Source organism: Nocardioides sp. PD653-B2, assembly GCF_002117935.1.
Classification (GTDB): Bacteria; Actinomycetota; Actinomycetes; order Propionibacteriales; family Nocardioidaceae; genus Nocardioides.
Genome location: NZ_BDJE01000007.1, coordinates 1 through 55,756 on the forward strand (window position 1 = coordinate 1; position 55,756 = coordinate 55,756).

The window sequence follows — 55,756 nt, forward strand, 5'->3', positions numbered from 1 at the left end:
CGTCGCACCTCAACCACCGGGACGACCACAGCCCCACAGGGTGGTTTCGAGGCTCCTCGCTAGCGCTCGTCGCACCTCAACCACCGGGGCTGCTACTCGAGGAAGGCCGCGGTGGAGCCGCCGAGCTCCATGGCCGGGAGGCCGAGCTTGCGGTGGTCCCAGGAGCGGACCCGCGCGGTGTCGAGGCGTACGGCGGCCCGGTTCTTCGCCATGAACTCCACGAACGGCTTCATCTCCTCGGAGTACGGCGCGTTGTAGCGCTCGAAGATGTTCACGCAGACGTCCCAGACCACGGCCTCGTCCTCGATCACCTCGGCGGTGCCCTCGATGGCGACGCCGCGGAGCTGGTCGTAGGTGTGGCCGGCCTCGACGAGGAAGCTGCAGCGCGGGTCGCGGCGCAGGTTGACGGTCTTCTGCGCCTTCTTCTTCGTCTCGAACCAGAGGTGCTCGTCGATCACGGCGTACCACATGCCGACGAGGTGGATCTGGCCCTGCGGGCCGAACGTCGCGAGGGTGCACGACCGCTGCTGGTGGAGGAACTCGACCTGCTCGTCGTGGGACATGACGATCTGGCCACGCTGGTTCGCCATCGGGTCAACCGCCGAACGCGTGCGTCGCGGTCACGCCACCGTCGATCGAGATCTCGGCGCCGTTGACGTACGACGACTCGTCGCTGGCCAGGTAGACGTAGAGCGGGGCGATGTCGTCGGGCGTGCCGACCCGGCGCAGCGGCACCTTCGAGGCGCCGTACTCCATCGCGGCGTCGCCGCCGTGCACGCGCGTCATCGGGGTGTCGATCATGCCGGGGTGGACCGAGTTGACCCGGATGCCCTTGGGCCCGAGCTCCATCGCGGCGCACTTCGTCATGCCGCGGATCGCCCACTTGGTCGCGGCGTAGGCCGTGCAGCCCGGCATCCCGGCCATCCCCTCGACCGACGACGCGTTGATGATCGACCCGCCGCCGTTCTTGCGCATCGTGCGGGTGACGGCGTTCATGCCGAGGAAGCAGCCGAGCTGGTTGACCCGCCAGAGCAGCTCGACCTCCTCGACGGGCATCCGCTCGATCTCGCCGAAGCGGAGGATCCCGGCGTTGTTGGCGAGCACGTTCACCGGCCCGAAGCGCTCGTTGGTCTCCTCGACGAGCGCGGTCCACGACGCCTGGTCGCTCACGTCGTGGTCGGCGAAGTGGGCGTTCGCGCCCCCTGTGGTCTGACACAGCTCGTCGGCCAGCGCCTGCCCGGCCTCCTTGGCCACGTCGGCGACGACGATCTTGGCACCCTCGGCGGCGAAGGCCCGGCAGATGCCCGCGCCCTGCCCCTGCGCGCCGCCCGTGACGATCGCGATCTTGCCGTCCATCCGCCCCATGCTGCTTCCTTCTCTCAGACCGTCAGTCGCATGATCGAGTCGGCGGCGAACCCGACCGCCGGGTCGCGGTCGTCGAAGTAGCCACCGAGCTGCTTGTCGAGGTCGTCGGCGGTCCAGATCGTCCCCGACGTGTCGAAGCGCTGCTCGACGACGGGAGCCGCGACCAGCGCGACCATCCCGCCGTACACGACGAACACCTGGCCGGTGATCCGCGCAGCCGCCGGCGAGGCGAGGTAGGCGACGACCGGCGCGACGTGCGCGGGCGAGTACGGGTCGACCTCGAGGCCCGACGTGTCCTCTCCGAAGACCTGCGCGGTCATCGCGGTCCGCGCCCGGGGGCAGATCGCGTTGGCGCGGACGCCGCTGCTCGCCATCGCCCGCGCGGTCGAGACGGTCAGCGCGGCGATGCCGGCCTTGGCCGCGCCGTAGTTGGCCTGTCCCGGCGGCCCGCTGAGGAACGCCTCCGAGGCCGTGTTGACGACGCTGGCGCCGACCGGGGCGCCGGTCTCCTTCGCCTTCGCCCGCCAGTACGCCGCGGCGTTGCGCGACAGCAGGAAGTGGCCGCGGAGGTGGATGTGGATGACCTGGTCCCACTCCTCGTCGCTCATGTTGAAGAGCATCCGGTCGCGGGTGACGCCGGCGTTGTTGACGACGATGTCGAGGCCGCCGAACCCGTCGACCGCCGCGGCGACCATGGCGTCGGCGGTGGCCCGCTCCCCCACGTCGCCCGCCACGACGGTGGCCTCGCCCCCGCGGGAGCGGATCTCCTCGGCCGCCTCGTCGGCGCCTCCGGGCAGGTCGTTGAGCACAACCCGTGCGCCGGCGTCGGCCAGGGCCAGCGCCTCGGCGCGACCCAGGCCCGCTCCGGCGCCGGTGACGACGGCGACCTTGCCGTCCAGCGAGGTGTCACTCACGCGTTCAGTCCTCCAGCGAGATGGCGGCGCGCGGGCAGGCGGCCACCGCACGCTTCACGTTCGCGATGTTCTCGTCGGTCGTCTCCTCGGTCTTGAGCTGGAGGTAGTCGTCGTCGTCCAGCTCGAACACCTCGGGGGCCATCGCCTCGCAGAGGGCGTTGGACTCGCATAGGTCGAAGTCGACCTTGATCTTCATGGCGTCTCTTCTCCTAGCCTTCGCTCGAGTGACCGGGGAACACGTGGGCGCTCGGGTCGATGACGACTGCGGCGTTGTTCACGGCGGTCGCGGCCTCGCCGAACCCGACGGCGATCAGGCGGACCTTGCCGGAGTACTCGGTGATGTCGCCGGCCGCGAAGACCCGCGGCAGGCTGGTCCGCATCGACGGGTCGACCAGCACGTGCCGCTTGGAGACCTCGATCCCCCACTGCTGGAGCGGCCCGAGGTCGGCGATGAAGCCGAGCGCGGCCACGACGGCCTGCGCGGGCCGGGTCGTCGTCTCGCCGTCGACGGTGATCTCCACCGACTCCAGACGGCCGTTGCCGGCGAGGGCGGACACCTCGGCCCGGGTGACGATCTCGACCGACGAGTCACGCACCTGCTGGACGGTGCGCTCGTGCGCCCGGAAGGCGTCGCGACGGTGGACCAGGGTCACCGACTGCGCGACCGGCTCGAGGTGCAGCGCCCAGTCGAAGGCGCTGTCGCCGCCGCCGACGATCACCACGTCCTTGCCGGCGTACGGCGCGAAGCTCGGCACGAAGAACTCGAGGCCCCGACCCAGCCAGCCCTCGCCGGCCGGCAGTGCCCGCGGGCTGAACTTGCCGATGCCGGCGGTGATCAGGACCGCCTTGGCGTGGATCTCGGTGCCGTCGTCGAGGCCGACCGTGACCGTGTCACCGTCGTCGCGCAGCGTCAGCGCCGTGCGGTCGAGGAAGTACTCCGGGTGGGCGGTCGCGGCCTGGGTCACCAGGCCCTCCACCAGGTCGCGCCCCTTGACGCTCGGGAAGCCCGCCACGTCGAGGATCTGCTTCTCGGGGTACATCGCAGTGATCTGCCCACCGAGCTCGGGCAGCGAGTCGACCACCGCGACCCGCAGGCCGCGGAACCCCGCGTAGTAGGTCGCGAACAGGCCCGTAGGACCCGCGCCGATGATGAGGAGGTCGGTGGAGAGATCGGTGTCGGCCACGCCGCGATCCTTCTCCTCTCCCGCCGGGGTCTCAACTGGAACGTGTTCTAGTTTGTCAGAAACTAGTCGGCCCGGCCCGCGATGTCCAGCACCCTCACTGGGTCTCGATCCCGGACACCAGCCATCCGTGGTCGGTGTGCACCACGGTGACCAGCGCACGGTACTGCGCGTAGTCGGTCGTCGGCTGACCGTTCTCGTCCTTCTTCTGCACGTACTGGTTCAGGAACAGCAGCGCCTGCACCTCGTCCGACGAGGCGCGCACGACGCCCTGGGCGACCGCCTCGACCTGGAGCTCGGTCTCGCTGGCGACGAACTGGTCCTTGATCTCGTCGGAGGTCTGCTGGTACTCCTTCGCGAACGTGTCGGTCATCTTCGCGGTGGCCTGGTCGACCTGCTCGTCGTAGTTCTCGTACGACGTCGAGAGGATCTCCTCCGTGGACGTCGCCGCGGCCTCGACCCCCACGCGCCACGACAGCTCCCCCGTCACGACCGGGCGCTGCGCGGACTCCGTCGGCTCGTCGTGGAACCACAGGTAGCGGACCTCGAGGGCCCCCGCGACGAGCAGCACCGCGAGCAGCACGCCGAGGATCACCGTCGCCGTCCGGCTCCCGAACGCACCGGGACGACGCGGTCGTGCCGGGCTCACCGGCGACGGGTCGATCTGGTAGGTCGGCCACTCGCCGGCTGCCGGGGCGTCGGCCCCCGGGTCGGCGGGCGGGGCCTCGACGGGCGGCGGCTCGATGGGCTCCGACCCGACCGGCTGCTCGGGAGCCGGCCGCTGGCCGGCGATCTTGCGCGGTCGTCCGGTCGGGTTGCGCGACCCGACGACGGGCTTGCGGGGGTTGTCGGCCATCAGCCCACGAACTCGAGGTTGTTGGTGAGCCACACGCCGTCGACGCGGACCAGGTCGAGCTTGAGCCGGAAGCTGCGGGCGACCGGCTTGTTGTCCGTGGACACGTTGGCGACGGTGCCGGTGGTGGCGGCGATGACGGTCGCGCTGTCGGAGTCGACGTCGACGACGCCGGCCCACAGCACCGTGCCGTCCATCACGGACTGGTTCTTCTCGAGCACGTCGACGACGCCCTCGGTGGAGGTGTCGTACTGCTTCTTGAAGTCACCGGTGGCGCCGGCCGCGACGGCGTCGATGCTCTCCTGCGCCTTGCGGTAGTCGATGTTGATGAAGGCCTCCACCTCGTCGCCGGCCGCCGTGAGGACGTCACCGAATCGCTCCTGCTCGACGCTCTCGGTCGCGCGGTCCTGGTGGACCTGCACGGCCCTGAAGGCTCCGACGATGACCACGGCACCGGCCAGCAGGACGCAGACGACGAGCACGATCATGGTCGAGGTGAGCAGCGCGAGGTTCAGACCGAACAGCGACCGCCGTGGCTTGCTCACCGGCTGACCACCGGACCCACCAGCAGCCACTTCCACGAGTCCCCTCCCAGGATCGACAGGTTGCCCTGATCGACGAACCGTACCGGGTTCCCCTGGGCGTCGACGGCGCCCGACACGATTCCCGTCGACGGGTCGTACGACGAACGGTAGAGGCGGCCGGGCGACGGGTTCCGGGACGATCCCGGCGAGTACTTCGGGCCGCGCATGACGTACGGCGGACCGCTCGCGCACTGGGCCGGGAAGATCGGGCTGTCGGTCAGGTCGCTGGGCGGACGCCACTCGTTGCGCGGCTTGTAGCCCTCCGTGCACGGCGGGGTGCCGTCCGTCTGCAGGTTGACGTGTCCGTAGCCGTCGCCGGGGGTGCCGGTGAAGCCCGCGGAGATCGTGCGCGGGTAGGTCACCAGGAGCTGCTCCACACCGGCCAGGTGGGAGACGACGACCTGGTTGATGCTCACCGCGTTGCCGAGCAGGATCGGCAGCGTCGGCTCGAGGTCCCGGAGGAGCGCGTCGACCTCGCGGGCGGTCCCGGGCGTGCCCTGGAGGGTCGTCTCGAGGTCGTCGTCACTGTCCGCGAGCGCCCGGGTGATGCCGCGCAGGTCGTGCGAGAGGGTGCGGATGTTCTCGCTCTCGCCCTGCTGGGTGGAGAGCACCCGCTTGCCCTTGTCGAGCAGCCGGATGGTCTCGGCGGTGTGGTCGGACGCCTCCTGGACGAACTCGCTGCCGTTGTCGAGGAGCCGCTGCAGCGGTACGCCGGTGTTCTCGAACATGTCGCCGAGCTCCTTGACGACCGTCTGGAGGCTCCTCTTGTCGACGGAGCTCACGAACTGGTCGAGCTCGACCAGCAGGTCGCCCTCGTCGACCGGGAGCGAGTCGGCGGTGCCGGTGAGGGTGTCGCCGGCCTCGGCGTACGGCTTCTCGTCGTCCGGCGGCTCGAAGTCGAGGTACTGCTCCCCCACGGCGGACAGGTTGTGGACGTACATCTTCGAGTCGAGCGGCAGCTTCGTGCCGTCCTCGAGTGCCAGGTCGACACGGACGCCGTCCTCGGTCGCGTGCATCGACGACACCTTGCCGATCTTCACGCCGCGGTAGGTCACCTCGCTGCCCTCGAACAGGCCACCCGAGGTCGGCAGCGTGGCGTGCACGGTGATGCCGCGGCCGAGCACCCGGTCGACGAGACCGAGGTAGGTGCCCGCGATGTAGACGATGCCGACCGCGCTGAGCACCAGGAAGGCCGCGATCCGGACCTTGATGCCGCGCTTCACCAGGCACCTCCGTAGAGCGCCGCCTGCGACGGCGCCGGACTCGGGTCGCCGCTGCTGAGCGCGTCGCCGAGCGCGGTCGCGCCGAGCAGCCGGCTCAGGCCCGGGACGCCGGGGAGGTCGGGCAGGCCCGGGAGGTCGGGCCCGTCGCCGCCCGGGACGGCCTCGATGATCGAGCAGACCGGGTTGCCGTCGTACTTCTTCTTCTTGCACTGCTTACGCAGCTGCTTGACGCGGTCGGCGTCGTCGAGGACCTTCAAGCAGGCCTTGCTCGTGATGTCGCCGCTCTTCAGGCACCTCTCCACCTGGGAGAGGATCTGGCCGGGGTCCGGGACGACCGGCGGGATCCCGCCACCGCCGCCGCCGTTGGGGATCAGGTTCTCGAGGTTGATGTCGGCCCGGATCGACGTGTTGGCGTAGTCGCCGCTGACGACCTCCGAGGCCTCCTTCGGGAACGGGAAGCTCACCAGGAGGTTGAGGCCGGGCGCGAGCGAGTCGCCGGCCTCGTTGAGCTTCTGGAGGATCGGCTGGAGGTGAGCGAGCGACTTCAGGATGTCGTCCTTGCTGGCGCCGATGACACGGGTGCCGACGACGCCGAGGTGGTCGAGCGACGTGAGCATCGCGATCAGCTCGTCGTGCTGGGCGGCGAGCACGTCGACTGCGGGGCCGGCCACGTCGAGCGCGTCGGTGATCGTGGTCTTCTCGGTGTTGAGCGTCGCGGTGAGGTGGTCGATGGACTCCATCGCGTGGATGATGTCGGCCTTCTGGTCGTCCAGGGTCCCAACGACGTCCTCGAGCGAGCCCAGCAGGTGGCGCAGCCGCCCGGTCCGGCCGTCCATGACGTTGTTGAGCTCCTGGGTGATCGTGCCGAGCTGGCCGACACCACCACCGCTGAGCAGGAACGACAGCGCGCCCAGGACCTCCTCGACCTCCGGGTTGCGCCCGGTGGCCGAGAGCGGGATGTTGTCGCCGTCCGACAGCGTGCCCGTGGGGCTCACGTCGGTGGGCGCCTCGAGGGCGACGTACTTCTCACCGAGCAGGCTGACCTGGCGGATGTCGGCGATCGCGTTGTCGGGCAGCGTCACGTCGTCGCGCACGCGCAAGGTGATCTGGGCGTGCCAGCCGACCCGCTCGACCTCGGTCACCTCACCGACGGTCACGTCGTCGACCATCACGGGCGAGCGCGGGACGACGTTGAGGATGTCGGCGAACTCGGCGGTGACCTCGTAGGAGTGGTCGGCGTCGACCGGCGACCCGGGCAACGGGAGGTCGTAGGCGCCGTCGAACTTGCAGCCCGTCGCAACCAGCGCGAGGCCGGTGAGCGGGACGACCCAGCGCAGCATCCGGTTCACGAGGCGCCGCCCATGAGCCGGCTGAGGGAGTCAGCGCCCGGGTCGGCGGCGTACTGCTGCTGCACCGACCGCGACTGCGACTCCTCGTTGACGGTGCCGGGCAGCGGCGCGCGCTGCTTGCCGGACGCCGGCGGGATCGTGGGGACCTGGCCCTCGACCGGCTCGAGCAGCTGCTTGAACAGCTGGCAGGCGAGGTCCTTGCTGGCCCGCGGCAGGCCGGACTGCTGGACGACGCCGCACAGGAAGCCGTCGGCGTCCCAGACGTTGCCGCTGATGCCGATCCGCGAACCGATCGACCCCGACTTGTTGTTGAAGGCGAGGCTGAGGTTGCCGATCGCGACCGGGGCGACCTGCAGCGCGGTGTCGATGCTGTCCCTCTCGGAGTTGATCGTCTTCATGACGGCCGTCAGCTTCTCGACGTCGGTGACCAGCGCCTGACGGTTGTCGTGCACGAACGCCTTGACCGTGCCCACCGCCCGGGCGACCGCGGCGAGCGCCTCCTGGATCTCGGTGCGCTCGTCGACCAGCTGCGAGGAGACCCCTGCCAGGTCGCGGATGAACGCCCGGACCACCTTGTCGTTGTCGGCCAGGGTGCCGGTGAACTGGGCGAGCTGGCTGACCGTGGCGAACAGGTCGCCGCTGCCCTCGCCGAAGGTCTGCGCGGCCGCGGCCAGGTTGGTCAGCATCTCGTTGCCGAGCTTGCCCTTGCCCTTCAGCGCGTGGGCGCCGGCCCGCAGGACGTGGTCGAGGGTGCCGTCCTTGTTGACGCCGTTCGGCCCGAGGGCCTCCGACAGGTCACGCAGGCTGGCATAGATCCGGTCGAGCTCGACCGGCACCCCGGTGTCGGGCAGCGCGATGTCGGCGCCGTCGGCCATCAGCTGGTCGCCCTCACTCCACGCGGGCGTGAGCTGGACGAACCGGTCGGCGACCAGGGTCGGCGTCACGATCACGGCCTTGGCGTCGTCGGGCACCTTGTACTGGGCGTCGTACGACATGTCGACCCGCACCGAGTTGCCCTCGGGGGTCACCGCGGTCACCCGCCCGACGTTGACGCCCAGGATCCGCACGTCGCTGCCGACGTAGATGCTCACCGCGCGCGGGAAGTGGGCCGTGACGGTCTTGGAGCCGTCGTCGTCGCCGCGCACGAAGAAGAACGTCGCGGTCAGCAGCACGACGGCGAGCGCCACGGCGATCGCCCGGCCGCTGACCTTGTTCCCCATGCTCATCACTCGTCCCCGATCGAGCCGGGCTGGAACTCACCGGTCGGGATCGAGGCCAGGTTGACTGCGTACGCGTCGAACCACGGTCCGGTGCCGATGATGTTGCCGAGGATGGAGACGTAGGGGCCGAGGGCGTGCAGGGTCGCCTTCAGCTCCTTGTCCTTGCTGTTCAGCAGCGTGAGCAGGTCGTCGACCTCCGCGAGGGCCGGCTTGATCTGCTCCTGGTTGTCGGTGGCGACACCCTTGAGCTGGACGGCCAGGCTGCGGGCGTTGACCAGGAGCAGGTGGATGGCCTCCTTGCGTCGCTGAACTTCCTGGAACACCAGGTCGCTGTGCTTCATCAGGTCGACCAGGTCGGCGCTGCGCGCGGCGAGCACCTTGCTCACGCCGTTCGAGCTCTTCAGCAGCGCCTGGATCTGCTCGTCGCGGGAGGCGACGCTCCGCGACAGCCGCGAGATGCCCCGGAAGCTCTCCTGGATCTCGGGTGCCGCCTTGTTCGTGGTGTCGGCGACGATGTCGAGCGCCCGGGAGAGCTGGTCGGTGTCGATCCGCTCGGTCGTCGTCGTCAGGTCACCGAAGACGCCGACGATGTCGTACGCCGACTGGGTGCGGTCGAGCGGGATCGGGTCGTCACCGGACAGCTGTCCGGGACCGGCCGGCGTGACGTCGAGGTACTTCTCGCCGAGCAGGTTGAGGACCTCGATCGACGCCGAGCTCTCGGTGCCGAAGTCGACACCGTGGTCGACCTCGAACTTCACCAGGACCTTGCTGCTGTCCTCGAGGCTGACGCTCTGGACCCGGCCGACGCGGATGCCGCCGATCTGGACCATGTTGCCCTTGTGGAGGCCGCTGGCGTCCGTGAAGAGCGCCTGGTAGGTGTCGCCCCCGAAGCCCGGGAACCGGGACAGGTTGAAGGAGGCTGCCATGATCACGAGCATCACCACGACGGTGATCGCCCCCAGGCGCAGGATCCGGGCCTCGCTGTAGCGCGTCATGGCTTGTTGCACCTCGGCGCGGTCGAGTGGAAACTCAGGTTGTTGAGCTGACTCATCAGCTGCCGCACGCCGGGGATGTCCCCCAGGCCCGCGGGCAGGCTGATCCGGCCGCTGTACCCGCAGATGTAGTAGTTGTACCAAGACCCGTAGGTGCCGGTGCGGGTCTGGTCGGACATCGACTCGGGCAGCCGGTCGAGGAGCTCGGTGATCTGCGCGCTGTTCTGCTTCTGGTTCAGCAGGGCGGCCAGCCGGCGCAGCTTGGCGACGTCCGACTTGACCAGCGGGCGGCCCTGGCGCAGCAGGTCGGCCACGACCACGGTCAGGTCGGACAGGTTCTCGAGCGACGACCCAATCGTGTCGCGGTCCCGGGCGAGGTCGGTCATCCAGTTCTTGAGGCCGACCACGAGGTCGTTGAGCTGCTGGTGCCGGCTGTCGACCGTCTGCAGGGTCTGGCCGAGGTTGTCGATGACGCTGCCGATGAGCTGGTCGCGGTCCGCCAGCGTGTTGGTCAGCGACGCGGTCTTCGCCAGCAACCCCTGCACCGTCCCGCCCTCGCCCTGGAGCACCTGCACGAGGTTCATGCTCAGGTCGTTGACCTGCTTCGGGTCGAGTGCCTGGAAGAGCGGCTGGAAGCCGTTGAAGAGCGTGGTCAGATCGAGGGCCGGCGTGGTCTGGCTGACGGGGATCGTGTCGCCCGACTCGAGTGGCTCGGCGCCCGCGTCGGATCCCTCCTCGAGGGCCAGGTAGCGGTCGCCGACCAGGTTGAGGAAGCGGATCTCGGCCTGCGACGCGGTCGTGAGCGGCACCTCCGACTTCACGCGGAAGGTCACCAGGGCCTGGGTGCGGTCGTAGTGCTCGACCTTCTTCACCTCGCCGACGCTGACGCCGGCGACGCGCACATCGTCGCCCTTCTCGAGCATCGACGCGGAGGTGAAGACCGCCTGGTACGTCGTGCCGGCGCCGAAGCCGACGTTGCCCATGATCGCGGCCAGCAGGCCGGTGACCATGATCGAGACGATCGTGAAGACCAGCAGCTTGATGCCGGCGGCGATGGTGGTCGAGTTGCGGCTCATCCGCGCCCACCCCCGCTGCCGTCGCCGGACTCGCGGACCAGCGGCCCGTACATCAGCGACCCGAGCGAGCCGTAGCTGTCGGCGGCCCGGCCGCTGCGCTGGGCGAGCAGGGCGTTGACGATCTGCTGCTCGCCTTCGCTGCCGGAGTAGTCGGCACCGACGCGGTTGGCCCCACCCGGGAGCGGGCTGGTCGGCGGGTGGTCGTCCGCGTCGCTGCCGTCCTCGAGCGCGATCGGTGGGCTGGGCACCGGCGGGTAGGGCAGCCCCAGGCACCAGGGTCCGTGGCCGACCTCGCCGTAGACGGGTCGGTCGCGCTCGTCGTACGCGCGGTACTGGGCGGTGCCGAACTCGATGTACTGCTTGATCTGGTTGCCCTCGAAGGTGCGCGCCAGGCGCGGGGCGTAGCGGGCGGCGCCCTTGATCAGGCAGGGGAACTCGGGCGAGTAGACCGCGAGCAGGCGCAGCATCGGCTCGGTGACCTGACCGACGCGGATGATGTTGGTCTCGTTGTCGCTGAGCACCCGGGTGGAGGTGTCGGCGAGCCCCTGGAGATCGGAGAAGAAGGTGCCGATCTCCTGCTTGTTGTCGATCACGGTCTGCCCGGTCACCGTGATGTTGCGCAGCACGCCCAGCAGGTCGGGGGCGGCCAGGTCGTAGGTGTCGGCGACATCGGCGAGCTTGATCAGGTCCTCGCGCAGCGTCGGGAGGTGGTCGTCGATCTCGCCGAGGTAGGTGTCGAGCTGGTCCATGGTGTCGCCGAGCTGCTCACCGCGGCCGCCGAGCGCGGTCGCGAGGGCGTTCAGGGTCATGTTGAGGTCGGCGGGCTGCACGGAGCGCAGCAACGGGAAGAGGTTGGCGAGGATCCGGCTCAGCTCGACGTTGGTCTCGACCCGGTCGGCCGGGATCACGTCGCCGTCGGCGAGCGGCGTCGACGACGGGTCGTCGGGCGTCACGAAGGAGATGAACTTCTGGCCGAAGAGCGTCGTCGGCAGGATCTGGACCGAGACGTTGTCGGGGATCCGCTCCGCCTCGTCGGGCTGGAGCGCCACCTCGATCGAGGCCTGGTGGCCCTCCTCGTCGACCGAGCGGACCTGGCCGACCAGCGCGCCGTGGATGCGGACGTCGCCGAACTTCGCGAGCTGCAGACCGGCGCGGTCCGCCTTGATCGTGACGGTCGTGACGTCCACGAAGGTCTTCTGGTAGATCGCGATCGACAGCCCGACCATCAGTGCGATCACGGTCAGGAACACGACACCCGCGACCAGCAGCCGACGGTGCTCCGCCGGGCTGTCGTGGTGGACGTTGACTAGCATCCGGGGTCCCCGCGGAAGCGTGGGCTGGAGGAGCGCATCGGGGGAAGCACAGGCTCTCGTGGGGTGGCCATCATCCGGTGATCCTGACCGTGGTGGTGGAGCCCCAGATCGCGAAGCTGAGGAAGAAGTCGGCGACCACGATGGTGACGATGCTGGTGCGGATCGCCCGCCCCACCGCCATGCCGACGCCGGCCGGGCCGCCCGAGGCCGTGTAGCCGTAGTAGCAGTGGATGAGGATCACCGCGGCCGCGAGGAAGAGCAGCTTGAAGAAGGACCACAGCATGTCGATCGGTGGCAGGAACTGCAGGAAGTAGTGGTCGTAGGTGCCCGGCGACTGCCCGTAGACGTAGGTCGTGATCAGCCGGGGTGAGAGGTACGACGCGCTCAGCGCCACGACGTACAGCGGGATCACCGCGACGAACGCGGCGATCATCCGGGTGGTCACCAGGAACGGGAGCGACGGGATGCCCATCACCTCGAGCGCGTCGATCTCCTCCGAGATCCGCATCGCGCCGAGCCGGGCGGTGTAGCCGCAGCCGACGGTGGCGGCCAGCGCGATCGACGAGATCAGCGGGGCGACCTCGCGGGTGTTGAAGTAGGCGGAGATGAAGGCGCTGAACTTCGCGACGCCGATCTGGCTGAGGGAGGCGTAGCCCTGGATGCCGACCTCGGTCCCCGCGAAGAAGGCCAAGAAGGCGATGACGCCGGCCGAGCCGGCGATCAGGGTCAGGCCGCCGGCGCCGAACGTGACCTCGGCGAGGGTGTTGAGGATCTCGCGGGGGTAGCGCCTGATGGCGCGCGGCACCCAGAGCAGCGCCTTGACGTAGAAGAGCAGCTGGTCGCCGTACTGCTCCAGCGCGTTGCGGGGTCCGCGGATCGCGGCGGAACCGAAGCTCGAGATCGACGCCATCAGAGCCCCGGGGGTGGGACGACTTGGAAGTAGATGGCGGTGATGACCGCGTTCACGAAGAACAGCAGCATGAACGCGATGATCACCGACTCGTTGACGGCGCGACCCACACCGCTCGGGCCGCCGCCGGCATTGAGGCCCTTGTAGGCACCCACGATCGCGGCCATGCCACCGAAGATCACGGCCTTCACGATCGCGATGTAGAGGTCGGAGATGCTCGCCAGCGCGGTGAACGACGACAGGAACGCGCCCGCCGAGCCGCCCTGGATGATCACCGTGAAGAAGTAGCCGCCGCCGATGCCGGCGCCGATCACGATCCCGATGATCATGAAGGCCACGAACATGGTGGCAAGGACGCGGGGCACGACCAGACGGGCGATCGGGTCGACGCCGAGGACCTCCATCGCGTCGATCTCCTCGCGGATCTTGCGCGCCCCCAGGTCGGAGCAGATGGCGGAGCCCGCGGCGCCGGCGATGATCAGCGCGGCGGCGATCGGGGCCGCCTCGCGGACGACGGCGAGGACGGCGGTCGCGCCGGCGAAGGACTGCGCGCCGAGCTGGCCGGTCAGGTTGCCGACCTGGAGCGAGATGACCGCGCCGAACGGGATCGACACCAGGATCGTCGGCATCAGCGTGACGCTGGTGATGAACCACGCCTGCTCGACGAACTCCCGGAACTGGAACCGGGTGGTGAAGGCCCGCTTGGAGACGTCGACGACCATGGCGGCGATCTCGCCGGGACCGCGGATGACCGACACAGCAGAGAACGCCACGCCACACCCTCCCCGGATCGGTCTAGACAGCCGTCACAGAGTAGAACGTGTTCTCGTTTCAGGCAACGAGTGTCCACTCCGTGTCTCCCCGGCCCCATCCAACGACCCACCTCCCCCTCGGTCACGTGGACGAAACGTTCGGCGGCCGTGGGCTGGACCAGGACTCCTTCTACGATGTGGACGTGGAAATGGCGCACCTGTGACGAGCTCGGGCGAGGTCTGGTCCTCGTTCACCCACGACCCGCGCGACCCGCAGCACGCCGCGCTCCGGGCATCGGATCAGGACCGTGCCGTGATCCAGCAGGTGCTGGCCGACGGCTACGCCGACGGGCGGCTCGACCGGGCGGAGTACGACGAGCGCAGCGACCGCACGGTCGCGGCGCGCACCCTCGGCGAGCTCCCGGCGATCGTCGACGACCTGGTCTCCACCAGCCTGACGCCGACCCGGTCGGGACTGGCCCGGGCCACTGCGGAGGACATCCACCGGCGGGCGGTCGCGGCGTGGCGGGCGGACGTGCGCGAGGCGACGATCGGCTTCCTGGTCCCGAGCATCATCTGCGTCGTCATCTGGTCGCTGGTCATGTGGGGCGGCTTCTTCTGGCCCGGCTTCGTGATGCTCGGGACCGGGATCAACCTCGTCCGGGTCGCCGTCCGCCGCAGCGAGCTGGTCGCGAGCCACGAACGCAGGCTGGAGAAGAAGCGGGCCAAGGAGCTCGGTCAGCCGTGGACGCCCAACGACAAGGCGTCCGAGTGAGGCCACGCCAGCACCTCGACACCGTCCTGGCGCACCCCTCGGCGATCCTGCTCGCCGCCCAGCTCCTGGCGGTCCTCGCCTATCCGTTCTTCGACGACACGGCGTGGGGGCGTGCGGTGCTCGGCGTCGTGCAGCTCGGGATCGTGCTCGCCGCGCTCGCGGCGGTCCGGCGTACGCCGGCGCTCACCTGGGTGGCGGTGCTGCTCGGTGGGCCCGCGATGGTGCTCACGGTCATCGAGGCCGTCCAGCCCGACGTCGACGGGGTGGTGCTGAGCTCCGCGCTGTTCCACGCGCCGTTCTACTTCTACGTGTCCTACGCGATGCTCCGCTACCTCTTCCACGACGACCGGGTGACCCGCGACGAGCTCTTCGCGACCGGCGCGGCCTTCACGGTCGTCGCCTGGGGCTTCGCGTACGTGTTCGCGGCCGCCCAGGTCGTCTGGCCCGGGTCGTTCATCGGCGCCGACGGTGCCGGCGCGCGGCCGTGGTTCGACCTGCTGTTCTTGTCGTTCACGACGCTGACCAGCGTCGGCCTCTCCGACGTGCTGCCGGTGGAGGCGCACGCGCGGTCCCTGGCGATGGTGGAGATGGTGGCCGGCGTCTTCTATGTCGCCCTGGTCGTCGCCCGCCTGGTCAGCCTCGCGGTCGTCCGGCACGAGCGACCCTAGGCCAGGCCCGGGTCAGGCGTCCCAACCGTCGGGGCGGTGCTTGCGCGGCAGCTTCGAGACGACCAGCCGGTAGGACTCGTCGACGGCCTCGAGCAGCTCGTCGTCGGGGATCGTGCCACCGAAGGCCAGGTCGTTCCACCCGGACCGGCCGATGTAGCGCATCACGCTCGCGTCGTCCGGGAACCGCTCGAGCCACTCGTCCGCGACCTCCCGGCTCGGGCCGCCCTTGACGCCGACGCCGTTCGCGCCGAGGAACGCGAAGATCTTGCCAGACTCCCCCGGCCCGACCTTGATCACCGGGTGCTCGTGGTCCCACGGGTGTCCGGCCAGGCGCCAGGCTTCGCAAGGCAGTAGGCCTGGAGCTCGGAGACGTCCACCCCGCGAACCTAGCGAACGGACCCGCGCAGCTTCCAGGTCGGACGGCGACGAGGGCTGTTCGGACGTGTCGACCAGGCCGGCCGTTCCCGACGGTCAGTCGTCCTCGTCCTCGTCCTCGTCGTCGTCGAGCAGGCCCTCCTTGCGGGCCTCGGCGACGATCTTGCGGACGTTGGCGAGCGTGCCGCAGTCGTCGTCGATCTGCTTGTTGCGCTCGGTGACGAAGAGCTCGCCCAGCTCGGCGCGCACCTGCGGGCCGACCTCCTCGCGGGCCGGGTTGAGGATCGTGAGCTCCTCCTCGGTGATGTGGTGGTTGACCAGCTTGGCGAGCTCCTCGACCGCATCGTCGAAGGCCTGCGTGTCGGTGCCCTTGAGCTCGAGGACCGCGAGCAGCGCCTCGTGGCCCTCGGCGTGCTCCTCCTTGCCGTGCTCGGCCTCGTGCTCCCCGACCGCGTGCTTCCCGCGGAGCTTCGGGTAGACGAACTTCTCCTCGGCCTCGGCGTGTGCGACGTGGAGGGTGGCGAAGGCTCGACGTACGGCGTCGCGGTCGGAGCTGCTGTCGCGCAGGTCGCGGAGCAGGGTCTCGAAGCGTCGGTGGTCGTCGAGGATCAGCTCCACCACGTCGCCCTGGACGGGTCGGCCTAGATCAATGGTCGTCATGCCGGGATCATTACCCGGGAGGGGTCGCGAGCACACCCTCGAGTTCGTCACGGTCGACGACCCTGCGGGTCTTGACCCGGTAGCGCCACACCTGGGTGAGGCCGACCGCCCAGAGGACGTACTGCGTGCTCATCGCCCAGCGGAACGCCGACGGCGTGTACGACGAACCGCCGCCGGGCGTGCGCCAGTCGAGCACGATGCCGATCACGACCACGAGCACGAGGCTCGCCAGGAACCCGCCCTGGTTGATGATCCCGCTGGCGCTGGCGAAGCGCTCCGACGGGTTCGACGTGCGCGCCAGGTCGAAGCCGATCATCGAGGCAGGTCCACCGACGCCGACGACCACGGCGAGCAGCACCAGCACCGGGAGCGGGGCGTTGCCCGGCCAGAGCAGGACGACGGTCCACACGGCGACGATCGCCGCGACGATGCAGAGCACCATCGTGGAGCGGTGCCACGGGTGGTTGCCGACCAGCCAGCCGAGAGCCGGACCGGAGCAGACCACCGCCAGGACGATCACGGTGAGCAGGATGCCGGCGGTCGACGAGCTGCGCCCCTCGCCCCGGACGAAGAAGGGGTAGCCCCACAGCAGGCTGAGCGCGGTGGCGCTGAACTGGGTGGTGAAGTGCATCCAGAAGCCGAGCCGGGTGCCCGGGTGCGACCACGACGCGGCCAGGCTGGAGCGGACCGCCGAGAAGGACAGCACCGGCCCGCGCAGGTGGGTCGTCGTCGGCGAGTCGCGGAGCACCAGGAGCAGCAGCACGACGAGCACCACGCCCACCGAGGCGGCGACCAGGTACGCCTTGGTCCAGCCCAGGTGGCTCAACGCCCAGGTCATCGGGATCGCGGCGCCGACCGCGCCGAGCTGGCCGAGCGTCCCGGTCAGCTGGGTGATCAGCGGGATCCGGCGCGCCGGGAACCAGTAGCCGACCAGCCGCAGCACGCAGATGAAGGTCATCGCGTCGCCCATGCCCACGAAGACCCGGGCGACCAGGGCCAGCAGGTAGCTGTCCGCCAGCGCGAACCCCACCTGACCGGCGGTGATGATGATCGTCCCGCAGAGCAGCACGCTGCGCGACCCGAACCGGTCGACGAGCAGGCCGACCGGGATCTGCATCCCGGCGTACACGAGCAGCTGGAGCATCGTGAACGTCGCGAGCTGCGCGGCCGAGATGTCGAACCGCTCGGTGGCGGCCAGGCCGGCCACGGCGAGCGAGGAGCGGTGGAAGACCGCCAGGAAGTAGACCGCCAGCCCGACGAGCCAGACGGCGTACGCGGTGCGGGCGGTCGACGTCACTCCGGCAAGTCTAAGGAGCCGACCGGAGTCTCGGATCGCCGGTCCCCGGTGATCGAGTCCGCGGGCGCGTCCCGCTCAGTCCAGGCAGAACTCGTTGCCCTCGGGGTCCTGCATCACGATGTGACCTGCGTCCATCGGCGGCCCGGGCTCGTGGCGCCGGACCCGGGTCGCGCCGAGGCCGACCAACCGCTCGCTCTCCGCCTCGAGGGCGGCCATCCGCTGGTCGCCCTGGAGCCCGGGCGCCGCGCGGACGTCGAGGTGGACCCGGTTCTTGGCCGTCTTGCCCTCGGGCACCCGCTGGAAGAACAGCCGCGGGCCGGCGCCGGCGGGGTCCTCAGAGGCGGACGCGGAGTTCTGGAGGCCGGGCGGCAGCGTCGCGGAGAACGCGTCCCACGACGCATGACCCGGCGGCGGCGCCGGGAACTCGTAGCCGAGGGCGGCGTTCCAGAAGGTCGACAGCGCCCGGGGATCGGCGCAGTCGAAGGTGACCTGGACCTGCTTGATGCCGCTCACGTCGCCTCCGATGGACGTCTGGGGCGTGCGATGGCAAGGCCGAGGAGGGAAGCTGGCCCGGGTGTGGCCTGCGACCGACGAGAACGCGGCCAGCGTGCGTGCCAGGCGTTCATCGCGTCGCCTCCATCATCTGGCGGAGCTCCTTCTTGAGGTCGGAGATCTCGTCGCGCATCCGGGCGGCGACCTCGAACTGGAGCTCGGCGGCGGCGCTCTTCATCTGGTCGGTGAGCTCCTGGATCAGCTGGGCCAGGTCGGAGCTCGGCATCCCGGCGATGTCGGCGGCGTGCTGGCCGGCCGCCGCCCGCGAGAGGCCCGGCACCGGCTGGCGGGCCTTGACCCCGCCGGCGCGGCCCTTCGCCGCGGTGCCGGCCCAGGTCTCGAGGAGCGCCTGGGTGTTCTCGTCCTCGCGGGCGAGCATCTCGGTGATGTCGGCGATCTTCTTGCGCAGCGGCTGGGGGTCGACCCCGGCCGCCACGTTGTAGGCGACCTGCTTCTCGCGGCGCCGGTTGGTCTCCTCGATCGCGGACTCCATCGAGGGCGTGATCCGGTCGGCGTACATGTGCACCTGGCCCGAGACGTTGCGGGCGGCGCGGCCGATGGTCTGGATCAGGGACTTGTCGGAGCGCAGGAAGCCCTCCTTGTCGGCGTCGAGGATCGCGACCAGTGACACCTCCGGCAGGTCGAGGCCCTCGCGCAGGAGGTTGATGCCGACCAGGACGTCGTACTCGCCCATCCGCAGCTCACGCAGCAGCTCGATCCGGCGCAGGGTGTCGACCTCGGAGTGGAGGTAGCGGGTGCGGATGCCGGCGTCGAGGAGGTAGTCGGTGAGGTCCTCGGACATCTTCTTGGTCAGCGTGGTGACCAGGACCCGCTCGTTCTTGTCGGCCCGGGTGCGGATCTCGTGGATCAGGTCGTCGATCTGGCCCTTGGTCGGCTTGATCACGACCTCGGGGTCGACCAGGCCGGTCGGTCGGATGATCTGCTCGACGACGTCGGGCTGGCCGCCGGCCGGGGTGACCTTGTCGAGCTCGTAGTTGCCGGGCGTCGCGGAGAGGTAGATGGTCTGGCCGATCCGCTCGAGGAACTCCTCCCAGCGCAACGGCCGGTTGTCCATCGCGCTCGGCAGCCGGAAGCCGTGGTCGACCAGGTTGCGCTTGCGGGACATGTCGCCCTCGTACATGCCGCCGATCTGCGGCACGGCCACGTGGGACTCGTCGATCACGACGAGGTAGTCCTCGGGGAAGTAGTCGAGCAGGCAGTTCGGCGCGGAGCCGCGGGTGCGGCCGTCCATGTGCATCGAGTAGTTCTCGATGCCCGAGCAGGAGCCGACCTGACGCATCATCTCGACGTCGTACGTCGTGCGCATCCGCAGCCGCTGCGCCTCGAGCAGCTTGCCCTGCTTCTCGAACACGGCCAGCTGGTCCTCGAGCTCGAGCTCGATGCCCCGGATCGCGCGCTCCATCCGCTCCGGGCCGGCGACGTAGTGGGTCGCCGGGAAGACGTAGAGCTCGGTGTCGTCGGTGATGACCTCGCCGGTGACGGCGTGCAGCGTCATCAGCCGCTCGATCTCGTCGCCGAAGAACTCGATCCGGACGGCGTGCTCCTCGTAGACCGGGAAGATCTCGAGCGTGTCGCCGCGGACCCGGAACGTGCCGCGGGTGAACGACATGTCGTTGCGGGTGTACTGGATCTCGACGAGCTGGCGCAGGATCGAGTCGCGGTCGCGCTCCTCACCGACTCGCAGCCGCAGCATCCGGTCGACGTACTCCTGCGGGGTGCCGAGGCCGTAGATGCACGACACGGTGCTGACCACGATCACGTCGCGCCGGGTCAGCAGCGAGTTGGTGGCGCTGTGGCGCAGCCGCTCGACCTCCTCGTTGATGGAGGAGTCCTTCTCGATGTAGGTGTCGGTCTGGGGGACGTACGCCTCGGGTTGGTAGTAGTCGTAGTAGGAGACGAAGTACTCGATCGCGTTGTCGGGGAAGAGCTGGCGCAGCTCGTTGGCGAACTGCGCGGCCAGCGTCTTGTTGGGCTGGAGCACCAGCATCGGCCGCTGCACCTGCTCGGCCACCCAGGCCACGGTCGCGGTCTTGCCGGTGCCGGTCGCGCCGAGCAGGACGACGTCCTGGACGCCGCCGTTGATCCGCTTGGTGATCTCCTCGATCGCGGCCGGCTGGTCGCCCGACGGCTGGTAGTCGGAGACGACCTTGAACGGCGCCACCCGGCGCTCGAGATCGGTCACTGGTCGCATGCGTCCAGCCTACGGGCGGGCACCGACAGTGCCGCCCCTCGCTAGATTGTCCCCGTGACCCGCCGCACTCCGTCCCCGCCAGCGCGGGTGATCCGGATCCTGCGCCGGACGCTCCTCGCCGTCTTCGGTGTCCAGCTCGCCCTGGCGATCGGCATGTCGCTGGTCGACTCCTACCGGCGCCGCGGCAAGAAGCCGAAGCCGTTCCCGGTCACGCCGCCCGCCGAGGTGGCCGTCGGCGACGGCGCTCTCACGACGTACACCTACGGCCAGGACCTGTACGACGCGATGCTGGCCGCGATCGACGGTGCCGAGCGGCAGATCCTCTTCGAGACCTACATCTGGAAGGGCGACGAGACCGGCGAGCAGTTCAAGTCGGCGCTGGCCGCGGCCGCCGACCGCGGGGTCGAGGTCTACTGCATCTACGACGGCTTCGCGAACCTCGTCGTCTCGCCCCGCTTCAAGCGCTTCCCGCCGACGATGAAGGTGCTGCGCTACCCCGTCTACGCCGCCGGCCTGCGCTTCTACGACCTGCGCCGCTACGGCCGCGACCACCGCAAGATCCTCGTCGTCGACGACTCGGTCGGATTCGTCGGGGGCTACAACATCGGGACGCCGTACGCCACCGAGTGGCGCGACACGCACGTCCGGATCACCGGGCCCGGCGTCTGGGACCTGAAGCGCGCGTTCGCGGACTTCTGGAACCTCAACCGGCGCCGCCGGCTCGGCACCAGCGAGCGGCCGCTGCTCCTCGAGACCTCGTCGACCTGGGAGTCGCGGATCCGCATCCACCGCAACGTGCCGCGGCTGTGGATGTTCCCCATCCGCGCGATGTACATCGAGGCGATCAACCGGGCGAGCACCAACATCTGGATGACCCAGGCCTACTTCCTGCCCGACCAGGACTTCGTCGACGCGATGAAGGACGCCGCGCAGCGCGGTGTCGACGTGCGCCTGCTGCTGCCGCTGAAGTCCAACCACATCGTCGCCGACTGGCTCTCGCGCGGCTACTTCAGCCAGCTGCTGGGCTCGGGCGTGCGGATCTTCCGCTTCAAGGACGCCATGGTGCACGCCAAGACGGCGACGATCGACGGCACCTGGTCGACGGTCGGGACCGCGAACATCGACCGGCTCAGCCTCACCGGCAACTACGAGATCAACGTCGAGGTGATCGACGAGGCCTTCGCGGCGACGCTCGAGGACATCTACCGGACCGACGAGACCAACTGCCTCGAGCTCACCCACGGCGAGTGGGAGGCGCGCGACCTGCACCGGAAGTTCACGGAGATGGTGCTCTTCCCGCTGCGACCGCTCCTGTAGCCGGGCTCAGCGCGCCTTCGGGATGTCGATGACCGAGCTGAGCTGGAGCGCCTTGGCGCGGTCGCCCTTCACCTTGAGCCGGCCCTTGAGGACGCCCGTCAGCGGGTGGAGGTGGCCGGTCGCCAGCCGGAGGTAGTCGGCCGCCTCGCAGGTGACGGTGGCGTCTCGGCGCTCGCCCTCGTCGACGGCCTCGCCGGACGAGACGCTGGCGGCCCCGTCGGCGACGCGGACGACGTAGCGGTCGACCTCGCCGGAGGGGTTGCCGAGGAGCCGGAACCCGATCACCAGGTCGACCTTCGCCGCGCGGCGCTCGTCGACGTAGTCGGGGAGCCGGCGGAAGATCTCACCGAGCACCACCGGGCGGAAGCCGGACGCCATCACGCGTCGCAGGTGGTCGTCGGGCACCCCCGCGAGGGCGGTGGCGACGTCGACCGGGTCGAGCGCGGTCGGGTCGACCGCCACGGAGTCGGCGCCGGGGATGCGGAAGATGCCGCCGACGGCGAGCGCCAGGTCGGCGTCACCCTCGATGTCGAGCTTGCCGGAGAGGTACTCGAGCCCGGCGTTGCGCTCGCCGCTGACGAGCCGGACGAACCGGAGGATGCTGGTGCGCAGTACGACGTCGACGGTGTCGGGCGGGTCGGCCACCAGCTCGATCGCGCCGCCGTCGAAGCGCAGGGCGTGCTGCTCGAGCAGCCTGCCGCGGCGTTCGAGGTCGATGCGGACGACGCCGGTGAGCAGCGCGAGGCGTTCGGGTACGGCGTACTCGTGCAGCCGCGCGAGGATGCCGGCGATCGCCGCCGGCCGGATGTCGTCGCGGCCGATCAGCTCGAGCAGGTCGTCGTCGGACGTCGCCACCACGGCGGTCACCAGCTCGACCGGGTCGGCCTCGGCGAAGAAGGTGACCGCGTCGTCGGGCGTCGCGGTCCGCAGCGTCGACAGGTCGCTCATCGGCGGGTCACCGTGGCGGGGAGATGGGTGCGGGGTGCCATCCGGGCGCCGTGCCGCGGACGGCGCGGGCCGGTGCGCAGCAGCAGCGTCACGACCCGGCCGCGGTGCGGACGCCACGGCTCGAGGAACTCGGCCAGCTCGGCGTCGTCGAAGTCGCTCCCCCGCACGGCCCAGCCCACGTCAGCGGCGACGTGGTAGTCGCCGAACGACACCGCGTCGGCGTCGCCGTGGGCACGCTGCCGCACCTCGGCCGCCGTCCAGACGCCGATCCCGGGCAGCGAGCACAGCCGCCGCTCGACCTCGGCGCCGGGCAGCCCCACGGTGCGCTCGAGCGAGCCGGCCACGCGAGCCGCGGTCACGAGGGCGCGCGACCGGGCCGGGTCCACGTGCATCCGCAGCCACTCCCACGACGGGACCTGGCGGACGGTGTCGGCCGACGGCTGCACCCAGAGCCGGTGGTCGGCGCCCGGACCGGGCGCGCGCTCGCCGTAGCGGTGCACGAGCATCCGGAACCCCGCGAACGCCTCCTGGCCGGTCACCTTCTGCTCGATGATCGCCGGGACCAGCGCCTCCATGACCAGGCCGGTGCGGCCGATGCGCCCGTGGCCGTGCCGGCGCCACGCCTGCTCCAGCAGCGGGAGCCGCGGCTCGAACCCGGTCGCGTCGTCCTCGGCACCGAGCAGGGCGGGGACCGACTCGAGCGCCCAGTCGGCACCCGGCCCCCACGACTCTGCTCGCACGACCCCGTCCGCCCGGCGCCCCTTGATGGCCAGGGTGGCCGGCCCCTGCGGGGTGCGGATGCCGCGCCAGTGGGTGTCGCCGACCATGCGGTACGTCGGGTCTCCGGCGCCGCGCCGCAGGCGGCCGAGCGCCGCCCCGACCGAGCACGGCCAGTCGGGCCGCCACTCGCGCACGTGTCCCGGCCCACTCATGGACGCGACGCTAACCGACGGCACCGACGCCCCGATATCTGGAACACGTTCTAGTCTGGGCGCATGTCGCTCCAGATCTCCGACGAGAAGCGGGTCCGCACCCTCACCCTCGACCGGCCCGACGCGCTCAACGCCTTCGACGAGGCGCTCTACGACGCCACGACCGAGGCGCTGCGCGAGGCTGCCGACGACCCCGGCGTCGCGGTGGTCCTGCTGACCGGGAACGGCCGCGCCTTCAGCGCCGGCACCGACCTGCTCGAGATGCACGCCCGCGCGACCGACCCGGGGTTCGTGCCCGGCACGCACGGCTTCGCCGGGCTGGTCGACGCGCTGGTCGACTTCCCCAAGCCGCTGGTCTGCGCGGTCAACGGCGTCGGCCTGGGCATCGGCACGACGATCCTCGGCTTCGCCGACCTCGCGTTCATGTCGGCCACCGCGCGGCTCAAGTGCCCGTTCACCAGTCTCGGGGTCGCGCCCGAGGCGGCCTCGTCGTACCTCCTCCCCCTGCTGCTCGGCCGCCAGGACGCCGCCTGGGTGCTGCTGTCCGCCGAGTGGGTCTCGGCGGAGCAGGCGCAGGAGATCGGCCTCGTCTGGCGGGTCTGCGAGCCCGACGACCTGCTGCCCGAGGCGCGCCGGCACGCCGAGCTGCTCGCGGCCCGGCCGATCTCGTCACTGATCGCCGTGAAGCGCACCATGACCGAGCCGCTGCGCGCCGGCATCGCGGCCGCGCGCGAGCGCGAGAACGCCGCCTTCGCCGAGCTGATGGGCGGTCCGGCCAACCTGGAGGCGCTGACCGCCTTCGCCGAGGGCCGGGAGCCGGACTTCACGCAGTTGCCTCCGGGCTGGTGAGCGGCGTGTCGCGGGCATAGACGAGGGCACGAGGTAGTTGCGCTGACGACCGGCGGCAGGAACGCCGCGGTCGCCCGCAGCCCCATCGCCCACCAAGGAGCCCGTTGATGGCCGTGACCAGCCCCACCGAGACCAGCGCCGAACTCCTCTCGACCCGCCTGGAGTCGCTGCGCGCCGAGCGCGCCCAGCTCGTCTCCGAGAACCTGCTCGAGGCGGCCGGGGACGCGGCCGACCGCGCGCCCAACGTCGAGGCCGCCATCCGGCTCGGGCTCCTCGACGAGCGGATCGCCGCGGTCGAGCTCGAGATCGAGGCCAGCCGCCACTACCAGCACACCGACGGGGTCGTCTCGATCGGCGACCGGGTGGTGCTCGACCTGGGCGAGGGTCACGAGACCTACACGGTCGGCTCGGTGGAGCAGGCCGTCGCCGGCGTGGACACCATCACGCCGAACAGTCCGCTGGGCCGCGCGATCGTGGGCGCCGCGGTGGGGACGACGGTGACCTACAGCCCGCGCCGGGGTGTGCGGCTCTCGGCGACGATCATCTCCGCCTGAGCGCTCTCGGGTCGCCTACAGCAGCCCGAGGCCGGTCGCGTGACGTCGTACGGCGTCGGTGTCGGCGGCCAGCACGAACGGCACGTCGTGCTCCCACGAGTCCGATACCGCCTCGACCCTCCCGTCGCCCGGGTCGAGGCGCACCTCGCGGATGTAGACGGCGAGGACCCGGCCGGGGTGCGCGCGGACGATGTCGGCGTAGATCTGCGGGTCCTTCTCGCCCGAGTCGCCGATCAGCACGAACGACAGCGTCGGGTGCAGCTCGAGCACCTCCTCGATCCGCTCGTGCTTGCGAGCCCGGCCCTCGCGGGTGCCCAGCAGGTCGCGCAGCAGCAGCGGCCCGACCGGGAAGGCGCGGTGGCGGAGAAACGCGAGCAGGAAGGCGTGCAGGTTCCACGGGCTCGACGAGACGTAGAAGAACGGGTTCGCACCGGCCTCGAGGTCGCGATAGAGCTCGGCGGCGCCCGGGAACGGCGTGCGGGTCAGCGCCGAGCCGGTGAACGTCTGGCGGAGCATCAGGCCAACCCGCTGGACGCCGGTCTCGATGATCGTGTCGTCGACGTCGGAGATCACACCGAACCTGGCCTCCGGGCCGGGCACCAGCACCGTGAACGTCGTCGGGTGGAGGTCGGTCAGGCCGCGGTACTCCCCCGCCAGCTCGACGACGCCCTCCTGCCAGGGACCGACCGGGCGGGTCGGTCGCAGCACGACCCGGAAGTACCCCTCCTCGTCGGTCGTGACCTCCGCCGACGCGTCGCCCACGGTGACCCGCAGCGGCACCCCGGGCAGTTCGTCGGTGACGAACAGCGCCAGGGTCCGCCGTACGGCGGCGCCCACACCCTCGCCCTCGACCGCGTCGGTGGGCGGCGGGTTGTCGAGCACCCGGCCGCGCACCACGACGCCGGCCGCGCTGCCGTGCCCGCCGTACGACTCGATCCGGAAGCTGCGCGGTGGCTGCTTCGACCTGCGCCGCCTCCGGGCGGCGTCCCAGGCGTGCTCGGCGTCGAGCACCCAGCCGCGAACGTCCATGGGATCACCGTAGTGTCGGCGCCGTCGTCTTGAATGGTGACGTGCTGCTCGCCGAGATCGTCGCCACCTCCGGGGTCGTCGCCGCCACCCGCTCGCGCAAGGCGAAGGTCGCGGCGATCGCCGCGCTGCTCGCCTCGGCGGCGCCCGACGAGCTCGAGATCGTGACGGCGTACGTCGGCGGGGCCTTGCTCCAGCGCCGCACCGGCCTCGGCTGGCGCGGTGTCACAACGATGCCCGACCCGGCCCCGTCGTCCTCGCTCACGGTCCTCGAGGTGCACGAGGCCTTCGACCGGCTGGCCGCGCTGTCCGGGGCGGGGTCGCAGGCAGCCCGCGCCGCCGCGGTCGTCGAGCTCTTCGGCCGCGCGACCGCCGACGAGCAGGCGTGGCTGCGTGGCGTGGTCACGGGCGGGGTCCGCCAGGGCGCGCTCGACTCCCTGGTGCAGGAGGCGCTCGCGGCGGCGGCCGACGTGCCGCTCACGGCGGTGCGCCGGGCCGCCATGCTGGCCGGCTCGACCGTGGCGGTCGCACGCGCGGCCTTCGAGGGCGGCGTCGACGCGCTGGGCGAGGTCGGGCTGCAGGTGGGCCGACCGGTGCTCCCGATGTTGGCCTCCAGCGCGCCCGACATCGCCGCGGCGCTGGACAAGGCGGGGGGCGGTGAGGTCGCGGTCGACGTGAAGCTCGACGGCATCCGCATCCAGGTGCACCGCTCGGGCGACGACGTGCTGGTCGCGACCCGGTCGCTGGAGGACATCACCGCCCGGCTGCCCGAGGTCGTCGAGGTCGCGCGCTCGCTGCCCGCCTCGACGTTCGTGCTCGACGGCGAGGCGCTGGCCCTCGACGAGACCGGCCGTCCGCGGCCGTTCCAGGAGACCGCGTCACGCACGGCGACGGCGGAGTCGTCAGGGGGCGTCGTGGTCACGCCGTACTTCTTCGACCTGCTGCACCTCGACGGCGACGACCTGCTCGATGTGCCCGGCGCCGATCGCACGGCCGCGCTCGAGCGGCTGGTGCCCGCCGAGCACCGTGTCGCCCGGCTGGTCACGGCGGACCCGGCGGCGGCCGAGGACTTCGCCGCCGAGGCGCTGAGGTCCGGTCACGAGGGCGTCGTGGTCAAGAACCTCGCCGCGCCGTACGACGCCGGCCGCCGCGGCTCGTCCTGGGTGAAGGTCAAGCCGGTGCATACCCTCGACCTGGTCGTGCTCGCGGTCGAGTGGGGCTCCGGGCGCCGCCAGGGCTGGCTCTCCAACATCCACCTCGGCGCGCGCGACCCCGCGACCGGTGGGTTCGTGATGCTCGGCAAGACCTTCAAGGGCATGACCGACGAGATCCTCGCCTGGCAGACCGAGCGCTTCCTCGAGTTGGAGACACACCGGGACGGACACATCGTCTACGTGCGGCCCGAGCAGATGGTCGAGATTGCGTTCGACGGGGTTCAGCGGTCCGGCCGCTACCCCGGCGGCGTGGCCCTGCGGTTCGCACGAGTGCGAAGATTCCGGGACGACAAGACCGTCGGCGAAGCAGACACCATTGACCTGGTGCGAGCGCTCCTTCCCTGACCACCCCCTGCTGCGCAGCGGCAGTACCGACGGGGCGACCAGGAGCCTGACTGTCTCTTGCGATCGGCCCGCGCTCGCGAGCGGCCGCACGTCTAAACCCGGATCCGCGAGCGGCGGTCAGGGGGTGGAGGTCGTGACCGCGAACGATCCGTAGAAGTCGGCCGGCCCTTCACTGGTGCTGTTCGTGTACGCGTGGATGTAGAGAGCGATCTCATCACCGGCCTCCAGCGCGATCGACAGATCGCCACAGGATCCCGACACCGCAAGGGAGTCGGGCAGGTAGATCTGGGGGCAACCGGCGGCGACGAAGAACGGCCCAATGCCGCCCGCAGAGACCAGCAGGTACGGCTGCACCCGCAAGGCTGCCTGGCCCGTCGTCTTGCCGAAGTTCACGGAGATGCCCGTGATCGTCTGGTCCTGGCCGATCACCTGAGCCACACTGGGGTGCTCCCCAGCGCGAGGCTCGTCAGCGCTGTCGAAGTCGACCCGTGTGGCCGGCACGTTGACACCCGAGAAGCCGGTCGCGGGCAGGTAGACATCGATGTCGGGGAAGCTCTGGTCACTCTGAGCGATCGTGAACAGACCGCTGGACATCATGGTGGTAGGGCCGGCAGGTCCGGCGACCCCGGGTTCTCCGCTCGGACCGGCCGAGCCAGGCGCGCCACTCGGTCCGGGCGCGCCACTCGGGCCAGTCGAGCCACTCGGGCCAGGCGCGCCACTCGGCCCGCTCGGGCCAGTCGAGCCAGATGTCCCCGACGCCCCGCTGGGACCTGCCGGACCCGGCGACCCAGCAACCCCGGTAGCACCGTCGGCCCCGTCTGCGCCGGGCACGCCTTCCTGGTTCCAGGTGAGCACCCGCTCCCGAGACGCGCGAGGGCCCTCGGTAACGCACGGCTTCACACTCGACGGGACCCGCATGACGCCAGTCTTGACGCGCACGCACGCCGTGAGGACCGTCGAGGCCGCCTTGTCGGACGGACCAGAGGTGGCAGCAACCGCTCCCCCGCCAACAGCCACGACGATGACCGCACCAACGCAGGCAGCGAACCTGCCCCGGGAAAGATGTTGAGACATGCCCCGGAGTCTGACAGCAAAGATCGCTGCTCGCAGGCAGATCAACAATCCTCGCCGTGATCGTCCGGCGGGTGCTCGGTGACAACGGCAGCGCCTACCGATCGCACGTGTGGCGCGACATCTGCGTCGAACTGGCGATCACACCGAAGACGGTCACCCTCCCGCTAGTCCGAGGAGACCGACTCCGTCACAGTCGTGCAACTCGGTGTTGCAGTTCCCTACGATGGGCTCATGAGCAGCACGAGGCCTGAGACCGACGGGCGTCGCTCCGCGGCCGCCGTACGACGACGGGCCCGCGAGAAGGACATCATCGCGGCGACTCGCGCGCTCTTCGACCAGCGCGGCGTCCGCGACGCCCAGATCGAGGACATCGCGAAGGCGGTCGGCATCAACCGGGCGATCGTCTACCGGCACTTCACCGGCAAGGAGGAGCTCTTCGCACTCACCCTGGTCGGCTACCTCGACGAGCTCCGGGTGGCGCTCGCCGAGGCCGCGGACTCCGCGACCTCCCCTCGCGACCGCCTGGCGGCGCTGGTGGGCGCGTTCGTCGACTACGGGGTCGCGCACCCGGCGTTCGTCGACTGCGCGCAGACGCTGATGCGGCGCACCGGGCCCGAGCTGCTCGACGAGATGTCGGAGAGCGCGGTCTTCCGGCTCGGCCGCGGCATCTCGACCTGCCTCGCCACCCTCGGCCAGGTGCTCGAGGACGGCGTCGAGGCGGGCGACTTCGCGGTGGACGAGCCGATCCTGCTCGCGAACATGCTCTACGCCAGCGGGCTCGGCGCGCTGCAGCTCGCTCGCGTCGGCATCCTGGTCAAGGAGGCGGCGCCGGGCATCCCCACCGTCGGCACCATCTCGCCCGAGCAGGTGCGCGACTACCTGGTCGCCTCCGCGCTGGCGCTCGCCGCGCGCTGAGACCGCCACCGCCGGACCTCGAGGGCGATGATGACGGCCGCGCCGAGCACCAGCGCCACCCCCGCCCAGAGCAGTCCTTCCAACCCGGCCAGGTCGCACTCGGCGCCCCAGTCAGGGTCGTCACAGTTCGACGTCGCGTAGCGCGCGGCCCCGGCCAGGAAGGAAGCAACAGTGGCGGCCAGCACCACCACGCCGTACACGAAGAACCGGATCGGCGCCGCCAGCGCCACCCCGACCAGGACGACCACGACGACGAGCAGGTTCAGCTCGCCCTCGTGGCTCCCGTAGACGAACCGGAAGCCGTCGACGCTCCAGCCCAGCACCGCGATGACGACGGCGAGCCCGAGCAGCGAGGCCCCGAGCGCACGGCGCGCCGCCCGGGTCGGCAGCGCGAGCGGGACCGCGCAGGCCGCGAGGACGAGGGCCAGGTAGCCCAGGGGCAAATTCCACCGGTCGCTCCCCGAGCCCGACGTGTCGTCGAGCTGGATGAACCCGCCGAGCCCCAGCACCACCAGGCTCAGGACGAGCAGCCCGAGGCAGGCAAGCGTGCGCCGTCCCGACGGATCCATACCGTCAGGAGAACACAGAGGGCGGCGTCAGCGCTCCAGGATCGCCACGACGCCCTGGCCGCCGGCGGCGCAGACCGAGATCAGCGCCCGGCCCCCCTGCCCGCTGGATGCAGCCTTCTGGGCGAGCAGCTTGGCGGCGACGTTCACGATCCGGCCACCGGTCGCGGCGAACGGGTGGCCCGCGGCGAGCGAGGAGCCGTTGACGTTGAGCTTCGACCGGTCGATCGAGCCGAGCGGGGCGTCGAGGCCGAGGCGCTCCTTGCAGAACACCGGGTCCTCCCACGCCTTGAGCGTCGAGAGCACCTGTGACGCGAACGCCTCGTGGATCTCGTAGAAGTCGAAGTCCTGCAGCGTCAGGCCGTTGCGCGCGAGCATCCGCGGGACGGCGTACGCCGGTGCCATCAGCAGGCCTTCGCCGCCGTGCACGTAGTCGACCGCTGCGGTCTCGTAGTCGGCGAGGTAGGCCAGCGCCTCGTGCCCGTGCTCCGTGGCCCACTCGTCGGTGGCCAGCAGCACGACGGAGGCGCCGTCGGTCAGCGGCGTGGAATTGCCGGCCGTCATGGTCGCGGCCTCGCCCCGGCCGAAGACCGGCTTGAGCTTGGCGAGCTTCTCGACCGACGAGTCGGGGCGCAGGTTCTGGTCGCGGTCGACCCCGCGGAAGGGCGTGATCTGGTCGTCGAGGAAGCCCGCGTCGTACGCCGCGGCGAGGTGCTGGTGAGACGCGGCGGCGAGCTCGTCCTGCTCCTCGCGGCTGACCTTCCACTCGAGCGCGGTCAGCGCGGCGTGCTCGCCCATCGACAGCCCGGTGCGCGGCTCGCCGTTCTGCGGGATCTCGAGCCCGATGTCGCCGGGACGGATCGCCCCGAGCGCCAGCACCTTGCCCTTCGTGTCGCGGGCGGCGTTGACCTTCATCAGCTTCTTGCGCAACCGGTCGCTGATCGCGACGGGCGCATCGGAGGTGGTGTCCGTGCCGCCGGCGATGCCGACGTCGAACTTGCCGAGCGCGATCTTGTTCGCGACCTCGATGGCGGCCTGCAGCCCGGTGCCGCACGCCTGCTGGATGTCGATGGCGGGCGTCTCGGGCGAGAGCTTCGAGCCGAGCACGCTCTCGCGGGCCAGGTTGAAGTCGCGGGCGTGCTTGAGCACGGCGCCCGCGACGACCTCACCGACCCGCGCACCCTCGAGACCGAAGCGCTCGACGAGCCCGTCGATCGCCGCGGTGAGCATGTCCTGGTTGGACGCGTCGGCGTAAACGGTGTTGGAACGGGCGAACGGGATACGGTTCCCGCCGATGACGGCGACGCGGCGAATGTCGTTCATGGATCCATCCTTGCCGGGGCACCGCGTTGAGAGAAGGCTATGAGGGCCACATCACGAAATGTGGACTCTGAGTTACACGAGGAGTTACATAACCATCATGAGCGACCTCTACCAGGGCTTCACGTCCTCGGCCATCGGCAAGCAGATCACCAAGATGCTCGGCCTGCCGGCGCCCACCCGGCTCGAGCGGTACGTCGCCGGCGCGCCGCTCGTGGACGGCACGGTCGCCGTCGGCGGTCGGGGGCGGCTCGCCGAGTCACTGACCGGCATCCTCGACACCCTCGGCATCGCCGGCGTCGAGGTCGCCCCGGGCGCGACGCCCGGCGACGGCACGACGTACAAGGGCCTGGTCTTCGACGCCACCGGCCTGACGTCGTCCGACCAGCTGGTCGCGCTCCGCGACTTCTTCACCCCGCTGCTGCGCAGCCTCGACACCTGCCCGCGCGTCGTCGTGATCGGCACCCCGCCGGAGCAGGTCGAGGGCGGCGAGCGGCTTGCCCAGCGCGCGCTCGAGGGCTTCACCCGCAGCCTCGGCAAGGAGATCGGCCGTGGCGGCACCGTCCAGCTCGTCTATGTCGCCGACGGCTCGGAGGGCTCGGTCGCGAGCACCCTGGCCTTCCTCCTCTCCCCCAAGTCGGCCTACGTGTCCGGACAGGTGATCCGGATCGGCGCCCACGGGAGCGCCGAGCCCGGCACGGTCACCGACTGGACCCGCCCCCTCGAGGGCAAGGTCGCGCTGGTGACCGGCGCGAGCCGCGGCATCGGCGAGCAGATCGCCCGGGTGCTGCACCGCGACGGCGCGACGGTCGTCGGGGTCGACGTGCCTCAGGCCGCGAGCGAGCTGCAGGCCGTGATGCGCGAGCTCGACGGCGACCACCTCGTCCTCGACATCACCGCCAAGGACGCCCCGCAGCGGATCGCCCACCACCTGACGACCGAGCACGGCGGCGTCGACGTCGTCGTCCACAACGCCGGCATCACCCGCGACCGCAAGCTCGCCAACATGGCGCCCTCCGACTCTGCCAATGCTGGGGGAGGCGACCGCTTCGAGCAGGTCATCGCGGTCAACCTGACCGCTCCCGAACGGATCACCCGCGAGCTGCTCGACCAGGGCGTCATCAACCAGGGCGGCTCGGTCGTCGGCGTCGCCTCGATCGCGGGCATCGCCGGCAACGTCGGTCAGACCAACTACGCCGCGTCCAAGGCCGGCGTGATCGGACTGGTCGACTCGCTCGCCGACGAGCTCCGGGACGGCATCACCATCAACGCCGTCGCCCCCGGCTTCATCATCACGCAGATGACCGCGGCGGTGCCGTTCGCGACCCGCGAGGTCGGCCAGCGGCTCAACGCCATGGCGCAGGGCGGCCTGCCGGTCGACGTCGCCGAGACGATCGCCTGGTACGCCAGCCCGGGCTCCACCGCCGTCAACGGCAACGTCGTGCGGGTCTGCGGCCAGATGATGCTGGGGGCCTGACGTGCTGCCGACCATGGTGAAGGCGGCGCTGCCCGCCGTCCCCGGCGTCAACCTGCTCCCCGGCGTCCGCAAGACCGGCTCCACGCTGCCCGACCTGTCGCTGGTGCGGCACGACGTCCCGGTCGACCTCGACCACGTGGCGGCGTACGGCGCGCTCTGCGGCTTCCCGCGCAAGGACACGCTGCCGCTGCCCTACCCGCACCTGCTGGCGTTCGGCCTGCACCTGCAGATCATGACCGACGGGTCCTTCCCGTTCCCGGCGATCGGGACCGTGCACCTCGAGAACTCGATCACCCAGCACCGCCCGATCGCGGTGACCGAGCAGCTCCAGGTCACCGCGCGGCCCGACAACCTGCGCCCGCACGCCAAGGGCCGGGTCTTCGACATGCTCACCACCGTCCACTCCGCCGGCGAGCTGGTGTGGGAGGAGACGTCGACCTTCCTGCGCCGCGGACACGGTGACGACAGCGCGGCGCCGGGCACGAGCTTCCCGGACGCGCCTGCGACCGGCACCGTCTGGAAGCTGCCCGGCGACCTCGGCCGGAAGTACGCCGCCGTCTCCGGCGACCACAACCCGATCCACCTCTACCGGCTGACCGCGAAGGCGCTGGGCTTCCCGCGCCAGATCGCGCACGGCATGTGGAGCATGGCCCGTTGCGTCGGCGCGCTGGAGAACAGGCTGCCCGACCACGTCACGGTCGACGTTGCGTTCAAGAAGCCGATCTTCCTGCCCGGCACGGTCGCCTTCGGCTCGCGCCCGACCGACGACGGCTACGCCTTCTCGCTCACGAACCCGAAGACCGGCGCTCCCCACGTCGCCGGCACCACTGCTGCGCTCACGTGACGCGAAAACGCCCCCGGTCGGTGCTCGACCGGGGGCGTTCCGTTGTCGACCGTCAGCGGCAGATCCGGACCCATCCGGAGGACCAGGTCGTCCGGTAGCGGTAGATCTTCGTGCCACCAGCGGTGACGCCGACCTGCCCGATGTTGACCCCGGCACTCCAACTTCCGGCCACGTCGTTGTAACTGTCGGTCGTCGTGCGGTAGTTGTAGCAGCCCGGGTTCAAGGTGCCCGTGATGCTGTTCCAGCCGTTCGCGTTGGCCCACCAGCCGTTGACGAACACGGGGCCCCAGAAGGTGCTCCGCTCGAGCTTGATGTAGTTGAAGCAGCCCAGGGTGCCGCTGCAGTCGCGGGAGAGGTTCGCCCTGCCCTGCGCCTGGGTGGCGTTGATCTTGGTCGGGGCGTTGACCGAGATGGGGTAGGCCGCGGCGTCGGCCGGGCTGGTAGAGCCGAGCGTCGCCGCGAGGAGCGCCGCAGGGATCACTGCGACCAGGAGCGAGAGCCGGCGGGTCTTGATGTTCGTGTGCATCTGCTTGCCTTCCTGTCGGAGCTGGGGCTCCCGAGCGCCGCTGACAGCGGTATCGCAGCACGGGCGATGCCCCCCTCGAGAGCAGGCGTTCGTGCCGTGCACGGACTTCCGGACAGCGCCCTCTGAACGGGTTATCGTTCGAGCACTCTCGGGTGTACGGAACTCCGGTCAGTGCGCCAGACCGGATCTGCGCGCAGCCCGAAAGGATGACCGGTGACGCCATCGTCGGAGTCCGATCGTGCATTCGTGGCGGGTGACGGGGAGGCCGCGAGCTCGGAGGCAGAGGACACGACGGGGACCGGCGTGAACGACCGGCTTGCCGCGGGCATCGCGCGCTGGAGGGCGCGAGCCGCCGACGAGTTCCCCGGGAAGACCTCGTCCCGGCGGCAAGCCGCGACTCTCGGCATCGCGACGAACACCTACAACGACTGGCTGAAGAAGGCGACCGCGCCGAGCCACGAGCTGATGCTGCAGTTCCATCTGCGCACCAACTTCAAGCTGGGCGAACAGACCCGGTTGCTGTTCGGGGTTGACGATCACGAGCTGGACATCAGGGTGCCCCTCTGGGAGCCCCGGCTCAGCGCTGAGCATCTCCTGGAGAGCTTGCGGAATGCGCTCCGCAAGTCCCATACGACGACGCCCTCCGTCTTCGACATCGGCGAGGCACTCCTCGCATCCTGTCGGCAGACCGGCGACCTCGGCAGGTGGCGCGCGCGACAGTTCGACGTCCCGGGTGGCTGGCACTTTCCCCATGTCGCGTTCGAGGCAGTCGAGTTCATGCGCTGGTACGGTCCGGACGCCGGCGTCGACCACGATCCCGACCGCGACACAGCGGCGAGGTTCCTGGGGATCGAGAACGGCGACATCCCTGACCAGGCGTCGCGATTTCTGACCCCTGCGCCCCTTGCGGAGGCCTCACCTCCTGCCACGTTCGAACCAGGCGTGCACGCGGCGTCGCGCGCAAGGCATTGGGAGCAGTTCCGCTACGAGCGTGCCGAGCTCAACAAGCGTCTCGAGAGGATCCGGGGCGCATCGAGGACGGGCTGGGTCGGCGGCTACGGCACGCTCCACATCCCGCTGCTGCGCCACTCGACGGACTCGACCGGAAGGCACATCGCGATCCAGCAACCGGTCCGCCCGATGGACCCCGAGCACGCGCAGACGGTGCCCGTCGTTGACCAGCAAGGGGTCCGAACGATCCTCTTGCTGGGAACGAGCGCTGTTTCGATAGGTCCCCTCGGCACCTGGCTCGCGGACGCCCTGGGCTGGACCTCGTTGTGGGTCGAGGAACTGAACCACCGGCACTCCGGCCAGCGGATTCTGCTCCTGGAAATGGACCGGCGAGACCTGATCCCGGCGATCTACCGAAACCTGGCAAGGGATCCCCTTCCCCGAACTGTGCTCACCATCCCCCTCCCCTGGCTGCATCGAGACGCCAGGGAGCAGCCAGCCGCGGCAACGCGCCTGCCCGAGGCCGAGCTGCTCCTCCAAAGCGAGCGCGTGCTGCCGATCCTGATCAAGCCGACACCAGAGACGCTGGCGTTGTGGGAGGAGCGCCAGTCGTTGGCCTCTGCGGGCGGGCACCGACCGAGTCCGCACAATCGGATGAATCGGGTCGCCGAGCTCTACCGCGTGTGCGAGGACTACCTGTCCACGGTGCCCGGCGCCGTGGTCGCCGACGTGACGGCGACGCTGCCCTGGGCGGGCGACGCCGTGATGGCGGCCGACCAGGACGACCAGATCCCCTCGTTCTACCAACATCCGTTGATCGGGGACATGCTGCTGCGCGTCACCTACGAACTGGGATTCGCGCTCCGCAGTCCGAAAGGCATCGTCCACCTCCGCGGCCAGAGACCCGGCGGAAGTCGCCTGGAAAAGGCCACCCAGCAGCTGCGCAAGCTCCCAGGTGTCCCCTCGGGGCTCTCGTCGGTCGGGTTCGCGCCGTCCTCGTTGGTCGCCCAGTTCGAAGCGACCCTCCGTGCGGTGACGAGACCCGGCCAGTGGGCCGACGACGACCACCTCGTCTGGGACTCGGCGTACGAACGCCCGCACGAGGGCCAGCCGCCGAAGACGGGCCGGATCACTCGGATCCGGCTGGTCGGCCCGCGGACTACGTGATCGACGTCCCACCCCCGGTACGACCACCGAGCGATCTCGTCAGAGGCGGACCCGGGCCACGCAGACCTCACCGCTCCGGGCGTTCTCGGCGCGGAACGTGAAGGAGTCCGAACCGGCCGAGTTGCCGGTCCTGCGGCTGACCTCGAAGGACCCGCTCGGACCTCGGGTGGTGGACCGGCCGTGCGCGGCGACGTCGCCGTCGTGCTGGAGGGTCCACGCCCAGGTCTGACCGTTGCGGTTGCTGTCGATCTCGGACTCGACCTCGATGCGACCGTTGTCGGGTTTGGCCTTCATCTTCCAGTCGGTGCTCCCGGAGCACGACCCGTGCCGGATGACCCCACGGTCACCCGCGTGGGCGGCGCCGGCACCGATGGTCGGGACGGCGGCGGCGATGAGCAGGACGGCGGCGATGGCGGGTGTCTTCTTCATGACCACACCCTCGGGGCGGGACATGTGCTGCCCATGAGCCCGCGATGAGAGAGTCCTCATCGACCCCGGGCGACGGGGGGTCGGCGGCACGGGATCCATGCCGCTCGAGACGGTGGCCAGAACGGCGGCTCGGGCGGATACTCGGAGACAGGACGAGCAGCCCACCGGCGCACGTCAGGAGGGGTCGTGAACGAGCAGAGGATCCCGGGAGTCAGGGACGCCGAGCTCCCGCCGGTCACCGAGCGGGTCTACGCCATCCACGTGGTGATCATCGTGGTGCTCTTCGCCGTCCTGCTGTTCATCGCCCTCTACCTCCCCGGTCACCACGTCGTCGACGTCATCAGCGGCGGGTGAGCGCCACCACCGGGATGACCCGGTCGGTCTTCTTCTCGTAGTCGGCGAAGCCCGGGACGAGCGCGGCCTGCTCGGCGTACTTCGCGTCCCGTTCGGCGCGCGGCAGCTCCTCGGCCACGACGTCGATCGTGTCGTCGCCGACCTCGATCCTGGCCTCGGGGTTCGCCTTGAGGTTGTGGTACCAGTCCGGGTTGGTGTCGGCACCGGCCTTCGACGCGAAGACCAGGAAGCGGTCACCGTCGGGCAGGTACATCATCGGGTTGACCCGCTCCTGCCCGCTCTTGGCGCCCGTGGAGTGGAGAAGGAGGAGCGGCGCGCCCTCGAAGCCGCCACCGACCTTCCCGTGGTTTGCGCGGAACTCCTCGATGACCTGCTGGTTGAAGTCGCTCATGGCCCCACTATGCCCGGCCGCGACCCGACCACGCGATGGTCGCGGCGCCGAGCAGGCTCAGCGCCGCCGCGACGAGCACGGCGACGTTCCACCCCTCCAGCAGGTCCGCGCCGGCGTGGGTCGCGACGACGACGAAGAGCGTGATGCCGCAGGCGGCGCCGAGGTAGCGCGCCGTGTTGTTGGCACCGCTGCCCATCGCGGCGCGGTCGGGTGGCACGCTCGCGACGGCTTCGCGCCCGAGGAGAGCGTTGAGGACGCCGGTGGCCAGGCCGGCGACGAACATCGGCACGGCGAGGCGCCCCGCGCTCGACGACGCGTCCAGGCCGTAGCCGGTGAGCTGCCCGAGCGCCACCACGACGAGCAGCGCGGCGACCGGGCGCGGTCCTTCGAGCGGGTGCCGCAGGTGTCGGATGAGGTACGACGTCACGACGCTCGTGCCCGACCAGACGGCGACGAGCAGGCTGGCGGTCCAGAGGCTGGCGCCGAGCCCCACCTGGGCGACGGTCGGCACGAACGACGACATCCCGATGATCCCGAGGCCGAGCGTCAGCGAGCCGAGCGTCGCGGCGCGGAACCGCGGCCCGCGCAGGAGGTCCGGGTCGACCAGCGGCTGGGCGACCCGTCGCTCGACCAGAGCGAAGCCGGTCGCCGCCAGGACGGCCAGCATCGCCAGCACGACGGTCGGGGCGTCGATGCCGTTGCGGCCCTGGGTCAGCGCCGAGACGAGCAGCGTCATCGCCGCGACCAGCAGGGCGAGACCGGGTACGTCGATGCGCCGCGGGTCGGCGGCCGAGGACTCGCCGACCCGTTGCAGGCTGGGCAGCAGGAGGAGCAGGGCGAGGACACCGACCACGGCGTACGTCTCGCGCCAGCCGGACCCGACGTCCAGGGCGGCCGACAGGACCGCCCCGGCCGTGATGCCGAGCCCGACGCTGGCGCCCCAGATCGAGGTCGCGTGCACGCGGGCCGCTCCGGGCGCGAAGTCGTGGGCGAGGACCGCCAGCCCGCAGGCCAGCACCGCCGCTCCCCCGACACCCTCGACGACCCGGGCCGCGACGAACAGCACCGGCTCCTGCGCGGCGGCGCAGACGAAGGCGCCGACACCGATCGCGCCGAGTCCTGCGGCGTAGACCCGTCGTCGTCCGAAGGCATCGCCGAGCACCCCCGCCGCCAGCAGTGCGGCCGCGAGGCCGACGGACATCGAGCTGAGGATCCAGGCGCGCGCGACCGGGCCGGCGCCGAGGTCGGCGGCCGTGCGCGGGACGGTCGCCATCGGCGTGACGTAGGTGACCAGCACCAGGGCGGTGCCCAGCGCGATCGGCAGCAGGGAACGGGTGGTCACAGTTGGTTTGACTTCCAAACTCACACCCGGCACGCTACCTGCATGCCCACCGTTGCGCTAGCCCAGCTCCCCGGGCGCCCGTGCCCGATCGCCGCGTCGCTCGAGCTGGTCGGCGAGCGCTGGGCGCTGCTCGTGGTCCGCGAGATCGCGTTGGGCAGCACCCGCTTCGGCGACATCGTGCGCGGCACCGGCGCTCCCCGCGACCGCATCGCAGCCCGTCTCAAGGCGCTCGAGGCGGCCGGCGTGATCGGGCGTACGGCGTACCAGCAGCGGCCCGAGCGGTTCGACTACCACCTGACGGCGTCCGGCCGGGACCTGCTGCCGGTGCTCGATGCCCTGCTGGCCTGGGGTGACAGGCACGTCGTCGCCCCCGACGACCCCCGACGACTCCGGCGCTACCGACCGATCAGTGAGACGGCGCGCGACGCCCTCGTCAATCCTTGAGGCCCGGACCCTTGGTGCCGTCGCGACGCGGGCGGATCAGCCCCTCCTGGGCGACGGTGGCGACCAGCGTGCCGTCCTGGGTGAAGACCCGGCCGAGGGCCAGTCCCCGCGCGCCCTGGGCCGACGGCGACACCTGGTCGTAGAGCCACCACTCGTCGGCCCGGAAGGGCCGGTGGAACCAGATCGAGTGGTCGAGCGACGCCATCTGCGTCTTCGCCGGGTTGACCTCGTGGGCGGCCAGCGTGGAGCCGAGCAGGCTCACGTCGCTGGCATAGGTGAAGGCCGCGGTGTGCACGATCGGGTCGTCGCCCAGACCCTCCTTGAGCCGCACCCACATCCGGGCCTGCGAGGGGTGTCGCGGGTCGGGCTCGAGACCATGTCGCGAGTTGCCCAGCCAGCGCACGTCGAGGGCGCCCCACTCCTTGCCGAGCGCGTCGGCGTCGTCGTTGCCCCCGCGGCGCATCACCTCGACCAGGTCGAAGCCGGACTCGGGCTCGCCGACCTCCGGCATCGCGTCCTGGTGTTCGTAGCCCTCCTCGGGCTTCTGGAAGTTGAGGGTCTGGTAGTAGATCGGCCGGCCGTGCTGGCGCGCCACGACGCGGCGGGTGAGGAACGACCGGCCGTCGCGGATCCGCTCCACGTCGTAGACGATCGGCACCGCGTAGTCGCCACCGAGCAGGAAGTACGAGTGCATCGAGTGCACGACGTACGCCGGGTCCGCGGTGCGGATCCCCGCGACCAGCGCCTGCGCCGCGACCTGACCGCCGTACACCCGATGGCGCACGGAGTCGGGCTGCCCGCCGCGGAAGAGATCGACGTCGATGTCCTCGAGGTCGAGCAGGTCGACGAGCTCTTCGGTGGAGTTCATGGGCGCGTCCTCGGTCGGATGAGTGCTTCCTGGGCGACGGTCGCCACGAGGGTGCCCTCCTCGGTGAAGACGCGAGCGGTGACCAGGCCGCGGCCGCCCGAGGCGGACGGCGACACCTGGTCGTAGAGCCACCACTCGTCCGCGCGGAACGGACGGTGGAACCACACCGAGTGGTCGAGGGAGGCGACGAGCACGTCGGAGCCGCCGAGGGAGACGCCGTGCGGCGCGAGGGCCGCGCCCATCAGGGTCATGTCGGACAGGTAGGTGAACGCCGCGACGTGCTGGAAGGGGTCGCGCGGCAGCCGGGAGGAGACCCGCAGCCAGAACTGTTGGCGCCCCGGGTGGGCCGGATCGGCCTCGAGCAGGTCGGCGGAGCTGCCGACGTAGCGGAAGTCCACCACGTCCCACTCGGCGTCCAACGGGTCGGCGTCGTCGGGGCTGGCCGCGCGGTGCGCGGCCCGCGCGTCGATCGCCTCGTCCGGCGCGATCGTCTCCGGCTTCCGGTCCTGGTGGTCGTAGCCGTCCTCCGGCTTCTGGAAGTTCGCGGTCAGCGCGTAGATCGGCCGGCCGTGCTGACGGGCCAGCACGCGCCGGGTCGCGAAGGACCGGCCGTCTCGGAGGTTCTCGACGTCGTAGATCGTCGGCGCCTGGGTGTCGCCGGGCTGGAGGAAGTAGGAGTGCAGCGAGTGGACGGCGTACGCCGGGTCGACGGTGCGCGTCGCGGCGACCAGGGCCTGGGCCGCGGCCTGACCCCCGAAGACCCGGGGCAGCGCCGAGGGCATCTGCCTGCCGCGGAACAGGTTGTCGTCGATGCGCTCGAGGTCGAGCAGCTCGACGAGCTCATCGGCGTTCTTCGGCACGTGGTCAGCTCTGGCTCTCGTCGGACCCGGCGTCCGGTCCGTCGAGCCCGGCCAGGAACTGCTCGAACTGCTGGCCGATCTCGTCGCCGGTCGGCAGCGGCTCGTCGCGGGCGAGCAGGCTCGACCCGTCCTCCTCGGCCCGCTCGAACGCGTCGTACTGCCGCTCGAGCGCCTGCACCACCTCGCCGACCTCCTCGTTGGCGGCGAGGTAGCGGCTGATCTCGGCCTCGCGGTCCTCGGCCTCGGCGCGCAGACCGGAGAGGTCGATGATCAGCCGGCCGGCGATCTCCACCTGCTCGAGCAGCGCCGCGGCCGCCTTCGGGTACTCCATCTGGGCGAGGTAGTGGGGGATGTGCGCGACGAAGCCCATCGCGTCGTGGCCCCACTCCCCCAGCCGGACCTCGAGCAGTGCCTGGGCGCTGCTGGGGATCCGCAGCTCACCGCGCCAGGGGCTGTCGCCGGCGAGCAGGTCGGGGTCGTTGGCATGGTGGGTGATCGCGATCGGGCGGGTGTGCGGCACGGCCATCGGCACCGACCCCATGCCGACGACGCGGGTGACGCCGAAGCGCTCGACCACCTCGCGCACCGCGCGGCAGAACGCCTCCCACCGGTTGTCGGGCTCCGGCCCCTGGAGCAGGAGGTACGGCGTGCCGCCCGTGTCGGTGAGCAGCCGGACGACCAGGCGCGGCGCGGCGTACGACTCGTAGTGGTCGCGGACGAACGACATCGGTGGCCGACGGGCGCGGTAGTCGTGGAACTGGTCGACGTCGAACGTCGCGACGACCGGTCCGTCGGAGAGGTCGATGAGGTGTTGCGCTGCGCGCGCGGCGGCGCTGCCGGCGTCGAGGAAACCGTCGAGCACCAGCACCATCGTCAGCGCCCCGCCGGCCGCGCGCACCGCCGCGAGCTCGGGCACGTCGTCGACGATGTGGACGAGCCGGGGTTCAGAGGTCACGGGCTCACGATATGGCCTCGGCGCGTCGAGCGTGCGACCGCGTCGCCGAGGGTGACCGGCTGCACACCGTCGGGTCTCGCGACCTTTGTTACCGCACGGTAACGTAGGCGGTCGGAACCCATCCCCACCCCGAGGAGACCGCGTGTCCCGACAGCTCCGTGAGGTCGTCTTCGTCGACGGCGTGCGCACCCCGTTCGGCAAGGCCAAGGGCCAGTACGCCGAGACCCGCGCCGACGACCTCGTCATCAAGTGCATCCGCGAGCTCCTGCGGCGCAACCCGTCGCTCCCGCCCGAGCGCGTCGACGAGGTGGCCATCGCCGCCACCACCCAGATCGGCGACCAGGGCCTGACCATCGGCCGCACCGCCGCCCTGCTCGCCGGGCTGCCGCAGAGCGTCCCCGGCTACGCGATCGACCGGATGTGCGCCGGCGCGATGACCGCGGTCACCACCACGGCGTCCGGCATCGCCTTCGGCGCCTACGACGTGGTGATCGCCGGCGGCGTCGAGCACATGGGCCGGCACCCGATGGGCGAGGGCGTCGACCCGAACCCCCGGATCATGTCCGAGCGGATCGTGAACCCGGACGCGCTGGTGATGGGCAAGACCGCCGAGAACCTGCACGACCGCTACCCGACGATCACCAAGGAGCGCGTCGACGCCTACGCCGTGCGCTCGCAGGACAAGACGGCCGCGGCGTACGACGCCGGCCTGCTGCAGCCCGACCTGGTGCCCGTCGCGACCCGCTCCGCGGAGCTCGGCTGGGGTCTGGCGACCACCGACGAGCCGATGCGTCCCGGCACCACCATGGAGACGCTCGCCGCCCTGAAGACCCCCTTCCGCCCGCACGGCAAGGTGACCGCGGGCAACGCGGCCGGCATCAACGACGGCGCCACCGCCGCCCTGCTCGCCGACGAGGAGACCGCGCGCGAGCTCGGCCTCCCGGTCAAGATGCGGCTGGTGTCCTACTCCTTCGTGGGCGTCGAGCCCGAGGTGATGGGGGCCGGACCGATCCCGGCCACCGAGAAGGCGCTCGCGCAGGCCGGCCTCACCATCGACGACATCGGCGCCTTCGAGGTCAACGAAGCGTTCGCCGTGCAGGTGCTGGCCTTCCTGGAGCACTTCGGCATCGCCGACGACGACCCGCGCGTGAACCCGTACGGCGGTGCGATCGCCATGGGCCACCCGCTCGCCAGCTCGGGCGTGCGGCTCATGACGCAGCTCGCCGCGACGTTCGAGGAGCACCCGGACGTGCGCTACGGCCTGACCACCATGTGCATCGGCATCGGGATGGGCGGCACCGTCGTCTGGGAGAACCCGCACTACACCGGAGAGGCTGTCTGATGAGCGACCTGACCCCCCTGCTCGCCCGCGCCCAGGAGATCTCGTCCGACGCCGAGCGCGTCACCGAGGCCAAGCTCCGCAAGGTCACCCTCCCCGGCGGCGCCGGGGTGCTCGGCCTGATCACCCTCGACAACGGCGAGGACCACACCAAGCCGAACACGTTCGGTCCCCGCGGCCTGATCTCGCTCAACACCGCGATCGACGCCGCCCTCGCCGATGACGAGATCGCCGCGATCGGCGTGACCGGCAAGCCGTTCATCCTCGCGGCCGGCGCCGACCTCACGTCCATCTCCGGCGGCGGGGCCGACGCGGTCCGGGTCGTGGCCGAGCTCGGGCACGCGGTCTTCCGCAAGCTCGGCGAGGCCGGCGGCAAGACGTCGTTCGGCTTCATCAACGGGCTCGCACTCGGCGGCGGCCTCGAGGTCGCGCTGCACTGCGACTACCGCACCGTGATGGACAGCGCCCCGGCGCTCGGGCTGCCCGAGGTGATGCTCGGCCTGGTCCCCGGCTGGGGCGGCGCCTACCTGGTGCCCCACCTCGTCGGCGCCGACAAGGCCGTGACCGTGATCCTCGAGAACCCGCTCAACAACGGCAAGACGCTCGGGGGTCAGGCGGCCTACGAGCTCGGCCTGGCCGACGCCGTCTTCGGCGGCGCCGACTTCCTGGAGCAGTCGCTGCTCTGGGCGTCGGCCGTGCTGCGCGGCGAGATCGTCGTCGAGCGGCCCGAGGTCGACAAGGGCGAGGCCTGGGACGCCGCCGTCGCGCGCGGCACGGCCCTGGCCGAGGCCAAGACCGGTGGCGCGAGCCCGGCGGCGAAGAAGGCCGTCGAGCTGATCGCCGCGGCGAAGTCGGCGACCCGTGACGAGGGCTTCGCAGCCGAGGACGACGCGCTCGACGCGATGTCGAAGTCCCCGGAGCTGATCGCCAGCCTCTACGCCTTCGACCTGGTGCAGAAGCGGGCCAAGCGCCCGGCCGGCGCGCCCGACCGGGCGCTGGCCCGTCCGGTGACCAAGGTCGGCATCGTCGGCGCGGGCCTGATGGCCAGCCAGCTGGCGCTGCTGTTCGTCCGGCGCCTCGAGGTGCCGGTCGTGCTGACCGACCTCGACCAGGAGCGCGTCGACAAGGGCGTGGGCTACGTCCACGCCGAGATCGACAAGCTGCTCGCGAAGGGCCGGATCAACCACGACAAGGCCAACCGCCACAAGGCGCTCGTCACCGGTGCGGTCGACAAGGGCGAGCACTTCGCCGACGCCGACTTCGTCATCGAGGCGGTCTTCGAGGAGATGTCGGTCAAGAAGTCGGTCTTCGCGGACCTGGAGAAGGTGGTGAAGGCCGACTGCATCCTGGCGACCAACACCTCGTCGCTGTCGATCACCGAGATGGCGGCCGACCTCGAGCACCCCGAGCGGGTCGTCGGCTTCCACTTCTTCAACCCGGTCGCGGTGATGCCGCTCCTGGAGATCGTCAAGGGCGAGCGGACCGACGACGCCACCCTGGCGACGGCGTTCGCGACCGGCAAGGCGCTGAAGAAGACCACCATCCTCGTCAACGACAGCCCGTCGTTCATCGTGAACCGGCTGCTCGGCCGCTTCATGGGCGAGGTCGGCCGGATCGTCGACGAGGGCACGCCGGTGCCGGTCGCGGACTCGGCGTTCGCCGGGGTCGCGCCGATGCCGCCCTTCATGCTCCTCTCCCTGGTCGGCCCCGCGATCGCGCTGCACAACAACGAGACCCTCCACCGCGCGTTCCCGGACCGCTTCTACGTCTCCCCCGCGCTCGAGCGCGTGGTGGCGGCGAAGAAGGCGTCGTACTACGGCGCGGACGGCGCGATCGACCCCGAGGTCGAGGCACTGCTCGAGAAGCCGGACCACCCGGTCGTGCTCGAGCCCGCCGAGGTCCGCACCCGCGTGCTCACCGGTCTCGCCGACGAGGCGCGCCGGATGCTCGACGAGGGTGTCGTCGTTGCAGCCGAGGACCTCGACCTGGCGATGATCACCGGCGCCGGTTTCTCGTTCTGGAACGGCGGGCTGACGATGCTGCTCGAGCGCGAGGGGCTCGGGAAGTTCCACTGAGCCACGAGCGTCGGGCGCGACGCCGCGCAACCTAGAGGCCGGAGAAGGGCAGCGTCACGCGGAAGGTGCTGCCCCTCCCGAGCTCGCTCTCCAGCGAGACCGCACCACCGTGGGCGGCGACGATCGAGCTGACGATGTCGAGCCCGAGGCCGGTGCCGGGGATGTGCAGCTCGAGCGCGCGGCCGCCGCGGAAGAAGCGGGTGAAGACCTGGTCGACCTCGTCGGGGGCGATGCCGATCCCGGTGTCGCTCACCTCGAGCACGACGCCCTCGCTGTCTCGCCGCAGCACGACCGTGACCGAGCCGCCGTCCCCGGTGTACTTGACGGCGTTCGAGACCAGGTTGTCGACCACCTGGCGGATGCGCTGCTCGTCGACGGAGAGCCGCAGGTCGTCGGGCACGTCGACCGCGATCGACACGCGGCGCTTGTCGGCCTGGGGCCGCGCGGCCTCGACGGCGTACCGCACCAGTCTGGCCAGGTCGACGTCGGTACGCCGGAGCTGCAGGCCGCCCTCGACGTCCTGGCCCACCTGGAGCAGGTCGGAGAGCAGCGACTGCAGCCGGACGGCGTTGCGCTGGACCACCCGCAGCTGGGCCTGTGCCCCCGGCGGGATCTCCTCGTCGTCGCAGAGGATCTCGAGGAAGCCGAGCACCGAGGTCAGGGGCGTGCGCAGCTCGTGGGACACCGACGACACGAACTCGTCCTTGACCTGCATGGCGCGCATCAGGTCGGTGATCTCCTGGTAGGCCAGTGCCGCCCCGATCCGCTCACCCGACGGCCCGCGCATCTGGCGGGCGGACGTGGAGAACGCGGCCCGGGTGACGGGGTCGTCGCCCACCCAGTAGCGGTAGTCGTCGAACTCCTCGCCCTGGGCGGCCCGGTAGGACGGCATGTCCTCCTTGCCCATCAACGTCTTGCCGTCCAGGTAGTAGACGTGGCCGAGCTGGCCGGCCGAGCCCTCGTGGCCGTCGGGGAACGGCAGGTTCATCGTCTCGAGGTGGCGGCGGTTCATCCGCTCGTACCGACCGTCGCTCCCGATCAGCAGGAGCCCGACGTTCACGGTCTCGAAGATCGCCTCGAGCGTCTGCCGCTCGCGGTCGGCGTCGGCCTTGGCCGCCTTCAGCCGCTCCTGGTGCTCCTGCTGCTCGGTGACGTCGAGCAGCTGGGCGATGAAGTGCTGCGGTTCGCCGTCCGCGTGCCGCACCAGGGCGACCGACAGGTCACCCCAGACGATCCTCCCGTCCGCGTGGAGGTAGCGCTTCCGCAACCGGTAGGAGTCGATCTCTCCGGCCAGCGTCCGCCCGAAGAGGGCCACGTCGGCGTCGACGTCGTCGGGGTGGGTGAACTCCGGGAAGCCCATCCGGGCGAGCTGCGGCTCGTCGTACCCGAGCATGTCGCAGAGCGCCCGGTTGACCATCAGCGGCCGACCGTCGACCCCGACCAGGGCCATGCCGATCGGTGAGTGCTGCACAGTCAGGCGCCACAGGTCCGCGCTCTCGGAGGCCCCTTGCACCCGAATTCCCCTCCACCCCAAGACTGGTTGAAGACACCGTAGACGACCCTGAGGGACTGCGGCTCACCCGTCGGGTTGCGCGCCCGGCGGGGCCGCCAGCCGGTTCACCGGCCCAGGCCGTCGAGATAGCCGGCGATCCGGTCGGCCGGCCACTCCTCCTCGAGCTCGGCCACCACGCGGTCGAGCACGTCGGCCGGCGCACCGTCGGCCTCGGTCCACGTCGACCGTTCCCAGCCCGCGAGGTAGTCGTCGGCACCGGTGTCACCGAGCCGCATCGCCGCCTCGTCGATGGCTTCCTGGAACCTCGGTGCGAGCTGGGACTTCACGGTCTCGTCTCCCGCCCGGGCCGCGACCATCGAGGGCAGGTCCCGCCAGCGGGTCACCTGGAACTCCGTCATGCCCGGAGCCTAGGTCCGAAGCCACCTCCCGTCGGCCATCCGGCGGGTGAAGACCCCTGCGCGTCGCGACTCCGGACTCGAGCACGGTCGCTGGGCGTAGCCTCGACGGCATCCCAACGAAAGGACCATCCCATGTCCATCGACCGAGGGCTGCTCGCGATCCTGAACGCCAAGCCCGGCAAGGGCGACGAGCTCGGCGCGTTCCTGAAGCAGGGCCGAGAGCTGGCGGCCCGAGAAGAGGGCACCGTCACCTGGTACGCATTCCGACTCGACGACACGACGTACGGGATCTTCGACACCTTCGAGAGCGAGGAGGCGCGCCAGGCGCACGTGAACGGCCAGATCCCGGCGGCGCTCCAGCAGGTGAGCTCGGACCTCCTGGCGACCGCCGCCGACATCAAGCCGATCGACGTGATCGCGGTCAAGTAGCCGCGAGCGGGCTCTGCGACGACGTCCGCGCGCACGCGTGCGGGCCCTCGCCGCCGTTGTCGTCTGCGCGCTGGGCCGGCAGCTGTCGAGGACGGTCCGGGACCTCGCGGCCCGCCGTACCGCCGTCCGCGTCGTGTGCCCGGGCCCGAGCGCGCTACAGTGGGTGCAGCGCCGACGTTCTCGAGTCGGTGACTCTCGGCTCAGCGTGTCGATCTCTCAGAGATCCCGTCGTGTCGTGTGCGTCGCGGGGTGGTCATCCCGGCCCACCCCGTCCGGCGTCCGTGTCGCTCCCGCCCCGGCTCCACGCCGTGGCAGAACAGCCGGGGTACTCCAGAGGAGGAGTTTGTGGCTCGAGGAGGCCAGCGCCAGTCGAGCGCTCGCCGCACGGCTCCGCGGGGCCAGCGACGGGTCCGCGAGCTCGACAACGACGGCATCATCCCGGTCCTCGCCCGCGCCGTGCGCGAGGTCGAGACGGCCGTCCAGCGCGGCAACATCGCGCCGTCGGTGCGCACCAAGTTCCAGGTCGTCGCCCTGCTGGTCCGCGAGGAGCGAGCCCGGGTCAAGGCCGACCAGGAGAGCACCGAGGCACACCGCACCGAGCAGCTGAAGCGACTCGACGGCGTCGCCACGATCCTGGCCAAGACCGCGGCCCGCGACACCTCCCTGCTGATGCTGCTCGCCGAGGACGCCACGGTCTCCGAGTCGGCCCGCTCGCTCAAGCGCGAGATGGAGGCCGCCGCCGGTCTCGAGCTCCCGCCCGAGGAGGAGGCCGCGCCCGCGTCGGCCGCCGCCGCCTTCTCGACCCCCGAGCGCCGCGTCGTCCCCCAGTCGGTCATCTCGCGCCAGCTCGCGAACCCGTTCCTGGTCCCCGACTTCGCCAACGCCCCGCAGAGCAAGGGCACGGCCCGCCGGCTCGCCGGGTGGGAGCTGCTCGGCCCGCTGTTCCGCTCGTTCGAGTACGCCAGCCCGGCCTCGACCGGCATGGCGCTGCCCGAGCCCGGCTCGCTGCGCGCCCCGGGCGACCACCTGCTGATGCCGCACCAGGCCCAGCTCGTCGCGTCCGCGGCCGCCGGCCACCGGACGTTCCTGCTCGCCGACGAACCCGGCCTCGGCAAGACCGCCCAGGCGCTGCTCGCGGCCCAGGCGGCCAACGCCTTCCCGCTGCTGGTCGTCGTCCCCAACGTCGTCAAGACCAACTGGGCGCGCGAGGCCGGCATCTGGACGCCCAACCGGCCTGCCACCGTCATCCACGGTGACGGCCACACGATCGACGGCTTCGCCGACATCGTGATCGTCAACTACGAGGTGCTCGACCGCCACGTCGGCTGGCTCGGGGAGCTCGGCTTCCGCGGCATGGTCGTCGACGAGGCGCACTTCATCAAGAACAAGTCGTCGCAGCGCTCGCAGCACGCCCTCCAGCTCTCCGAGCGGATCCGGGCGCGCACCGCGCGGCCGCTGCTGATGGCGCTGACGGGCACCCCGCTGATCAATGACATCGAGGACTTCCGGGCGATCTGGCAGTTCCTCGGGTGGATCGACGACAAGAAGCCGCTCGGGGAGCTGATGGACGCGCTGGAGGAGACCGGGCTGACCCCGGCCGACCCCGCGTTCTACGGTGCCGCCCGGCGCTGCGTGATCGACCTCGGCATCGTCCGCCGCCGCAAGGTCGACGTGGCCGCCGACATCCCGGCGCGCCGCATCGCCGACCTGCCGGTCGAGCTCGAGGGCGAGGCCGGCCGCTCGATCCGTGAGGCCGAGCGGGAGCTGGCCCGTCGCCTGGTGCACCGCTACCAGACCGCGCTCGAGACCCGGACCTCCGGCATCACGGTCGAGGGCATCGACCACGAGCTGGTGCGCCGGGTCGCGACGTGGGAACGCGAGGACACCACGACCACCAAGAACGGCGAGAACGTCTTCACGATGATGCGCCGGATCGGCCAGGCCAAGGCCGGGCTGGCCGCCGACTACGCCGCCCAGCTGCAGCGCAGCGTCGGCAAGGTCGTCTTCTTCGCCAAGCACATCGACGTGATGGACGTGGCCGAGGAGACCTTCGCCAAGCGCGGGATCCGCTACGCCTCGATCCGCGGCGACCAGACCCCGAAGGCCCGGCAGAAGAACATCGACGACTTCGTCAACGACCCCGAGGTCGCGATCGTCGTCTGCTCGCTGAGCGCCGCCGGCGTGGGCCTGAACCTCCAGGTCGCCTCCAACGTCGTCCTTGCCGAGCTCTCGTGGACCGACGCCGAGCAGACCCAGGCCATCGACCGGGTGCACCGGATCGGCCAGGACGAGCCGGTCACCGCATGGCGGATCATCGCCTCGCAGACGATCGACACCAAGATCGCCGAGCTGATCGACAGCAAGGCCGGCATCGCCGCCCGCGCGCTCGACGGCTCCGACGACGAGGTGTCGTCGTCGGCCGACGTCCAGCTCGAGGCCCTGGTCGCCCTGCTCACCGAGGCGCTGACCGAGGCCCCGTGATCGGCGCGCACCTCGCGCAGCCGCGGCATCAGGCCTGATCAGTCCGCGAAGCCGTCCCCGGGCGTCCAGGTCGTGTCGCCGACCGTGAGCCGGTCGCCGTCGACGTGCGGCTCGCGCGTCACGCCCGTGACGAACGTCGACTCCCAGTGCGCCAGGTCCGGCGTCGCCGCGACGGCGTACGACGCACCCCGGTCGCAGGTCATCAGCACGGCGAAGCCCTCGTCGCCGACCTCGTAGCCGTCCATCCAGGTGCAGCGGTGGCCGGCCGGAGCGCCCTCGAGGACCTGCGGTTCGCTCCACGTCTCGCCGCCGAGCAGGTGCGTCTGCACCTGCATCCGCTGTCCGTCCGGGGAGCCCCAGGTGACGTCGTTCCAGTGCACGAACCCGATGACCGAGGAGTCGCAGCAGCCCCGGTCGACGTCGACGATCTCCAGCCCGCTGGGGTCGTCGTACGTCGTGGTCCAGGTGTCGCCGTCGCGGACGAACCAGAAGTCCCGGGCCCGGTGGTCCTGGGTGTGCACGGTGACCCAGTCGGGGCTGTAGGTGTCGAGGTAGCTGCGGCAGTCGGACCCGCCCCGGCCGCGCAGCGGCTCGGTGGTGCTCGCCGTGGAGGTGAGGTCGGCCGTGCCGGGGGTGCTGGTGAGCAGCTCGAACGTGCAGGAGCCCCGGGAGGGCTGCGAGGCCACGACGCGCAGCGAGCCGTCGGGTGCGAGCGCCGGCTCGGACGGCGAGTCGACGTGGTAGTCGAAGCCCGGGTGGCCCGACCACGGCACACGGTGGATCGCCTCCTCCGACCTCCATAGGTAGACACCCTTGTCGTCCTGGCCGAGGTAGACGGTCCGGCCGTCCGGCGTCACCTGCGCCTCTGCTCCACCGGATACCCGCTGCGCCTCGCAGGCACCCTCGCGACAGACGATCCCGATCGTGACCGAGCCGATGTCGCTGTCGCTGTGGACGTCGGGCGTGTACATCTGCTCGATGGCGACGGTGCCCCCGCCGTAGCGGACGGTGTTGTCGACGGCGGTGAACTTCTCGTCGGTCCACACGGTCTCGGGGTCGCCCCACCTGCCGGCGGCGTCACGCCACTGCACGACGATCCGGTGCCGGTCCGGCGAGCCGACCGAGAGCTGGGCGTCGCCCTCGTCGAGGTTCACGTAGCGGTTCGACTCGCCGTGGTCGCTGTCGAACTTCACGAGGTCCTGGCCACCGACGGCCTCGTCACCCCAGAGCGTCCAACCGACGACACCGGCCGTCACGAGGACGACGGCGGCGGCAGCGAGCGCCAGCCACCTGCGTCCCCGAGTCATGCCGGGAAGGCTACGTCCTCATCAGACGCCCCACAGCGCCGCCACGTGGCGGGCGTCGGTGCCGCAGCAGCCGCGAACCACGCGGAGCGATGGCAGGGTGGCGCGCAGGACAGCTGCGTTGTTGCTCGCGACGGGGGCGTCCTGGGAAGATTTACGCTTCAACTTTGTTGGGAGAGTCATGAAGAACATCGGATTCCTGTCCTTCGGTCACTGGACGCCCTCGCCGCAGTCGCAGACGCGCTCCGCGGCCGACGCGCTGCTCCAGTCGATCGACCTCGCCGTCGCGGCCGAGGAGCTCGGAGCCGACGGCGCGTACTTCCGCGTGCACCACTTCGCCCGCCAGCTCGCCTCGCCGTTCCCGCTGCTCGCGGCGGTCGGCGCCCGGACCAGCCGGATCGAGATCGGCACCGGCGTGATCGACATGCGCTACGAGAACCCGCTCTACATGGCCGAGGACGCGGGCGCCGCGGACCTGATCTCGGGCGGCCGACTGCAGCTCGGCATCAGCCGCGGCTCACCGGAGCAGGTCATCGACGGCTACCAGTACTTCGGGTACGTGCCGGCCGAGGGTGCCGACCACGCGGCGATGGCTCGCCAGCACACCCAGGTCTTCTTGAAGGTGATCGAGGGCGAGGGGTTCGCCGAGCCCAACCCGCGCCCGATGTTCCCGAACCCGCCCGGGCTGCTCCGGGTCGAGCCGCACTCCCCCGGCCTGCGCGACCGGATCTGGTGGGGGGCCGGCTCGCGCGCGACCGCCGAGTGGACGGCCGAGCTCGGGATGAACCTGATGAGCTCGACGCTGCTCACCGAGGACACCGGCGTGCCGTTCCACCAGCTCCAGGCCGAGCAGATCCAGATGTTCCGCGACGCGTGGAAGGCCGCCGGCCACGAGCGTGAGCCGCGGGTCTCGGTCAGCCGCAGCATCTTCCCGATCGTCAGCGACATGGACCGCGCCTACTTCGGCGGCGAGTCCCGCAGCCAGGACCAGGTCGGCGCGATCGACGGCGAGCTGGCCCGCTTCGGCAAGTCGTACGCCGGCGAGCCCGACCAGCTCGTCAAGGACCTGGCCGAGGACGAGGCGATCGCCGCGGCCGACACCCTCCTGCTGACCGTGCCCAACCAGCTCGGCGTCGACTACAACGCGCACGTCATCGAGAGCCTGCTCACCCACGTCGCTCCGGGGCTCGGCTGGCGCTGAGCGTCACCTGCAGGCGGGGGGCGGCTCGAGCGGTCGTCAGACGGAGGCCGACTCCTTCTCGGCCAGGCGGACCCGGCTGTGGCTGTGGCCGTAGAAGAAGTAGATCGCGAAGCCCAGGGCCATCCAGACGAGGAAGCGAAGCCAGGTCTCGATGCTGAGGTTCAGCATCAGGTAGAAGCAGACCAGGGCGGCCAGGACCGGCACGTACGGGCTGAACGGCACCCGGAACGGGCGCTCCAGCTCGGGACGGGTGCGACGGAGGATCGGGATCGCCAGCGAGACGAGCAGGAACGCCGTCAGCGTCCCGATGTTGACCATCTCCTCGAGCTTGTCGATCGGCGTGAAGCCGGCGATCACCGCGACGGTCGCGCCGATCGTGAGGGTGATCCGCACCGGGGTGCCGGTCTTCGGGTTGGTGTGGGCGAACGCCCGCGGGAGCAGTCCGTCGCGGGCCATCGCGAAGAGCACCCGCACGGCGCCGATGATCAACGTCATCACCACGGTGGTCAGACCGGCGACGGCGCCGGCGGCGATCATGGTCGCGAAGCCGTCCTTGCCGACCGAGGTGAACGCCGAGGCGAGCGCGGCCGAGGGGTCGATCTCGTTGTACGGCACCATGCCCGTGATGACCAGCGCCACCGCCATGTAGAGCACCGTGCAGATGGCCAGCGAGCCGAGGATGCCCTTGGGCAGGTCCTTCTGCGGGTTGCGCGCCTCCTCCGCGGTCGTGGCGACCACGTCGAAGCCGATGTAGGCGAAGAACACGACCGAGGCGGCCGAGATGATGCCGAGCACGCCGAACGTCTGCGGTTCGATGCCGAACACCCACTGGATGAGCGGTTGGGTGAGGCCGGACGCCTGCACCGGGTCGGCGGCCGGCGGGATGAACGGGTCGTAGTTGGCGCCGGAGACGTAGAACAGCCCCGCGACGATCACGAACAGCACGATGAACAGCTTGATCGCGACCAGGAAGAGGTTGACCCGCAGCGACTCCTTGATGCCGACGGCGATCAGGGCCGTCAGGACCAGGATCAGGATCACGGCCGCCAGGTTGACGTGGCCCCACTCGTAGTTCGCGGAGTCGGCCGGGCCGATCGAGGACGGCCAGGTGATGCCGATCTCGTCGAGGAAGGTCACCAGGTAGGTGCTCCAGCCCTGCGCGACCACCGACGCACCGAGCATCAGCTCGAGGATCAGGTCCCAGCCGATGATCCAGGCCACCAGCTCACCGAGGGTGGCGTAGGAGAACGTGTAGGCCGAGCCGGCGACCGGGACCGTCGATGCGAACTCCGCGTAGCAGATGGCCGCGAGCCCGCAGCAGATCGCGGCGATCGCGAAGGAGAAGACCACGCCGGGCCCGGCGTACTGCGCTGCGACCTGGCCGGTGAGCGTGAAGATACCGGCGCCGATCACGACGCCGATGCCGAAGACCGTGAGGTCGAGGGCGGTGAGCTTCTTCTTGAGCTTGAATTCCGGGTCGTCGGTGTCCTCGAGAGACTGCTCGATCGACTTGGTCCGCAGCACGTTCATGCTTGGCAGTGTTGTCCAGTGAAGCGGCGACCGAAACCCTAGAGGGATCCCTCGGCCGGGTCGTAGAGCGCGAGGATCAGCCGGTCGGCCTGGCGGGCGAGCTCGTGGGTGCTGGTGCCGAACTGGTCGCGGAGCACCGCGGTCGGGTCCGCGCCGGGCTCGGCCATCGCGTCGAGCAGCTGCCAGGGGGCGTCGTCGCCGTACGCCTCGGCGACGTACTCGACAGCCCACCAGGCCAGGCCGTAGTGGGCGTCGGAGTCGTCGTCGTTGAAGGTGGCGTCGTCCGGCAGGTCGGCGACACCCGCCTCGGCCGCCGTGACCGCTGCTTGGGGGATCCGCCGGTCCTGGGGGGCGAGGGGGCGCACGGAGACGTACTCGGCGATCCCCTCGGCCAGCCAGACCGGCACCTCGTCGTCGTGGGTGCCGATCGCGACGTGGGTGAGCTCGTGGCGGACCAGCCGGTCGCGCTCGCGCCCGGGCCGGCCGACGATGGTCGGGTTGAGGACGAAGCGGGTGCTCGTCCCCACGGGGAAGGCGACCGCGTCGAGGTCACCGGGGTCGTCACCGGGCACGTCCTCGAGCGTGTCGAGGAAGGCCGGGTCGGACAGGGCGTAGACGACCACCGACTTCGACCACGCGTAGGGCACCTGCGCCGACACCACGGCGATCCCGCTCTCCACCGAGTCGAGGAGCGACGACGCGCCGTCGACGCTGCCGGCGTCGAAGATCCCGAGCACGCCGGCACCCTCGCGCACCTCGATCGGTCCGGCGTCCCACGGCTGCGGGTGGGCGTCGGTCACCGACGTGACCAGGAAGCGCCCGGCGTGCCGCTCCATCGGCTCGAAGCGGTAGCGCTGCTCGTCGGTGACCGGTGCGTCGTCGTACCCCGCCAGCTGGAGCGTCTGCACCACCTCGACCGTGTAGGTGTCGCCGTCGCGCACCAGGCTCCCCGGGTCGAGCCGGTAGGCGAGCCGGGCGATCGGCAGCTGGGTCACGTTGCCGAACCACGTCTCCTGACGCTCGCGGAACGCCCGCCCGCCGCCGATCTGACGCGCGAACGCCTCGGGGTCGGCCCGTCGTACGACGCGGACACGCGAGTCCAGCGCTCGGTCGATCGCCTTGACCACGTCGTGGGGCGCCGGTGCCACCACGCCGGCGGGATCGTCGTCGGACGACGAGCAGCCGCCAAGCGTCGCGGCCAGGAGCAGCGCCGCGACGAGCAGGTGGCTACGTCGTGTGTTCGACATCAAGGGGAGAACGACCGTCCGACAGTGCGGTCATGTCCTCCACGATGCCGAGGGCGAGCGCCTGCGGCGTGAGCCCGATCCGCTCGAGGATCGCGGCGCGCTTGGCATGACCCAGGAACTCCTGCGGGATGCCGTGCAGGCGGAACGGCGTGTGCACGCCGGCCGCGTTGAGGATCTGCAGGAGCACGGCGCCGCAGCCGCCGATCTCGCCGTTGTCCTCGATGCTCACGACGAGCCGGTGCTGGCGGGCCAGCTCGACGATCGCCGGGTCGACCGGCTTCACCCAGCGCGGGTCGACGA

56 protein-coding genes (1 of these 56 cut by a window edge) are annotated in these 55,756 nt (G+C 70.8%); 17 read left to right on the top strand and 39 right to left on the bottom strand.

Annotation, left to right across the window (positions count from 1 at the left end; all coding sequences use genetic code 11):
- Positions 1–92: 92 nt before the first annotated feature.
- The 15 genes from PD653B2_RS02685 to PD653B2_RS02755 form a co-directional block, all read right to left on the bottom strand.
- Complete coding sequence (locus tag PD653B2_RS02685; protein WP_085870787.1) at positions 93–590, bottom strand: pyridoxamine 5'-phosphate oxidase family protein; 498 nt, start codon at positions 588–590, stop codon at positions 93–95.
- A gap of 4 nt (positions 591–594) precedes the next feature.
- Positions 595–1,356 carry an SDR family NAD(P)-dependent oxidoreductase gene (locus PD653B2_RS02690; RefSeq protein ID WP_242665113.1) on the bottom strand — a complete coding sequence of 254 codons (762 nt, stop codon included), beginning with the start codon at positions 1,354–1,356 and terminating at the stop codon, positions 595–597.
- Between the two features lie 23 nt (positions 1,357–1,379).
- A complete protein-coding gene (locus PD653B2_RS02695) occupies positions 1,380–2,279 on the bottom strand; it encodes a 3-oxoacyl-ACP reductase (RefSeq protein ID WP_085870789.1) in 900 nt (299 codons plus the stop codon).
- 4 nt (positions 2,280–2,283) lie between these two features.
- Positions 2,284–2,475, bottom strand: coding sequence for a ferredoxin (locus PD653B2_RS02700; RefSeq protein ID WP_085870790.1), 192 nt, complete (start codon positions 2,473–2,475; stop codon positions 2,284–2,286).
- A 13-nt stretch (positions 2,476–2,488) separates the two neighbouring features.
- Positions 2,489–3,463 carry an NAD(P)/FAD-dependent oxidoreductase gene (locus PD653B2_RS02705; protein WP_085870791.1) on the bottom strand — a complete coding sequence of 325 codons (975 nt, stop codon included), beginning with the start codon at positions 3,461–3,463 and terminating at the stop codon, positions 2,489–2,491.
- Positions 3,464–3,557: 94 nt separating this feature from the next.
- Entirely contained in the window at positions 3,558–4,316 is a 759-nt protein-coding gene (locus PD653B2_RS02710) for a hypothetical protein (RefSeq protein ID WP_085870792.1), read from the bottom strand.
- Positions 4,316–4,858, bottom strand: a complete 543-nt coding sequence (locus PD653B2_RS02715; protein WP_085870793.1) for a hypothetical protein — start codon at positions 4,856–4,858, stop codon at positions 4,316–4,318. The genes PD653B2_RS02710 and PD653B2_RS02715 overlap by 1 nt, the downstream gene beginning before the upstream one ends.
- Complete coding sequence (locus PD653B2_RS02720) at positions 4,855–6,120, bottom strand: MlaD family protein (RefSeq protein WP_165763306.1); 1,266 nt, start codon at positions 6,118–6,120, stop codon at positions 4,855–4,857. The genes PD653B2_RS02715 and PD653B2_RS02720 overlap by 4 nt, the downstream gene beginning before the upstream one ends.
- Positions 6,117–7,460, bottom strand: coding sequence for an MCE family protein (locus PD653B2_RS02725; protein ID WP_089503869.1), 1,344 nt, complete (start codon positions 7,458–7,460; stop codon positions 6,117–6,119). The genes PD653B2_RS02720 and PD653B2_RS02725 overlap by 4 nt, the downstream gene beginning before the upstream one ends.
- A gap of 5 nt (positions 7,461–7,465) precedes the next feature.
- Complete coding sequence (locus PD653B2_RS02730) at positions 7,466–8,695, bottom strand: MCE family protein (protein WP_085870796.1); 1,230 nt, start codon at positions 8,693–8,695, stop codon at positions 7,466–7,468.
- Positions 8,695–9,684: an MCE family protein gene (locus tag PD653B2_RS02735; RefSeq protein WP_085870797.1), complete on the bottom strand. Its 990-nt coding sequence runs from the start codon at positions 9,682–9,684 to the stop codon at positions 8,695–8,697. The genes PD653B2_RS02730 and PD653B2_RS02735 overlap by 1 nt, the downstream gene beginning before the upstream one ends.
- Complete coding sequence (locus tag PD653B2_RS02740; RefSeq protein WP_085870798.1) at positions 9,681–10,757, bottom strand: MCE family protein; 1,077 nt, start codon at positions 10,755–10,757, stop codon at positions 9,681–9,683. The genes PD653B2_RS02735 and PD653B2_RS02740 overlap by 4 nt, the downstream gene beginning before the upstream one ends.
- On the bottom strand, positions 10,754–12,070 hold the full coding sequence (locus PD653B2_RS02745; protein ID WP_085870799.1) for an MCE family protein: 1,317 nt from the start codon (positions 12,068–12,070) through the stop codon (positions 10,754–10,756). Before PD653B2_RS02745 ends, PD653B2_RS02740 begins: the two co-directional genes overlap by 4 nt.
- A 70-nt stretch (positions 12,071–12,140) precedes the next feature.
- Positions 12,141–12,980, bottom strand: coding sequence for an MlaE family ABC transporter permease (locus PD653B2_RS02750; RefSeq protein ID WP_085870800.1), 840 nt, complete (start codon positions 12,978–12,980; stop codon positions 12,141–12,143).
- Positions 12,980–13,702: an MlaE family ABC transporter permease gene (locus PD653B2_RS02755; protein ID WP_085870847.1), complete on the bottom strand. Its 723-nt coding sequence runs from the start codon at positions 13,700–13,702 to the stop codon at positions 12,980–12,982. The genes PD653B2_RS02750 and PD653B2_RS02755 overlap by 1 nt, the downstream gene beginning before the upstream one ends.
- 250 nt (positions 13,703–13,952) lie before the next feature.
- On the opposite strand from PD653B2_RS02755, the gene PD653B2_RS02760 reads away from it, so the two are divergent.
- Complete coding sequence (locus tag PD653B2_RS02760; RefSeq protein ID WP_207559235.1) at positions 13,953–14,507, top strand: DUF1707 SHOCT-like domain-containing protein; 555 nt, start codon at positions 13,953–13,955, stop codon at positions 14,505–14,507.
- Positions 14,504–15,175, top strand: coding sequence for a potassium channel family protein (locus PD653B2_RS02765; RefSeq protein WP_085870802.1), 672 nt, complete (start codon positions 14,504–14,506; stop codon positions 15,173–15,175). The genes PD653B2_RS02760 and PD653B2_RS02765 overlap by 4 nt, the downstream gene beginning before the upstream one ends.
- Positions 15,176–15,187: 12 nt before the next feature.
- Here the strand turns inward: PD653B2_RS02765 and PD653B2_RS02770 are convergent, their stop codons facing one another.
- The 5 genes from PD653B2_RS02770 to uvrB form a co-directional block, all read right to left on the bottom strand.
- On the bottom strand, positions 15,188–15,472 hold the full coding sequence (locus tag PD653B2_RS02770; protein ID WP_085870803.1) for an MmcQ/YjbR family DNA-binding protein: 285 nt from the start codon (positions 15,470–15,472) through the stop codon (positions 15,188–15,190).
- A 174-nt stretch (positions 15,473–15,646) separates the two neighbouring features.
- Positions 15,647–16,210 (bottom strand): hemerythrin domain-containing protein, encoded by a 564-nt coding sequence (locus PD653B2_RS02775; RefSeq protein WP_085870804.1) that lies wholly within the window; start codon positions 16,208–16,210, stop codon positions 15,647–15,649.
- 10 nt (positions 16,211–16,220) lie between these two features.
- Entirely contained in the window at positions 16,221–17,507 is a 1,287-nt protein-coding gene (locus PD653B2_RS02780) for an MFS transporter (RefSeq protein WP_085870805.1), read from the bottom strand.
- A gap of 75 nt (positions 17,508–17,582) precedes the next feature.
- Positions 17,583–18,020, bottom strand: a complete 438-nt coding sequence (locus PD653B2_RS02785; protein ID WP_085870806.1) for a VOC family protein — start codon at positions 18,018–18,020, stop codon at positions 17,583–17,585.
- Between the two features lie 109 nt (positions 18,021–18,129).
- Entirely contained in the window at positions 18,130–20,271 is a 2,142-nt protein-coding gene (uvrB, locus tag PD653B2_RS02790; RefSeq protein WP_085870807.1) for an excinuclease ABC subunit UvrB, read from the bottom strand.
- Positions 20,272–20,325: 54 nt separating this feature from the next.
- Here uvrB and PD653B2_RS02795 point away from each other — a divergent pair, with 54 nt between their 5' ends.
- The gene (locus PD653B2_RS02795) at positions 20,326–21,588 is read left to right on the top strand and encodes a phospholipase D-like domain-containing protein (RefSeq protein WP_165763307.1); all 1,263 of its coding nucleotides are present in this window, start codon (positions 20,326–20,328) and stop codon (positions 21,586–21,588) included.
- A 6-nt stretch (positions 21,589–21,594) separates the two neighbouring features.
- Here the strand turns inward: PD653B2_RS02795 and PD653B2_RS02800 are convergent, their stop codons facing one another.
- On the bottom strand, positions 21,595–22,536 hold the full coding sequence (locus PD653B2_RS02800; protein WP_085870808.1) for an SCP2 sterol-binding domain-containing protein: 942 nt from the start codon (positions 22,534–22,536) through the stop codon (positions 21,595–21,597).
- Positions 22,533–23,468, bottom strand: a complete 936-nt coding sequence (locus PD653B2_RS02805) for a DNA-3-methyladenine glycosylase family protein (RefSeq protein ID WP_085870809.1) — start codon at positions 23,466–23,468, stop codon at positions 22,533–22,535. The genes PD653B2_RS02800 and PD653B2_RS02805 overlap by 4 nt, the downstream gene beginning before the upstream one ends.
- Positions 23,469–23,531: 63 nt before the next feature.
- On the opposite strand from PD653B2_RS02805, the gene PD653B2_RS02810 reads away from it, so the two are divergent.
- Both PD653B2_RS02810 and PD653B2_RS02815 read left to right on the top strand, forming a co-directional pair.
- Positions 23,532–24,317: an enoyl-CoA hydratase/isomerase family protein gene (locus tag PD653B2_RS02810; protein ID WP_085870810.1), complete on the top strand. Its 786-nt coding sequence runs from the start codon at positions 23,532–23,534 to the stop codon at positions 24,315–24,317.
- Between the two features lie 107 nt (positions 24,318–24,424).
- Positions 24,425–24,871, top strand: coding sequence for a GreA/GreB family elongation factor (locus tag PD653B2_RS02815; RefSeq protein ID WP_085870811.1), 447 nt, complete (start codon positions 24,425–24,427; stop codon positions 24,869–24,871).
- A 15-nt stretch (positions 24,872–24,886) separates the two neighbouring features.
- Here the strand turns inward: PD653B2_RS02815 and PD653B2_RS02820 are convergent, their stop codons facing one another.
- A complete protein-coding gene (locus PD653B2_RS02820) occupies positions 24,887–25,900 on the bottom strand; it encodes an App1 family protein (RefSeq protein WP_085870812.1) in 1,014 nt (337 codons plus the stop codon).
- 41 nt (positions 25,901–25,941) lie between these two features.
- On the opposite strand from PD653B2_RS02820, the gene PD653B2_RS02825 reads away from it, so the two are divergent.
- On the top strand, positions 25,942–27,456 hold the full coding sequence (locus tag PD653B2_RS02825; protein ID WP_085870813.1) for an ATP-dependent DNA ligase: 1,515 nt from the start codon (positions 25,942–25,944) through the stop codon (positions 27,454–27,456).
- 117 nt (positions 27,457–27,573) lie between these two features.
- Here PD653B2_RS02825 and PD653B2_RS25540 read toward each other — a convergent pair whose 3' ends face one another.
- Complete coding sequence (locus tag PD653B2_RS25540; RefSeq protein ID WP_242665115.1) at positions 27,574–28,053, bottom strand: hypothetical protein; 480 nt, start codon at positions 28,051–28,053, stop codon at positions 27,574–27,576.
- A 708-nt stretch (positions 28,054–28,761) separates the two neighbouring features.
- Between PD653B2_RS25540 and PD653B2_RS02835 the strand changes: the two genes are divergently transcribed.
- Positions 28,762–29,445 (top strand): TetR/AcrR family transcriptional regulator, encoded by a 684-nt coding sequence (locus PD653B2_RS02835; protein WP_085870815.1) that lies wholly within the window; start codon positions 28,762–28,764, stop codon positions 29,443–29,445.
- Here PD653B2_RS02835 and PD653B2_RS02840 read toward each other — a convergent pair.
- Together PD653B2_RS02840 and PD653B2_RS02845 are read right to left on the bottom strand one after the other, a co-directional pair.
- Entirely contained in the window at positions 29,406–30,014 is a 609-nt protein-coding gene (locus PD653B2_RS02840) for a hypothetical protein (RefSeq protein ID WP_085870816.1), read from the bottom strand. The genes PD653B2_RS02835 and PD653B2_RS02840 overlap by 40 nt on opposite strands.
- Before the next feature lie 27 nt (positions 30,015–30,041).
- On the bottom strand, positions 30,042–31,334 hold the full coding sequence (locus PD653B2_RS02845; RefSeq protein WP_085870817.1) for an acetyl-CoA C-acetyltransferase: 1,293 nt from the start codon (positions 31,332–31,334) through the stop codon (positions 30,042–30,044).
- A 97-nt stretch (positions 31,335–31,431) separates the two neighbouring features.
- Here PD653B2_RS02845 and PD653B2_RS02850 point away from each other — a divergent pair, with 97 nt between their 5' ends.
- Both PD653B2_RS02850 and PD653B2_RS02855 read left to right on the top strand, forming a co-directional pair.
- Positions 31,432–32,808 carry a 3-oxoacyl-ACP reductase gene (locus PD653B2_RS02850; RefSeq protein WP_085870818.1) on the top strand — a complete coding sequence of 459 codons (1,377 nt, stop codon included), beginning with the start codon at positions 31,432–31,434 and terminating at the stop codon, positions 32,806–32,808.
- A gap of 1 nt (position 32,809) precedes the next feature.
- Positions 32,810–33,652 carry a MaoC family dehydratase gene (locus tag PD653B2_RS02855; RefSeq protein ID WP_242665116.1) on the top strand — a complete coding sequence of 281 codons (843 nt, stop codon included), beginning with the start codon at positions 32,810–32,812 and terminating at the stop codon, positions 33,650–33,652.
- Positions 33,653–33,704: 52 nt separating this feature from the next.
- On the opposite strand, the gene PD653B2_RS02860 is transcribed toward PD653B2_RS02855, so the two are convergent.
- Positions 33,705–34,178, bottom strand: a complete 474-nt coding sequence (locus tag PD653B2_RS02860) for a hypothetical protein (RefSeq protein ID WP_085870819.1) — start codon at positions 34,176–34,178, stop codon at positions 33,705–33,707.
- Positions 34,179–34,391: 213 nt separating this feature from the next.
- On the opposite strand from PD653B2_RS02860, the gene PD653B2_RS02865 reads away from it, so the two are divergent.
- The gene (locus tag PD653B2_RS02865) at positions 34,392–36,296 is read left to right on the top strand and encodes a hypothetical protein (RefSeq protein ID WP_085870820.1); all 1,905 of its coding nucleotides are present in this window, start codon (positions 34,392–34,394) and stop codon (positions 36,294–36,296) included.
- Positions 36,297–36,335: 39 nt separating this feature from the next.
- Here PD653B2_RS02865 and PD653B2_RS02870 read toward each other — a convergent pair whose 3' ends face one another.
- Positions 36,336–36,725: a hypothetical protein gene (locus PD653B2_RS02870; RefSeq protein WP_133058875.1), complete on the bottom strand. Its 390-nt coding sequence runs from the start codon at positions 36,723–36,725 to the stop codon at positions 36,336–36,338.
- 186 nt (positions 36,726–36,911) lie between these two features.
- On the opposite strand from PD653B2_RS02870, the gene PD653B2_RS24730 reads away from it, so the two are divergent.
- Positions 36,912–37,079, top strand: coding sequence for a hypothetical protein (locus PD653B2_RS24730; RefSeq protein WP_165763308.1), 168 nt, complete (start codon positions 36,912–36,914; stop codon positions 37,077–37,079).
- Here the strand turns inward: PD653B2_RS24730 and PD653B2_RS02875 are convergent.
- Positions 37,066–37,470, bottom strand: a complete 405-nt coding sequence (locus PD653B2_RS02875) for a nitroreductase family deazaflavin-dependent oxidoreductase (protein ID WP_085870822.1) — start codon at positions 37,468–37,470, stop codon at positions 37,066–37,068. The genes PD653B2_RS24730 and PD653B2_RS02875 overlap by 14 nt on opposite strands.
- Positions 37,471–37,477: 7 nt before the next feature.
- A complete protein-coding gene (locus tag PD653B2_RS02880) occupies positions 37,478–38,812 on the bottom strand; it encodes an MFS transporter (protein WP_085870823.1) in 1,335 nt (444 codons plus the stop codon).
- Between the two features lie 42 nt (positions 38,813–38,854).
- Here PD653B2_RS02880 and PD653B2_RS02885 point away from each other — a divergent pair, with 42 nt between their 5' ends.
- Complete coding sequence (locus tag PD653B2_RS02885) at positions 38,855–39,256, top strand: winged helix-turn-helix transcriptional regulator (protein WP_085870824.1); 402 nt, start codon at positions 38,855–38,857, stop codon at positions 39,254–39,256.
- Here PD653B2_RS02885 and PD653B2_RS02890 read toward each other — a convergent pair.
- Genes PD653B2_RS02890 through PD653B2_RS02900 form a run of 3 tightly spaced genes read right to left on the bottom strand, consistent with a single transcriptional unit; the run spans position 39,246 to position 41,939 of the window.
- Positions 39,246–40,124, bottom strand: a complete 879-nt coding sequence (locus PD653B2_RS02890; protein WP_085870825.1) for an acyl-CoA thioesterase — start codon at positions 40,122–40,124, stop codon at positions 39,246–39,248. The genes PD653B2_RS02885 and PD653B2_RS02890 overlap by 11 nt on opposite strands.
- Positions 40,121–40,984 carry an acyl-CoA thioesterase gene (locus PD653B2_RS02895; protein WP_085870826.1) on the bottom strand — a complete coding sequence of 288 codons (864 nt, stop codon included), beginning with the start codon at positions 40,982–40,984 and terminating at the stop codon, positions 40,121–40,123. The genes PD653B2_RS02890 and PD653B2_RS02895 overlap by 4 nt, the downstream gene beginning before the upstream one ends.
- Positions 40,985–40,988: 4 nt before the next feature.
- On the bottom strand, positions 40,989–41,939 hold the full coding sequence (locus tag PD653B2_RS02900) for a proteasome assembly chaperone family protein (RefSeq protein WP_085870827.1): 951 nt from the start codon (positions 41,937–41,939) through the stop codon (positions 40,989–40,991).
- Between the two features lie 142 nt (positions 41,940–42,081).
- On the opposite strand from PD653B2_RS02900, the gene PD653B2_RS02905 reads away from it, so the two are divergent.
- Positions 42,082–43,281: a thiolase family protein gene (locus PD653B2_RS02905; RefSeq protein WP_085870828.1), complete on the top strand. Its 1,200-nt coding sequence runs from the start codon at positions 42,082–42,084 to the stop codon at positions 43,279–43,281.
- Positions 43,281–45,353, top strand: a complete 2,073-nt coding sequence (locus PD653B2_RS02910; protein ID WP_085870829.1) for a 3-hydroxyacyl-CoA dehydrogenase NAD-binding domain-containing protein — start codon at positions 43,281–43,283, stop codon at positions 45,351–45,353. Before PD653B2_RS02905 ends, PD653B2_RS02910 begins: the two co-directional genes overlap by 1 nt.
- 31 nt (positions 45,354–45,384) lie before the next feature.
- On the opposite strand, the gene PD653B2_RS02915 is transcribed toward PD653B2_RS02910, so the two are convergent.
- A complete protein-coding gene (locus tag PD653B2_RS02915; RefSeq protein WP_278247404.1) occupies positions 45,385–46,866 on the bottom strand; it encodes an ATP-binding protein in 1,482 nt (493 codons plus the stop codon).
- Between the two features lie 104 nt (positions 46,867–46,970).
- Positions 46,971–47,264 (bottom strand): virulence factor, encoded by a 294-nt coding sequence (locus PD653B2_RS02920; RefSeq protein WP_085870831.1) that lies wholly within the window; start codon positions 47,262–47,264, stop codon positions 46,971–46,973.
- 132 nt (positions 47,265–47,396) lie between these two features.
- Between PD653B2_RS02920 and PD653B2_RS02925 the strand changes: the two genes are divergently transcribed.
- Positions 47,397–47,693, top strand: coding sequence for a putative quinol monooxygenase (locus PD653B2_RS02925; RefSeq protein WP_085870832.1), 297 nt, complete (start codon positions 47,397–47,399; stop codon positions 47,691–47,693).
- A 345-nt stretch (positions 47,694–48,038) separates the two neighbouring features.
- Entirely contained in the window at positions 48,039–50,174 is a 2,136-nt protein-coding gene (locus tag PD653B2_RS02930) for a DEAD/DEAH box helicase (RefSeq protein ID WP_085870833.1), read from the top strand.
- A 38-nt stretch (positions 50,175–50,212) separates the two neighbouring features.
- On the opposite strand, the gene PD653B2_RS02935 is transcribed toward PD653B2_RS02930, so the two are convergent.
- Positions 50,213–51,481 carry a hypothetical protein gene (locus tag PD653B2_RS02935; RefSeq protein WP_085870834.1) on the bottom strand — a complete coding sequence of 423 codons (1,269 nt, stop codon included), beginning with the start codon at positions 51,479–51,481 and terminating at the stop codon, positions 50,213–50,215.
- A gap of 178 nt (positions 51,482–51,659) precedes the next feature.
- On the opposite strand from PD653B2_RS02935, the gene PD653B2_RS02940 reads away from it, so the two are divergent.
- Positions 51,660–52,679 (top strand): LLM class flavin-dependent oxidoreductase, encoded by a 1,020-nt coding sequence (locus tag PD653B2_RS02940; protein ID WP_085870835.1) that lies wholly within the window; start codon positions 51,660–51,662, stop codon positions 52,677–52,679.
- A 36-nt stretch (positions 52,680–52,715) separates the two neighbouring features.
- Here PD653B2_RS02940 and PD653B2_RS02945 read toward each other — a convergent pair whose 3' ends face one another.
- The 3 genes in view from PD653B2_RS02945 to dxs are tightly spaced (at most 38 nt apart) and all read right to left on the bottom strand, a layout consistent with a single transcriptional unit that may run on beyond the window.
- Positions 52,716–54,209, bottom strand: a complete 1,494-nt coding sequence (locus tag PD653B2_RS02945; RefSeq protein WP_085870836.1) for an amino acid permease — start codon at positions 54,207–54,209, stop codon at positions 52,716–52,718.
- Between the two features lie 38 nt (positions 54,210–54,247).
- Positions 54,248–55,456 carry a hypothetical protein gene (locus PD653B2_RS02950; protein WP_085870837.1) on the bottom strand — a complete coding sequence of 403 codons (1,209 nt, stop codon included), beginning with the start codon at positions 55,454–55,456 and terminating at the stop codon, positions 54,248–54,250.
- Positions 55,437–55,756 carry the 3' portion of a 1-deoxy-D-xylulose-5-phosphate synthase gene (gene dxs / locus PD653B2_RS02955; protein WP_085870838.1) on the bottom strand. The gene runs 1,585 nt beyond the window's last position, so the window shows 320 of its 1,905 coding nt (coding positions 1,586–1,905); the start codon falls outside the window, past its right edge — the gene reads right to left on this strand; its stop codon occupies positions 55,437–55,439. The genes PD653B2_RS02950 and dxs overlap by 20 nt, the downstream gene beginning before the upstream one ends.

Bases quoted from the DNA above. Each gene is read 5' to 3' on its own strand.
- PD653B2_RS02920 (WP_085870831.1), bottom strand. From the start codon at position 47,264: ATGACGGAGTTCCAGGTGACCCGCTGGCGGGACCTGCCCTCGATGGTC.
- PD653B2_RS02710 (WP_085870792.1), bottom strand. From the start codon at position 4,316: ATGGCCGACAACCCCCGCAAGCCCGTCGTCGGGTCGCGCAACCCGACC.
- PD653B2_RS02845 (WP_085870817.1), bottom strand. From the start codon at position 31,334: ATGAACGACATTCGCCGCGTCGCCGTCATCGGCGGGAACCGTATCCCG.
- PD653B2_RS02690 (WP_242665113.1), bottom strand. From the start codon at position 1,356: ATGGACGGCAAGATCGCGATCGTCACGGGCGGCGCGCAGGGGCAGGGC.
- PD653B2_RS02875 (WP_085870822.1), bottom strand. From the start codon at position 37,470: ATGAGCGACTTCAACCAGCAGGTCATCGAGGAGTTCCGCGCAAACCAC.
- PD653B2_RS02685 (WP_085870787.1), bottom strand. From the start codon at position 590: ATGGCGAACCAGCGTGGCCAGATCGTCATGTCCCACGACGAGCAGGTC.
- PD653B2_RS02800 (WP_085870808.1), bottom strand. From the start codon at position 22,536: ATGAGCGACCTGTCGACGCTGCGGACCGCGACGCCCGACGACGCGGTC.
- PD653B2_RS02740 (WP_085870798.1), bottom strand. From the start codon at position 10,757: ATGAGCCGCAACTCGACCACCATCGCCGCCGGCATCAAGCTGCTGGTC.
- PD653B2_RS02755 (WP_085870847.1), bottom strand. From the start codon at position 13,702: ATGGTCGTCGACGTCTCCAAGCGGGCCTTCACCACCCGGTTCCAGTTC.
- PD653B2_RS02890 (WP_085870825.1), bottom strand. From the start codon at position 40,124: ATGAACTCCACCGAAGAGCTCGTCGACCTGCTCGACCTCGAGGACATC.
- PD653B2_RS02935 (WP_085870834.1), bottom strand. From the start codon at position 51,481: ATGACTCGGGGACGCAGGTGGCTGGCGCTCGCTGCCGCCGCCGTCGTC.
- PD653B2_RS25540 (WP_242665115.1), bottom strand. From the start codon at position 28,053: ATGATGTCCAGCGGTCTGTTCACGATCGCTCAGAGTGACCAGAGCTTC.
- PD653B2_RS02815 (WP_085870811.1), top strand. From the start codon at position 24,425: ATGGCCGTGACCAGCCCCACCGAGACCAGCGCCGAACTCCTCTCGACC.
- PD653B2_RS02925 (WP_085870832.1), top strand. From the start codon at position 47,397: ATGTCCATCGACCGAGGGCTGCTCGCGATCCTGAACGCCAAGCCCGGC.
- uvrB (WP_085870807.1), bottom strand. From the start codon at position 20,271: ATGCGACCAGTGACCGATCTCGAGCGCCGGGTGGCGCCGTTCAAGGTC.
- PD653B2_RS02860 (WP_085870819.1), bottom strand. From the start codon at position 34,178: ATGCACACGAACATCAAGACCCGCCGGCTCTCGCTCCTGGTCGCAGTG.
- PD653B2_RS02820 (WP_085870812.1), bottom strand. From the start codon at position 25,900: ATGGACGTTCGCGGCTGGGTGCTCGACGCCGAGCACGCCTGGGACGCC.
- PD653B2_RS02835 (WP_085870815.1), top strand. From the start codon at position 28,762: ATGAGCAGCACGAGGCCTGAGACCGACGGGCGTCGCTCCGCGGCCGCC.
- PD653B2_RS02950 (WP_085870837.1), bottom strand. From the start codon at position 55,456: ATGTCGAACACACGACGTAGCCACCTGCTCGTCGCGGCGCTGCTCCTG.
- PD653B2_RS02940 (WP_085870835.1), top strand. From the start codon at position 51,660: ATGAAGAACATCGGATTCCTGTCCTTCGGTCACTGGACGCCCTCGCCG.
- PD653B2_RS02725 (WP_089503869.1), bottom strand. From the start codon at position 7,460: ATGCTGCGCTGGGTCGTCCCGCTCACCGGCCTCGCGCTGGTTGCGACG.
- PD653B2_RS02805 (WP_085870809.1), bottom strand. From the start codon at position 23,468: ATGAGTGGGCCGGGACACGTGCGCGAGTGGCGGCCCGACTGGCCGTGC.
- PD653B2_RS02775 (WP_085870804.1), bottom strand. From the start codon at position 16,210: ATGACGACCATTGATCTAGGCCGACCCGTCCAGGGCGACGTGGTGGAG.
- PD653B2_RS02870 (WP_133058875.1), bottom strand. From the start codon at position 36,725: ATGAAGAAGACACCCGCCATCGCCGCCGTCCTGCTCATCGCCGCCGCC.
- PD653B2_RS02850 (WP_085870818.1), top strand. From the start codon at position 31,432: ATGAGCGACCTCTACCAGGGCTTCACGTCCTCGGCCATCGGCAAGCAG.
- PD653B2_RS02945 (WP_085870836.1), bottom strand. From the start codon at position 54,209: ATGAACGTGCTGCGGACCAAGTCGATCGAGCAGTCTCTCGAGGACACC.
- PD653B2_RS02885 (WP_085870824.1), top strand. From the start codon at position 38,855: ATGCCCACCGTTGCGCTAGCCCAGCTCCCCGGGCGCCCGTGCCCGATC.
- PD653B2_RS02910 (WP_085870829.1), top strand. From the start codon at position 43,281: ATGAGCGACCTGACCCCCCTGCTCGCCCGCGCCCAGGAGATCTCGTCC.
- PD653B2_RS02735 (WP_085870797.1), bottom strand. From the start codon at position 9,684: ATGACGCGCTACAGCGAGGCCCGGATCCTGCGCCTGGGGGCGATCACC.
- PD653B2_RS02730 (WP_085870796.1), bottom strand. From the start codon at position 8,695: ATGAGCATGGGGAACAAGGTCAGCGGCCGGGCGATCGCCGTGGCGCTC.
- PD653B2_RS02745 (WP_085870799.1), bottom strand. From the start codon at position 12,070: ATGCTAGTCAACGTCCACCACGACAGCCCGGCGGAGCACCGTCGGCTG.
- PD653B2_RS02700 (WP_085870790.1), bottom strand. From the start codon at position 2,475: ATGAAGATCAAGGTCGACTTCGACCTATGCGAGTCCAACGCCCTCTGC.
- PD653B2_RS02810 (WP_085870810.1), top strand. From the start codon at position 23,532: ATGTCGCTCCAGATCTCCGACGAGAAGCGGGTCCGCACCCTCACCCTC.
- PD653B2_RS02840 (WP_085870816.1), bottom strand. From the start codon at position 30,014: ATGGATCCGTCGGGACGGCGCACGCTTGCCTGCCTCGGGCTGCTCGTC.
- PD653B2_RS02750 (WP_085870800.1), bottom strand. From the start codon at position 12,980: ATGGCGTCGATCTCGAGCTTCGGTTCCGCCGCGATCCGCGGACCCCGC.